This is a genomic window from Pseudoclavibacter sp. CFCC 14310, from assembly GCF_008831165.1.
Classification (GTDB): Bacteria; Actinomycetota; Actinomycetes; order Actinomycetales; family Microbacteriaceae; genus Pseudoclavibacter_A.
This window is the reverse complement of record NZ_WBKC01000003.1, coordinates 1-54233: the sequence shown is the minus strand read 5'-3', so window position 1 is coordinate 54233 and position 54233 is coordinate 1. Positions and strand designations below refer to the sequence as shown.

General features: G+C 63.9%; 66 protein-coding genes and 1 pseudogene. 36 read left to right on the top strand and 31 right to left on the bottom strand.

The window, feature by feature from the left end:
- Nucleotides 1–419 precede the first annotated feature (419 nt).
- A complete protein-coding gene (locus tag F8O06_RS07675) occupies nucleotides 420–995 on the bottom strand; it encodes a hypothetical protein (protein WP_158037769.1) in 576 nt (191 codons plus the stop codon).
- Between the two features lie 62 nt (nucleotides 996–1057).
- Nucleotides 1058–1483 carry a hypothetical protein gene (locus F8O06_RS07670; protein WP_158037770.1) on the bottom strand — a complete coding sequence of 142 codons (426 nt, stop codon included), beginning with the start codon at nucleotides 1481–1483 and terminating at the stop codon, nucleotides 1058–1060.
- 239 nt (nucleotides 1484–1722) lie between these two features.
- Here F8O06_RS07670 and F8O06_RS07665 point away from each other — a divergent pair, with 239 nt between their 5' ends.
- Genes F8O06_RS07665 through F8O06_RS07655 form a run of 3 tightly spaced genes read left to right on the top strand, consistent with a single transcriptional unit; the run spans nucleotide 1723 to nucleotide 3820 of the window.
- Nucleotides 1723–2559 carry a hypothetical protein gene (locus F8O06_RS07665; RefSeq protein ID WP_158037771.1) on the top strand — a complete coding sequence of 279 codons (837 nt, stop codon included), beginning with the start codon at nucleotides 1723–1725 and terminating at the stop codon, nucleotides 2557–2559.
- A gap of 40 nt (nucleotides 2560–2599) precedes the next feature.
- Nucleotides 2600–2968, top strand: coding sequence for a hypothetical protein (locus F8O06_RS07660; protein WP_158037772.1), 369 nt, complete (start codon nucleotides 2600–2602; stop codon nucleotides 2966–2968).
- A gap of 3 nt (nucleotides 2969–2971) precedes the next feature.
- The gene (locus tag F8O06_RS07655) at nucleotides 2972–3820 is read left to right on the top strand and encodes a hypothetical protein (RefSeq protein ID WP_158037773.1); all 849 of its coding nucleotides are present in this window, start codon (nucleotides 2972–2974) and stop codon (nucleotides 3818–3820) included.
- Nucleotides 3821–3829: 9 nt separating this feature from the next.
- On the opposite strand, the gene F8O06_RS12240 is transcribed toward F8O06_RS07655, so the two are convergent.
- Nucleotides 3830–4003 (bottom strand): hypothetical protein, encoded by a 174-nt coding sequence (locus F8O06_RS12240; RefSeq protein WP_192496863.1) that lies wholly within the window; start codon nucleotides 4001–4003, stop codon nucleotides 3830–3832.
- Nucleotides 4004–4112: 109 nt separating this feature from the next.
- Here F8O06_RS12240 and dut point away from each other — a divergent pair, with 109 nt between their 5' ends.
- The 7 genes from dut to F8O06_RS07620 are packed head-to-tail and all read left to right on the top strand — an operon-like array spanning nucleotide 4113 to nucleotide 10925.
- Entirely contained in the window at nucleotides 4113–4535 is a 423-nt protein-coding gene (gene dut, locus F8O06_RS07650; RefSeq protein WP_158037774.1) for a dUTP diphosphatase, read from the top strand.
- A gap of 51 nt (nucleotides 4536–4586) precedes the next feature.
- The gene (locus tag F8O06_RS07645) at nucleotides 4587–4964 is read left to right on the top strand and encodes a hypothetical protein (RefSeq protein ID WP_158037775.1); all 378 of its coding nucleotides are present in this window, start codon (nucleotides 4587–4589) and stop codon (nucleotides 4962–4964) included.
- A gap of 47 nt (nucleotides 4965–5011) precedes the next feature.
- A complete protein-coding gene (locus tag F8O06_RS07640; RefSeq protein WP_158037776.1) occupies nucleotides 5012–5635 on the top strand; it encodes a hypothetical protein in 624 nt (207 codons plus the stop codon).
- A 49-nt stretch (nucleotides 5636–5684) separates the two neighbouring features.
- The gene (locus F8O06_RS07635) at nucleotides 5685–6251 is read left to right on the top strand and encodes a hypothetical protein (protein WP_158037777.1); all 567 of its coding nucleotides are present in this window, start codon (nucleotides 5685–5687) and stop codon (nucleotides 6249–6251) included.
- Nucleotides 6252–6256: 5 nt separating this feature from the next.
- Nucleotides 6257–7408 (top strand): hypothetical protein, encoded by a 1152-nt coding sequence (locus tag F8O06_RS07630; RefSeq protein ID WP_158037778.1) that lies wholly within the window; start codon nucleotides 6257–6259, stop codon nucleotides 7406–7408.
- A gap of 11 nt (nucleotides 7409–7419) precedes the next feature.
- Entirely contained in the window at nucleotides 7420–9921 is a 2502-nt protein-coding gene (locus tag F8O06_RS07625) for an ATP-binding protein (protein WP_158037779.1), read from the top strand.
- 47 nt (nucleotides 9922–9968) lie between these two features.
- Complete coding sequence (locus F8O06_RS07620) at nucleotides 9969–10925, top strand: DNA-methyltransferase (RefSeq protein ID WP_192496841.1); 957 nt, start codon at nucleotides 9969–9971, stop codon at nucleotides 10923–10925.
- Here the strand turns inward: F8O06_RS07620 and F8O06_RS07615 are convergent.
- Both F8O06_RS07615 and F8O06_RS07610 read right to left on the bottom strand, forming a co-directional pair.
- The gene (locus F8O06_RS07615) at nucleotides 10902–12083 is read right to left on the bottom strand and encodes a hypothetical protein (RefSeq protein WP_158037781.1); all 1182 of its coding nucleotides are present in this window, start codon (nucleotides 12081–12083) and stop codon (nucleotides 10902–10904) included. The two genes, F8O06_RS07620 and F8O06_RS07615, sit on opposite strands and share 24 nt — an antisense overlap.
- A gap of 138 nt (nucleotides 12084–12221) precedes the next feature.
- Nucleotides 12222–13250 (bottom strand): KTSC domain-containing protein, encoded by a 1029-nt coding sequence (locus F8O06_RS07610; RefSeq protein WP_158037782.1) that lies wholly within the window; start codon nucleotides 13248–13250, stop codon nucleotides 12222–12224.
- A 37-nt stretch (nucleotides 13251–13287) separates the two neighbouring features.
- Between F8O06_RS07610 and F8O06_RS07605 the strand changes: the two genes are divergently transcribed.
- On the top strand, nucleotides 13288–14118 hold the full coding sequence (locus F8O06_RS07605) for an HNH endonuclease family protein (RefSeq protein ID WP_225733403.1): 831 nt from the start codon (nucleotides 13288–13290) through the stop codon (nucleotides 14116–14118).
- A 6-nt stretch (nucleotides 14119–14124) separates the two neighbouring features.
- On the opposite strand, the gene F8O06_RS07600 is transcribed toward F8O06_RS07605, so the two are convergent.
- From F8O06_RS07600 to F8O06_RS07585, 5 genes are all read right to left on the bottom strand, one after another.
- Entirely contained in the window at nucleotides 14125–19179 is a 5055-nt protein-coding gene (locus F8O06_RS07600) for an LAGLIDADG family homing endonuclease (protein ID WP_158037783.1), read from the bottom strand.
- 8 nt (nucleotides 19180–19187) lie between these two features.
- Nucleotides 19188–19763, bottom strand: a complete 576-nt coding sequence (locus F8O06_RS07595; protein ID WP_225733404.1) for a nuclease-related domain-containing protein — start codon at nucleotides 19761–19763, stop codon at nucleotides 19188–19190.
- Entirely contained in the window at nucleotides 19760–19900 is a 141-nt protein-coding gene (locus F8O06_RS12235) for a hypothetical protein (RefSeq protein ID WP_192496668.1), read from the bottom strand. Before F8O06_RS12235 ends, F8O06_RS07595 begins: the two co-directional genes overlap by 4 nt.
- Before the next feature lie 821 nt (nucleotides 19901–20721).
- Nucleotides 20722–21690, bottom strand: coding sequence for an ATP-grasp domain-containing protein (locus tag F8O06_RS07590; RefSeq protein WP_158037785.1), 969 nt, complete (start codon nucleotides 21688–21690; stop codon nucleotides 20722–20724).
- Nucleotides 21683–22021 carry a hypothetical protein gene (locus F8O06_RS07585; RefSeq protein WP_158037786.1) on the bottom strand — a complete coding sequence of 113 codons (339 nt, stop codon included), beginning with the start codon at nucleotides 22019–22021 and terminating at the stop codon, nucleotides 21683–21685. The genes F8O06_RS07590 and F8O06_RS07585 overlap by 8 nt, the downstream gene beginning before the upstream one ends.
- A 107-nt stretch (nucleotides 22022–22128) precedes the next feature.
- Here F8O06_RS07585 and F8O06_RS07580 point away from each other — a divergent pair, with 107 nt between their 5' ends.
- From F8O06_RS07580 to F8O06_RS07570, 3 genes are all read left to right on the top strand, one after another.
- Nucleotides 22129–23274, top strand: coding sequence for a hypothetical protein (locus F8O06_RS07580; RefSeq protein WP_158037787.1), 1146 nt, complete (start codon nucleotides 22129–22131; stop codon nucleotides 23272–23274).
- A 74-nt stretch (nucleotides 23275–23348) separates the two neighbouring features.
- Nucleotides 23349–23759 carry a LexA family protein gene (locus F8O06_RS07575; protein ID WP_225733438.1) on the top strand — a complete coding sequence of 137 codons (411 nt, stop codon included), beginning with the start codon at nucleotides 23349–23351 and terminating at the stop codon, nucleotides 23757–23759.
- Nucleotides 23741–25021, top strand: a complete 1281-nt coding sequence (locus F8O06_RS07570) for a Y-family DNA polymerase (RefSeq protein ID WP_158037788.1) — start codon at nucleotides 23741–23743, stop codon at nucleotides 25019–25021. Before F8O06_RS07575 ends, F8O06_RS07570 begins: the two co-directional genes overlap by 19 nt.
- A 4-nt stretch (nucleotides 25022–25025) precedes the next feature.
- On the opposite strand, the gene F8O06_RS07565 is transcribed toward F8O06_RS07570, so the two are convergent.
- The 19 genes from F8O06_RS07565 to F8O06_RS07475 form a co-directional block, all read right to left on the bottom strand.
- On the bottom strand, nucleotides 25026–25445 hold the full coding sequence (locus F8O06_RS07565) for a hypothetical protein (RefSeq protein ID WP_158037789.1): 420 nt from the start codon (nucleotides 25443–25445) through the stop codon (nucleotides 25026–25028).
- 2 nt (nucleotides 25446–25447) lie between these two features.
- Nucleotides 25448–25930 (bottom strand): hypothetical protein, encoded by a 483-nt coding sequence (locus F8O06_RS07560; protein WP_158037790.1) that lies wholly within the window; start codon nucleotides 25928–25930, stop codon nucleotides 25448–25450.
- Nucleotides 25931–26156: 226 nt separating this feature from the next.
- Complete coding sequence (locus F8O06_RS07555; RefSeq protein WP_158037791.1) at nucleotides 26157–26456, bottom strand: hypothetical protein; 300 nt, start codon at nucleotides 26454–26456, stop codon at nucleotides 26157–26159.
- A gap of 34 nt (nucleotides 26457–26490) precedes the next feature.
- Nucleotides 26491–27096, bottom strand: a complete 606-nt coding sequence (locus tag F8O06_RS07550; RefSeq protein WP_158037792.1) for a hypothetical protein — start codon at nucleotides 27094–27096, stop codon at nucleotides 26491–26493.
- Nucleotides 27093–27593: a hypothetical protein gene (locus tag F8O06_RS07545; protein WP_158037793.1), complete on the bottom strand. Its 501-nt coding sequence runs from the start codon at nucleotides 27591–27593 to the stop codon at nucleotides 27093–27095. The genes F8O06_RS07550 and F8O06_RS07545 overlap by 4 nt, the downstream gene beginning before the upstream one ends.
- Nucleotides 27590–27928, bottom strand: a complete 339-nt coding sequence (locus F8O06_RS07540; RefSeq protein WP_158037794.1) for a hypothetical protein — start codon at nucleotides 27926–27928, stop codon at nucleotides 27590–27592. Before F8O06_RS07540 ends, F8O06_RS07545 begins: the two co-directional genes overlap by 4 nt.
- A complete protein-coding gene (locus tag F8O06_RS07535; protein ID WP_158037795.1) occupies nucleotides 27925–28155 on the bottom strand; it encodes a hypothetical protein in 231 nt (76 codons plus the stop codon). The genes F8O06_RS07540 and F8O06_RS07535 overlap by 4 nt, the downstream gene beginning before the upstream one ends.
- The gene (locus tag F8O06_RS07530; protein ID WP_158037796.1) at nucleotides 28152–28889 is read right to left on the bottom strand and encodes a DUF2493 domain-containing protein; all 738 of its coding nucleotides are present in this window, start codon (nucleotides 28887–28889) and stop codon (nucleotides 28152–28154) included. The genes F8O06_RS07535 and F8O06_RS07530 overlap by 4 nt, the downstream gene beginning before the upstream one ends.
- Nucleotides 28876–29277, bottom strand: coding sequence for a hypothetical protein (locus F8O06_RS07525; RefSeq protein ID WP_158037797.1), 402 nt, complete (start codon nucleotides 29275–29277; stop codon nucleotides 28876–28878). Before F8O06_RS07525 ends, F8O06_RS07530 begins: the two co-directional genes overlap by 14 nt.
- A 100-nt stretch (nucleotides 29278–29377) precedes the next feature.
- Complete coding sequence (locus F8O06_RS07520) at nucleotides 29378–29692, bottom strand: hypothetical protein (RefSeq protein WP_158037798.1); 315 nt, start codon at nucleotides 29690–29692, stop codon at nucleotides 29378–29380.
- Nucleotides 29689–30072 (bottom strand): hypothetical protein, encoded by a 384-nt coding sequence (locus F8O06_RS07515; protein WP_158037799.1) that lies wholly within the window; start codon nucleotides 30070–30072, stop codon nucleotides 29689–29691. The genes F8O06_RS07520 and F8O06_RS07515 overlap by 4 nt, the downstream gene beginning before the upstream one ends.
- Nucleotides 30073–30115: 43 nt before the next feature.
- Nucleotides 30116–31450, bottom strand: a complete 1335-nt coding sequence (locus tag F8O06_RS07510; protein ID WP_158037800.1) for a hypothetical protein — start codon at nucleotides 31448–31450, stop codon at nucleotides 30116–30118.
- Nucleotides 31450–33831: a hypothetical protein gene (locus F8O06_RS07505; protein WP_158037801.1), complete on the bottom strand. Its 2382-nt coding sequence runs from the start codon at nucleotides 33829–33831 to the stop codon at nucleotides 31450–31452. Before F8O06_RS07505 ends, F8O06_RS07510 begins: the two co-directional genes overlap by 1 nt.
- A gap of 949 nt (nucleotides 33832–34780) precedes the next feature.
- Complete coding sequence (locus F8O06_RS07500) at nucleotides 34781–35482, bottom strand: hypothetical protein (RefSeq protein WP_158037802.1); 702 nt, start codon at nucleotides 35480–35482, stop codon at nucleotides 34781–34783.
- Between the two features lie 59 nt (nucleotides 35483–35541).
- Entirely contained in the window at nucleotides 35542–35889 is a 348-nt protein-coding gene (locus F8O06_RS07495; RefSeq protein ID WP_158037803.1) for a hypothetical protein, read from the bottom strand.
- On the bottom strand, nucleotides 35876–36118 hold the full coding sequence (locus F8O06_RS07490; RefSeq protein WP_158037804.1) for a hypothetical protein: 243 nt from the start codon (nucleotides 36116–36118) through the stop codon (nucleotides 35876–35878). The genes F8O06_RS07495 and F8O06_RS07490 overlap by 14 nt, the downstream gene beginning before the upstream one ends.
- Nucleotides 36119–36128: 10 nt before the next feature.
- Entirely contained in the window at nucleotides 36129–36977 is an 849-nt protein-coding gene (locus F8O06_RS07485; RefSeq protein ID WP_158037805.1) for a DNA adenine methylase, read from the bottom strand.
- 90 nt (nucleotides 36978–37067) lie between these two features.
- Nucleotides 37068–38726, bottom strand: coding sequence for a hypothetical protein (locus F8O06_RS12400; RefSeq protein ID WP_225733405.1), 1659 nt, complete (start codon nucleotides 38724–38726; stop codon nucleotides 37068–37070).
- Nucleotides 38727–38835: 109 nt separating this feature from the next.
- Nucleotides 38836–39363, bottom strand: a complete 528-nt coding sequence (locus F8O06_RS07475) for a hypothetical protein (RefSeq protein ID WP_192496892.1) — start codon at nucleotides 39361–39363, stop codon at nucleotides 38836–38838.
- Between the two features lie 292 nt (nucleotides 39364–39655).
- Here F8O06_RS07475 and F8O06_RS12395 point away from each other — a divergent pair, with 292 nt between their 5' ends.
- From F8O06_RS12395 to F8O06_RS07440, 7 genes are all read left to right on the top strand, one after another.
- Nucleotides 39656–39976, top strand: a complete 321-nt coding sequence (locus tag F8O06_RS12395) for a C40 family peptidase (protein WP_225733406.1) — start codon at nucleotides 39656–39658, stop codon at nucleotides 39974–39976.
- 211 nt (nucleotides 39977–40187) lie between these two features.
- Nucleotides 40188–40496: a hypothetical protein gene (locus F8O06_RS07465; RefSeq protein WP_158037808.1), complete on the top strand. Its 309-nt coding sequence runs from the start codon at nucleotides 40188–40190 to the stop codon at nucleotides 40494–40496.
- Nucleotides 40493–41278, top strand: coding sequence for a hypothetical protein (locus tag F8O06_RS07460; protein ID WP_158037809.1), 786 nt, complete (start codon nucleotides 40493–40495; stop codon nucleotides 41276–41278). The genes F8O06_RS07465 and F8O06_RS07460 overlap by 4 nt, the downstream gene beginning before the upstream one ends.
- A complete protein-coding gene (locus F8O06_RS07455) occupies nucleotides 41275–41655 on the top strand; it encodes a hypothetical protein (RefSeq protein WP_158037810.1) in 381 nt (126 codons plus the stop codon). Before F8O06_RS07460 ends, F8O06_RS07455 begins: the two co-directional genes overlap by 4 nt.
- Nucleotides 41652–42236 carry a TetR/AcrR family transcriptional regulator gene (locus tag F8O06_RS07450; RefSeq protein ID WP_192496842.1) on the top strand — a complete coding sequence of 195 codons (585 nt, stop codon included), beginning with the start codon at nucleotides 41652–41654 and terminating at the stop codon, nucleotides 42234–42236. The genes F8O06_RS07455 and F8O06_RS07450 overlap by 4 nt, the downstream gene beginning before the upstream one ends.
- Nucleotides 42237–42243: 7 nt before the next feature.
- A complete protein-coding gene (gene ligA, locus F8O06_RS07445) occupies nucleotides 42244–44247 on the top strand; it encodes an NAD-dependent DNA ligase LigA (RefSeq protein WP_192496843.1) in 2004 nt (667 codons plus the stop codon).
- 98 nt (nucleotides 44248–44345) lie between these two features.
- Nucleotides 44346–44657, top strand: a complete 312-nt coding sequence (locus tag F8O06_RS07440) for a hypothetical protein (RefSeq protein ID WP_158037813.1) — start codon at nucleotides 44346–44348, stop codon at nucleotides 44655–44657.
- Between the two features lie 5 nt (nucleotides 44658–44662).
- Here F8O06_RS07440 and F8O06_RS12230 read toward each other — a convergent pair whose 3' ends face one another.
- Nucleotides 44663–44839 (bottom strand): hypothetical protein, encoded by a 177-nt coding sequence (locus tag F8O06_RS12230; protein WP_192496844.1) that lies wholly within the window; start codon nucleotides 44837–44839, stop codon nucleotides 44663–44665.
- Nucleotides 44836–45018 (bottom strand): hypothetical protein, encoded by a 183-nt coding sequence (locus F8O06_RS07435; protein ID WP_158037814.1) that lies wholly within the window; start codon nucleotides 45016–45018, stop codon nucleotides 44836–44838. The genes F8O06_RS12230 and F8O06_RS07435 overlap by 4 nt, the downstream gene beginning before the upstream one ends.
- Before the next feature lie 88 nt (nucleotides 45019–45106).
- Between F8O06_RS07435 and orn the strand changes: the two genes are divergently transcribed.
- The 15 genes and pseudogenes from orn to F8O06_RS07365 all read left to right on the top strand — a co-directional run bounded on the left by orn (nucleotide 45107) and on the right by F8O06_RS07365 (nucleotide 53929).
- Nucleotides 45107–45697, top strand: coding sequence for an oligoribonuclease (gene orn, locus F8O06_RS07430; RefSeq protein WP_158037815.1), 591 nt, complete (start codon nucleotides 45107–45109; stop codon nucleotides 45695–45697).
- The gene (locus tag F8O06_RS07425) at nucleotides 45694–45915 is read left to right on the top strand and encodes a hypothetical protein (protein ID WP_158037816.1); all 222 of its coding nucleotides are present in this window, start codon (nucleotides 45694–45696) and stop codon (nucleotides 45913–45915) included. The genes orn and F8O06_RS07425 overlap by 4 nt, the downstream gene beginning before the upstream one ends.
- A complete protein-coding gene (locus F8O06_RS07420) occupies nucleotides 45912–46556 on the top strand; it encodes a hypothetical protein (RefSeq protein WP_158037817.1) in 645 nt (214 codons plus the stop codon). The genes F8O06_RS07425 and F8O06_RS07420 overlap by 4 nt, the downstream gene beginning before the upstream one ends.
- Nucleotides 46557–46600: 44 nt before the next feature.
- Nucleotides 46601–47107, top strand: coding sequence for a hypothetical protein (locus F8O06_RS07415; protein ID WP_158037818.1), 507 nt, complete (start codon nucleotides 46601–46603; stop codon nucleotides 47105–47107).
- Between the two features lie 27 nt (nucleotides 47108–47134).
- The gene (locus tag F8O06_RS07410) at nucleotides 47135–47887 is read left to right on the top strand and encodes a hypothetical protein (RefSeq protein WP_158037819.1); all 753 of its coding nucleotides are present in this window, start codon (nucleotides 47135–47137) and stop codon (nucleotides 47885–47887) included.
- The gene (locus tag F8O06_RS12225; RefSeq protein WP_192496845.1) at nucleotides 47884–48057 is read left to right on the top strand and encodes a hypothetical protein; all 174 of its coding nucleotides are present in this window, start codon (nucleotides 47884–47886) and stop codon (nucleotides 48055–48057) included. The genes F8O06_RS07410 and F8O06_RS12225 overlap by 4 nt, the downstream gene beginning before the upstream one ends.
- 8 nt (nucleotides 48058–48065) lie before the next feature.
- Nucleotides 48066–48611, top strand: coding sequence for a hypothetical protein (locus F8O06_RS07405; RefSeq protein WP_158037820.1), 546 nt, complete (start codon nucleotides 48066–48068; stop codon nucleotides 48609–48611).
- Nucleotides 48608–48892 carry a hypothetical protein gene (locus F8O06_RS07400; protein ID WP_158037821.1) on the top strand — a complete coding sequence of 95 codons (285 nt, stop codon included), beginning with the start codon at nucleotides 48608–48610 and terminating at the stop codon, nucleotides 48890–48892. Before F8O06_RS07405 ends, F8O06_RS07400 begins: the two co-directional genes overlap by 4 nt.
- Nucleotides 48893–48945: 53 nt before the next feature.
- On the top strand, nucleotides 48946–49368 hold the full coding sequence (locus F8O06_RS07395) for a hypothetical protein (protein ID WP_158037822.1): 423 nt from the start codon (nucleotides 48946–48948) through the stop codon (nucleotides 49366–49368).
- A 535-nt stretch (nucleotides 49369–49903) separates the two neighbouring features.
- Nucleotides 49904–50164 (top strand): hypothetical protein, encoded by a 261-nt coding sequence (locus F8O06_RS07390; RefSeq protein ID WP_158037823.1) that lies wholly within the window; start codon nucleotides 49904–49906, stop codon nucleotides 50162–50164.
- 67 nt (nucleotides 50165–50231) lie between these two features.
- A complete protein-coding gene (locus F8O06_RS07385; RefSeq protein ID WP_158037824.1) occupies nucleotides 50232–50597 on the top strand; it encodes a hypothetical protein in 366 nt (121 codons plus the stop codon).
- 771 nt (nucleotides 50598–51368) lie between these two features.
- A complete protein-coding gene (locus tag F8O06_RS07375; RefSeq protein WP_158037826.1) occupies nucleotides 51369–51659 on the top strand; it encodes a hypothetical protein in 291 nt (96 codons plus the stop codon).
- Nucleotides 51660–51714: 55 nt separating this feature from the next.
- A complete protein-coding gene (locus tag F8O06_RS07370) occupies nucleotides 51715–52323 on the top strand; it encodes a DNA-processing protein DprA (RefSeq protein ID WP_158037827.1) in 609 nt (202 codons plus the stop codon).
- 274 nt (nucleotides 52324–52597) lie between these two features.
- Nucleotides 52598–52870: pseudogene (locus F8O06_RS12550) on the top strand (WGR domain-containing protein); the annotation flags it as partial.
- 54 nt (nucleotides 52871–52924) lie between these two features.
- Nucleotides 52925–53929, top strand: coding sequence for a hypothetical protein (locus tag F8O06_RS07365; RefSeq protein WP_225733439.1), 1005 nt, complete (start codon nucleotides 52925–52927; stop codon nucleotides 53927–53929).
- The last annotated feature ends 304 nt before the right edge of the window (nucleotides 53930–54233 follow it).

Genomic DNA, 54233 nt, shown 5'->3' with positions numbered 1-54233 from the left:
CGTTCGATGCGGACGCCCTGGGGTGATCATGCACTCATCGTTGACACAGACAGCCTGGGATACGTCATCTGACATAGCCGGTCTGTGCGCGGTGGCAACTGGTGCCGCTCACATCCGTGGGTATGAGCGCATTCGATCCCAGCAAGCATCCTCGAGGTAACGCCGGCCATGCCGGTCGTTTCGCCACACGCAAGCTCACGATCAGTGAAGTCAGCCTTGATGACGGGCCACCACCGCCTCCTGCGTTCGGGCAGTCGTACCAGGGGCTGCAGGAGCACGGCTTCCCACCACCACGGCAGGCACTGCCGCTGCAAGTCGCCCCTGGCAGTGACCCCGATGACCCTGAGGCGGTCCGATACCGCGTTGAACGGAGGGATCGCGGGCCGATACCGCCGATGCCGCCGGCCCGCTGACCGCCGTCAGTACACGTGACCTCGGACGAAGTCGGACGCAGCCTGCGCGAGGTCCTCGAGTGTGCCGTCGTTGCCGATGACGACGTCGAATGCTCCGGAGGTGAGGGAACGTTCCGAGGCGTGACCTGACAGGTTCCGTTCGACCTTGCGCTCGATCCACACAGTCACCCCACCGAGGCGTTTGACCATGCCCAGCTCATTCGGGAAACGGACACCTGTGATCGCCACGTTCACCCCGGTCCCGCGCAACGCAGCAATTCGACTCTGCGCAATGTCGACCCAGCAGTCCTCGCCGATGATGTTGCGCCCAACATCGGTACCAAGCGCCTGATAGAGCCTACGGACCTCAGGATGGGCTTTCGCTCCGATGAACCCGCGCTCCGCTTCCAGATCGAGGTAACGGACACCCGGCTCGACATACGGATTGAGTCGGCTGACCGCCTCACGCAATGGTGCCGAGAACCCTGTGATGGTCAGCGGACGTAGATGTTCCTGCAGCAGTTCTGCGAACGTGTCTTTGCCGGAGCGGTAGTGGCCGCCAATGCCGATGAGTGCCGGGAAGGTTTGATGCGAACGTGTCATGACTACACCTGTGCGCGTGCTGCGGCCGTCAGGTCAACTCTGCTTCCAGCTGACCCACGCGCTCAGTGCCGCATCGCGTCGATCAGCTCTTCATCGAGTCGGTGCCAGCCGCCGTGCGCTGCGATCGCGACCGGCATCCACGGGTCCGGGATGCGGGCGGCGTGGAGAGTCAGCCAGACCTCATAGGCTCGCTCGCTGGTATCGGTGCGCCGCTCCTCGGTGCCCGCCCATGCGCGGGAGATGAGTGAGGTCGTCTGCTCCGGCTCGTCAAGGTCGAGTCCGTACACCCCGGCTGCCTCGAGAACGCGGGCCGTCTTCAGCAGGTCGCGGCGAGGCACAGCCGATTCGAGGATGATCCGCCAGTAGGGTGCGACCTCTCGGCCGTGCGGGTGCCGCGGGCCGGGGGCCTCGTAGGTAGGGAGAGCGTCGGTGCCGGTGGCGTAGGCGAGCAGGGCTCGCAGTGCGGCAGCCTTCGGTGAGAGCTTCATCGTCATCCTTGTCGTCCTGAGGCTGTAACCCCATGTGCTGATGTGACTTCAAGCGCACATATGCGCGGGACAGTCTCAAGCTGGGCACTCATCAGGCATGGATCGTTCCGTATTCCGCTCGGTGGACGCATTTGTCCCCAGCCAGGTGATGGTCGCGAATACCCGCAGCCCCCGGCTCAAACAGCGGAGGAAACACTGACCTCGTCACCACTGTGCCGCAGCAGTCCACAATCTGGCGCATGAGCACATTCGATCCCAGTCAGCACCCACGCGGTAACCAGGCCACCGGCCATGCCGGGCAGTTCGCGGCCAAGGCCCAGACCGACGCGGAGATCGGGCTCAGCCACGCCACGCCCACAGGCTCTGGGCTCTGGACCTCTGAGAGCATTGAACGGGCTGCGGGAACGATCTCGGCTTTCGACGGGGTCGACTCAGTGACCTTTGACTTAGAGCCGGAGACAGTGACCCTGCCCCCGAACGGGCGAGCGTACGAGCGCCTGCATGGCCGCCTACAGTACAAAGGCCACGAATTCGAGATCGAAGTCATTGAGAAGATGGGCACGGTGTCCGGGACCGGATACGTCACCGTCAACGGTCCCGGGAAACAGGGGATCGCACATTCGACCTATCATGTGCCGAAGATCTATCACTCGCCTGGCGTCGTCTTCCCGAGCCGTCCTGATGACCTCGGGAACAACATCGAGACGGCCCTGCTGGCCGACGACATCACCTCCAGACTGGCCCGCAGCCCGCACAACGCAGACGGATGGGCTCGGACACGGATGGACATCCACTCCAGCGGAGGGAAGGCCTGGGTGTCTCTGCCCGGCGAGACCTTCGGGAACACCAGCCTCTACTACCACGGAGGCCGGAAATGGCGTGGCTATGGTGGCATCGCCTTTGGGGACCAGGCTGCGCAGCGAGAGAGCGTCATCCGCGGGCTCGGGCAGGGACAAGCCACGCATGGCCGAAAGATGCTCCGTGAACTCGACCAGGTGATGACCGCCGTGCAGGCAGCTCATGACCGTGAGTACCCGCCCACTCCGGCCCAGCTGAAGCGGCGCCGAAAGATCTGACTGCGGTGCCCCTGTGCTGCTGCAGCCCACATGGTGAGGCATGAGCACATTCGATCCCAGCCAGCACCCACGCGGTAACCAGGCCACCGGCCACGCCGGGCAGTTCGCGGCCAAGGCCCAGAGTGGAGCCGAAGTGGGCCTTGAGCGGCAGGAACTGTCCCCAGTCGCCGCGGCTGAGACCCATCTCAACGAGACGATCATCGCGCCACTGCTCACCCAACTGGACATGCCGGCGGACGCCTGCCGGGCGAGACTCACCTCCACCAGAACGGAGACTGCCGCAGGCGCTCAGCAGCGGCTGAGTATTGCCCTCGACTGGAAGGAACCAGCAACGGACGCGGACACCATGGCTGAGCAGATGATCTTCACTGGAATGCTGAAACGACTGATCGAGCAGCCCACAACCTGACATATGAGCACATTCGATCCCAGTCAGCATCCACGCGGTAACCAGGCCACCGGCCACGCCGGCCAGTTCGCAGCCAAGACTCAGACCAGCTCAGAAGTGGGTATCGGACAGTCGGCGGTCCAGACGGCCCACGAGCGATTCGAGGAAGCTCGCGCAGCCCGTGGGCGCGCAGCGATCGAACAGGTCGGTGACGAGCTGTTCCGCGATATTGGCGATCACGTGCAGGGGATCATCTACCGGGACACCGAGGAAGGCGAGGCCGAAGCCGTAGCGTTCGTCTGGAAGTCGAGCGGCACACAGCAGGACATCTGGGAGTACGACCGTCCCAATGGGGTCCGCAACATCGTGAACGACCGGCTCGGCCACGATGAAGACTTCGACAACTTTGCCATCCACTCTGACGCCAGTGGGTACGCCCACGAGCACCTGGAGTCAGCGCCTCAGTGGGACACCGAGGATTACACAGCACATGTACTGCCCGTTCAAGCGAACCCGCAGGCAGCGCGAAACCTCATAGTGGCGGAACGAGATGTGGAGGCGAGTGCCCAGGTCTACGTCGACGCGCTCGCCGAGGAGGCGGCGGCCAAGATGCTTGACACCAACCCCGGCATTCGCAGCATCCAGGTCAAAACCGACGACGATGACGAGCTTCGAGTGTCGGGCTTCGAGACAGCTGTGGCCGAGCGTCGCTTCGATGACGATGATGCTGCTCAGCGGTTCCTGGATGAGCTCGGCTTCGACCCCACAGACGATCAGCAGGATCTGCGCTGGGCTGTGGACTCCAAGCTGAACCATGGAGGCTGGGAGATCAGCACCCCGAAAGGCTCGATCATTCTCGAGCAGTGGGGGTAACGGGAGTGCTCAGCCCTCGCAGACGCAGTAGTCGACCACGTCTACATCGTCCGGAAGCCTGGCCTCTGCACTGCTCTGCGCCGCGCTCACACTGGGGCCCTCGCCCGCGACCCGCTGCACTTGCTGCTCGTCGAACCCGCAGACATAGAGCGGAACAGTGAAGGCAATCTCGACCCGAGCCATGACCTGATTCTCCGACACGGCCAGGCCAGAGCGCGCAGACACTCCGAATCCAGCAGAAGAGCACCCCGACCAGATTCGCCCCGCGCGTCGACCCGCATAGGGGGCTGTCATGGACACACTCCGCTACACCGGCCCCCACCTGAGCCGAGGTCACTCGGCATCGGCAGGAATCGACCTGTACGCCGCACAACCTGCGATCGTCACGCCCGGGATGCGCCCGACAGTCGTCTCCACCGGTGTGCGTGTCGCTCTGCCTCTCGGCGTGATGGGGATGATCGCGATCAGGTCTGGGTGCGCTGCAGAAGGCCTCCAGCTGGCGAACGCACCGGGAATCATCGACCCGGGCTACCGCGGCGACATCCGTCTGTTGCTGATCGCGCAAGGCGATCACCCAATCTCTGTCACGGCCGGCCAGCGGGTCGCACAGCTCATTCCTCTCCGTTTCGAGGCCCTGCGTCTGGAACAGGTGGTCGAGCTGCCGGAAAGCGAAGACGGTCGCGGCAACGGCGGTTTCGGCTCAACAGGGAACTGACCTTCCGCGCACAGAGGCAGTGCCACACAGATTCGATGAAAGGCGAACGTCATGACCACGCAGAGAATCACCGCACGCATCCGCCAGGCCCTCGATCATGTCGAGCAGTTGCACGTCGTCGCCGTGGTGATCGGCGAGCGAGATGCAGACATCGACTACGACAGCCTCTACCGCTCAGAGACGGTCGGACTCGTGAAGATCACAGACGAAAGCCTCACCAGCGCAGACAACGACGGTGTGCTGCTCATCACGACGACCGACTTCGACGACCAGTACGACCGCATCCAGTACTTCCTGCGCGCAATGCTGCGAAACGCCGGCGTCCCCTTCGAGCACAACGGCGAGCACAGCCTCCTCATCCGCGGTCTGAGCCCGCTCGATGTGATGGTTCTGCGCAGTTTCGGCCAACGCCCGGCCCAAGCCGCCTGAGCGCAGCACACATGCATGCGTGAACACCGACGAAGGAGGGCAGGAATATGACAGCAGGAACGATACGTGGAGTAGACCTCGGGATCACGCCCGGCAACGGGACACCGGGCTCTTTCGCCTCACACACCCATAGCGGCTACGACGGGCCGCAGCTCACCGATGAGCCAAATGTGCCCGCAGCTGCGGTCACCGCGTACTTCGCCGCCCTGTCACGTGTGCCGAAAGACGATGACGCAGACCCCTACGAGGCGAACCAGGTGTTTTCAGAGCACCTGCTGCTGACCTCGGAAGCGACCGCACATCTGGACGACGACAGCCTCCACAGGCAGGCAGCTGTCCTCAATGAGTTGGCCTTCCAGTCAGGTCAGCCGATCGCGCAGACTGCGGTCGCAGAGCTCGACCTGCAACCGTCAGACATCAGTCTCAGCGACGCAGCCACGCTGTCCACCAGGCTCGCACACCTCAGCCAGCAAGCCGACCAGCGAGTCAAAGCCTCACGGGACGTCGTTGAAGCCGACGCATGGTCGAAACGTCGGCATGCATACGCGCTCGCGGCAGTGGACACCGCAGCTGGATTCACTCTCGTAGAGGGGCGCGTCCAGCAGGCAGCTCATCTGATCGGCCTGTTGGGCTCCGGTCGCACACCTGAAGAGGCGGTCACGGCACTCTGAGGTCGCTACGCATAGGTACCGCGTGTAGCACCACCCGATGGAGGAGAACATGAGCGACCAGCCCCAGAAGACACTGACCCGACGTTCGATCCGCACGATCGTTGACCTCACGAAAGCCCTCGACCGCGCTGTCGTTCCGCATGAGGTGGTCACTGTCGCAGCAGTCGCGCTCGGGGTCGCACGACCAGATGCCCCGGATGCGAGCGAGCTGATCTCGCGCATTCTCCTTTCCGACGAGAAAGTGACGCCGATCGCCGACGTCATTCGTCTGGCTGCGGTGGACCCGCTCGACCTTGCGCTGGAGGTGCTGTCGCTGGAGCGAGACGGGATCAAGGCTGTCTGGTCTGTGCTGGAGGCACTCGGCGCAACAGACGGTGGACGACTCCCGCAGGCCGACACCCAGGCTGCCCGACGTACGGCGCAGGTTCTCTCTCGTCTGTCACCGCAGGCGATCGCCACGGCGCAGGCGGCAGTCGAATTTGCTCGCGGTGTCGTGCCGACACCCCCGGAGAGCGATGCGAGCAGAGCACCAGAGCCGGTGGCCGCTCCCGCTGCGGTGGACCACGTTCCAGGTGACTACGAGGACAGCTTCGTGAGCGCCCTCGAGGAGGACTGAACCCCGTGGCCAGATCGAAGAAGCAGAAGAAGGCCACGGAGGCAAGCGCGAAGACACGGACTCGCGACGCAGCGGAAACACCCTGGCAGGGTGCAGGGCTTGTCGAGGTGCCGGATGAGCAGTCCCCGGTCAACGCGAAACAGCCGAAGTGGCGCAAGCGCTATCGGCTGCTGGCCTGGGCGTCCCTGATCGGTATGCCGATTGTGCTTGTCGTCGACCTGAGTCTCGCGACGAAGGTCATGGACCCGAATTTCGGCAGCGCCGCAGTGCAGGTGGCCGACCAGGTGGACTCTGTCGGGAAGGCCACGGCATGGCTGACAATGCAGAAATGGCTGTCCGGTGACCCTTCGCCGCTGCCGGGTGCGACGGTCGTCTCCTGGGACGGCTTCTCCACGAAGAGCCAGGACAAGAGTGTCTCGCAGCAGGTGCTGCAGGCCTGGGGTGAGAAGGACTACACGGTGGAGATGCACCGGTTCACCCTCGTCGACAAGGCCGGTCAGGTGTACGAGGCTGACGTGACCGTCGCGGTCGACGGCAATGGCCAGTCTGAAGCGGTCGGCACGCCGTCGGCATTCCCGGTCGCACCGTCGTCGAGCGGGTGGTCGACGAAAGGTCCGTGGATGGACACCGTCGAGACCACGAAGACCGATGCCATGAGCGAGGCCGTCAACAACTGGGCGAAGGCCTACACCTCAGGGGACTCGGCGACACTGCGTCTGGCGGTCGGGGATCAGGACGCCAGTCACACGTACATGACGCTCGCGAAGGTCGGCTCTGTCTCCACGATGATTCAGAAGGCGGCGTACAAGCCGACGCTCAAGGACAAGACCTACGAGTCACAGCAGAACCCGTCGACGGTGATCGCTCAGGTCGAGATGAAGGTCGCATGGGACGGTCAGGACCCGCGCGAAGTCGACTCGAAGGGGCAGAAGCAGACGCTCGACGTGCTCATTGAGAACGCGAACACCGCCAGCCCGAGAGTCGTGGCCTGGGGTGCCACCGGCACCGGGCCCGACCTTGAGCCCTACCAGAACGCTGTCACCGGCCGCCAGATCAAGAAGGACTCCGACCAGGCGAAGACCCAGCCGACACAGCCCGCCCAAGCACCCACCGATCAGCAGCAGCCTGATCCGTCGGTGCCGATGGATGCGCAGTAGAGGAGCAACCTTTGAGCAAACACTCAAACGCCGGCGGCATGCACCAGCCAGTCGTCCACCCATCATGGCCGACTACAGTCCGTTCCCGCCGAAAGAACGGCATCATCCAAGGCATCAGCAATGACGTCTGGCTGTACAAGCGCGTGCCGCTGGCGCCGATCCGTGACGCGAAGACCGTCGAGGACGCCCTCGCCGCGCAGCGTGTGCTCGACAACGCCTTCGAGGCCTGCGCATCACTCGCCAGCGTCAGCGGGTCAAAACGCGGCATGAACAAGGGCCGCTACCGGCAGTTTCATCTGATCAGTGTGGTCGTGCCCAGATTCTTCCAGCCGCCGATCGGCCATCCCATTCACGACTATCTCGTGGAATCTCACGGAGACGTCGTCACCCAGGAGAAGGTCGTGCTGTTCGGTGTCCGGCTGAACAATAAGTTCGCCAGCCGTGGTTTCAAAGAGGCGATCGAGTCTGTCGTCGACACCATGGTCTCCGGCGGAGTGCCGATCTCAGACTTTGAGGCCGACTATCAGAAGGTGAACGCCGCCCTCGAACGCGCCGGACTGCTCGACATGCGCGATCGTGACTTCAAACTCGCGAATGGGTGGTGGAACTTCGGACGGAACCCCGACATCCCCTTCGTGCCGTACCGCGACCACGTCAGATTCTTCACCGACAGTCGAGCGACCCGGGCTGCCGAGCTGATGGGGTTCGACAAGCCAGAGCTCTGGGACGACATCGAGGGGCAGCGACCTTTGACGTTCGCCGCCGTCGGAGACTTCGACCTGAAATACACCTCGGAGACCCAGTCATGGGTGCGCTGGGCGATGGCGCTGCAGGACGTCGGCGCTCCGATGATCTCCATCCGGGGGCTGGTGGAGCCGCCGAAGATCACCCGCTCGGAGGTGCGAGGGCAGATCGTCCAGTACCGTGGCGACATCCGTGACCGACAGTCAGCCGGCAAGCTCTCCAAAGACGAGCTGGAGCAGAAGCTCGCCGAGCTGGAGTCGATCGACCAGGCGTACTCCGCGGCAGGCTCCGCACCTCCGACTCTGGTGGACACGTCGATCGTCTGTGCCATCCCCGGGCAAGTCGCCGACCTCGAAGACATCAGCATGAACACAGTCTTCTCCATGAACGCCATGAGCGACCGTCAAGACGTCGCCTGGATGGAGTCGCAACTTGCCAGCCCGTGGCGATCCAACCCAAATCTGGAGGATCTGCCATCCACGACGGTCGCGTACTCCGGAGTGCTGTCACAGTCGGCGGTCGGCGACGAATCAGGCATCTGCATGGGGTTCACCCAGAACGACCGTCAGCCGGTCTGGCTGAGCCCCACCGCCGTGGCCGACGAAGACGTACCGCCGATCTTCCTCGTGGCAGCAGGCTCCGGGTCAGGCAAAACCATGATGCTGCTGAACATGGCCGACCAATTCAGCCGCATGTCGGTCCCGAACATCATCGTCGACCCCAAGTACGGGTCAGACCACACCGCTGCAGTCATCGCCTCAGGCGGCCAGGTCATCTCCATGGACGACCTTGCCTCATCGGACGGCGCCCTCGACCCGCTGCGCTTCTCCGTCGACAACCCGCAGGAACAGATCGACACCGCCGCCGCCACAATCCTGCAGATCCGCCCATGGGCTGAGGAGCCGGAACGCTACGAGCGGGAGCTCAACAGCGCCATCTCCTACGGCGTGCGTCAGCGCGGCGCGAAATGCACCGGAGAGGCGCTCGCATACGCCTACAAAGACGGCAAGGCGTCAAAAGAGATGGTGATGCCGATCTTCCAGCTGAAGCAGGACAGCTCGCTTTTCGGCTCATTCTTCGGCATTCACCCAGAGTCTGCGGCGCTCGGCTCCTACGACGGCACCACCCTCCTGAAGCTCGGGAAGACTCGACTGACCCTCCCCACGAACCCGAACGCCCACAGGAACCTGAACGAGCGCATCGGCGTTGCAGTGGTGAAGATGATGTTCGTCGGAGCGATGATGAGTCTGACAAACCGTGACGGCGTGATCCTGCAGGATGAGTCATGGCTGCTGACGAACACGAGCCCCGAAGCAGCCGAGGAGGCCGGTCGTCTCTGCCGTTCGATGCGAGTGCTGCCTGTCTTCTTCTCCCAAGACATCACCGGTGCCATCCGAGCTGGTCTCGGCCCCCATGTCTCGCGTGTCGCCATCGGTCACATCCGTGAGAGGAACGAGGCCATCGCCGCCCTGCAGGTCGCCAGAATCGAACCCACTCCTGACGTCGTCCAGCGGATCATGGAGAAACCGATGCGTGGCGGCTCGGATGGCAGCCAGGTCGTCAACTGGTCGTCCATGGCGTCGCTGCGCCGCCGGAATTCTGACGGTACCAGCGAGATCGTCCGGGGGTCCGTGTTCATCATCACCGACCTCGCAGGACGGTCCGCGCCGGTGGAGATCCGTCTGTCGAAAGAGTTCCTGGCCCGGGCCTCCACGAACCGTCAGGACATCATTGCGCGTGAACAGGCAGGTGCCACCTCACCCGCATAGGTGTCGGCATGGGATGGTGTGCGACACAAGGTGATTGCCGGCAGCTGATGCGGGAGCTCGACGACTCGAGCGTTGACGTGATCATCACCGACCCGCCCTACGAGATCGGGCAGACGCAGAAGCCCGGACTGCACTGGGATGACCACGGCATCGCGTTCGACCCAGACGTCTGGGAGCAGTGTGCCCGAGTGCTGAAGCCCGGCGGGCACCTCGCAGCATTCGGCGCCTCGAAAACATACCATCGGTTGGCCTGCGCGATCGAGGATGCCGGACTCGTCGTCCGAGATCAGCTGATGTGGCTGTACGCCTCCGGCATGACGAAAGGGCTTTCCTTCGACCGTGTGTTCGTGAAGACCGGCCGCCCAGACCTGGCACACGAGTACGCCGGCACGCACTCCAGGCTGAAACCGGCGCATGAGCCGATCTGCCTGGCAGGTAAACCGTTCGCCACGAACATGCCCGACGGTGTCGCCCAGTGGGGGACCGGTACCCTGCAGATCGACCAGTGCCGGGTGCCGACCGATGAGAAACTCGGACGTATGCCGGGTCAGTCGACTGATGTTCTGCCCCTCGGCACCAGAGAAACGGCGAGCTCTACGCACGCGCTCGGACGGTTCCCGACGAACGCAATCCTCGTCGACGACGGCGCAGGAACCACACGTGAGCTCATCGACGATCTGGTCATCACCGGGCGCCCCAGGCAGGTCGCCCACATGTTCCCGAGCGTGGTGGACCAGGTGTTCTACGCATCCAAGGCTGCCAAGAGCGAGCGACCCACCGTCGACGGGGCCGGGCATCTCACGGTGAAGCCCCGTGCTGTGATGCGCTGGCTGGTGAGCCTACTGGTGCGTCCTGGGCAAGTCGTCCTGGACCCATTCTGCGGGTCAGGTACGACTCTGCAGGCAGCTGACGAGCTGGGGGCCGAGGCCATCGGATTCGACCTTGACCCCCACTCGATACGTCTCGTTCAGGCACGTATGTCAGATTGCAAGGCCCGCGACTGACAAGGCGAGACGGACAACCATCTCCTCGATCCGCTCGATACGACCGCCGGCGCCCAGGCAGGTGGCCACCCTCTTCAGCGCAAGGTCTACTCGCAGGTCATCCCACTGCTGCGACTCCCGCAGCGGGCTGAGCGAACCGTCAGCGCGCACCCGCGAGCACCTCGTAGCGATTACCGCGGAAACTGCCTCCGGCACCGACTCCTCAGCCGACTCAGGCAGCAGCGCGCTCGCGGCGTCAGCGATCTGGGCGATCTGCTCATCGTTCGGTCGGATCGCACCGGCGATGAACCCCCGCATCACCAGAGCCGTCGTGCGAGGCCCTGATTCCAGGAGCGTGGAAGCCTCAGCGAGTGTCAGCCCGTCCCAGAACCGCAGGGCAAGGTCCGGGATACTGCTCTGCTGGCTGGCGGTCATGGTCCCTTCGACAAGGGCAACCCACGCGGCCAGTGACTCAAGCGGCAGCGACGGTGTCGTCTGCAGCAAACGCTCCAGCGCTCGTCGACCGTCTACGGTGGCGACAGGCCGGCCGGAGATCCCCAGGTAGGTGAGGACTCCGACAGCGGCGGGATGCATCAGCTCTCTCGGGCGCCGGTCCGTAGACGTGAGCATCCGATCGAAGGTGTCCAGTGCCTGGTCGAACCGCTGGTCATCTGAGGCGGTCTCGTCGTCGGTGGCCAGTGCCGACTCCAGTCGGATGCTTGCGGCGCCGGCACGCTGCGATTCCGACGGGTCCTCGCGGATGATGCCGGTGAAGGTCTCCGATTTTGCGGCGCGAGCTCGAATATCCCGATGCTTGGACAGGGCGGTCATCTTCATCATCTGCCGTGCCCACCCCAGCAGCGACCGCCCGGAGCGGATCATCTCCAGATCGAGTGTCGAATGAGACCGTGCTGTGTCACGGATAGCCGCGATCTTCTTCTCAATGTCGAAGACGATCTCATCCACCAGGTCATGGCCGACCTGGCCTGAGAACCGATAGCGTCCGAAGACGACCTGCTCTGCCACTCTCGCCTGGATGACGATTGCCGCGAGCTGGCCGCGCACATGTCGCTCCTGATCGGGTGTCTGGGAGCCTGTGTAGTAGGCGCAGACGAGGTCTTTGGCTTGCTGGTCGTATTGGTCGTTGATCGCACGGTACGGTGATGTTGTCTCGGCCATGGCGTCTGGGCACGGTCAGGCTCCGCGCACATACGCGGATTTGAAGCCGATGTGCCCCCTCCGCGCTGGCATGTGCGCGGCCCGATTGCACGGTGTTACGACGCATATAGTCCCGTAACACCCGCAACGGAATAGACGTCAGCTGATGGCAGCATCCCGGTCGAGGATGTTTACCGGTTTCACACCCGCGCGGTCCTGCTGTCTGACCCCAAAACGACGCTTCGTCTGATCGGGGTCGAAGACCCGACCGGTGACCGGGTCGAGTTCGACTTTCGCCCGGCGGGCGCGGCCTTTGATGATCGCGTTGTAGCGTTCACCGGGGGAGCGAGCGTTCAGGATCTGAGACGCCGTCTGCTCCGAAACCTTGTAGCCGTAGACTGACCCGCCCATCCGCATGGCGAGCACGCCTCGTGCCTTGTCGTAGCCGGCCTCGCTGATGAAGCTTCGACGCTGAGACAGCGGCTTGAGAGGCACGCCCATCTGCTTGGCACGCTGTCGCCGACGGTTCATCAGCGAGCGCACCGAGCTGAGCGCGGTTCGAGGGCGACGCGACTCGAGGACGGCGTTGGCAGCCTCCGCGAGCTTCAGCCCCACCTGGTCGTTCGGGGCGAAACCGAGAGCTTTCGTCGACCAGACTCGAGGCTCATGCTCGGTCACTCGCACCCATGAGCTCACCTGGCGGCCGTTGATGGTCGCCGAAACCGGCACGTCGAACGTGCGGTGCCCGTGCGTCGCCGAATAGCGGCGGATCGCAGTCGCGCTCGGCATCCGAAGAGTGACACCCGCGCCCTCGTATTTCATGCGGTGGGTGCGGCGGTTGCCGGACAGCGCCCGCCCAGAAGTCTGCCCGGGCGTGTAGTCGTCGGGCATCTTCTCGAAACCAGCGCCGGCGGCCTCGTGCTCTGCCGAGATGAACGACCCCGACCACCACCGCTTGATGCCACGGGTGTCCGACGGGTCAAGCGAAGTCGACGCTGCTGCTGCGCCGACGGAGCGGCTACTGTCAGCGAGTGCCTTCGCCCGCTGCTGCTGTGCGGTCTTGCTGACGTTCAGTGCGTGAGGCGCAAGCGACACCTCCGGCGTGCTCTGCAGCTTCTCCGCGAAACTGCCGGGGGTGCCTTTACCCGGGGTGATGCCGATGTCTTTGCCACGGATGTGCTCGCTCATGACCAGTGATGTGTGCTGCCCGCGCACATGACGGGACATGAAGCATCTGAGTGCAAAGTTCGTCGTCATCCTGGTGGCCGTCATCGTCGCGGCAGGCCTCGGCAGCATGAAGCTCGGCGCCCTTGACGCGCTGAAGCAGGCAGTCGGCACCACCTGGAGCGACCCGCAGACGCAGGGCACTCTCGGGGACCTGTTCGGCACGGGCCGCGACGTGCTCTCCAACGGCTCGAAGGTTGTCGCCGACGCCGCCACCACGATCGCTGGGCAAGGCGATCAGACCTCTCAGGTGCGGGGCTCAGAACTCGGCTTCGACGTCAGTCAGGTGAAAGACACGCTCGGTGGCCTGCCGGTTCGCGGTGATGACCGTGGTGACGACTACAACCGGGAGGGCCAGTTCGGCCCGGCCTGGCAGGACGTCGACGGCAACGGCTGCGACACCCGCAACGACATCCTCGCCCGAGACCTCACCGCCGTCAGCAAGGATGGCAAGTGCACCGTGGTCTCCGGGCACCTCGAAGACCCGTACACCGCCCGGGGGATCGACTACCAGCGCGGCCGGGCAACCTCATCTGCGGTGCAGATCGACCATCTCGTGCCGTTGAAGAACGCCTGGCAGTCCGGTGCCCGCAACCTCAGCCAGGAACGCCGGGTCCAGCTCGCCAACGACCCGCTGAACCTGCTCGCCGTCGACGGCCCGACCAACCAGGCGAAGAGCGACAAAGACGCCGGCGAATGGCTCCCGGCGAACACCGCCTTCCACTGCCAGTACGTCGAGCGCCAGGTCATGGTGAAAGCGAAGTACGGGCTCTGGGTCACCAATTCGGAGCGTGACGCTATGGCTGGTGTCCTGGACCGCTGCCAGCAGTGAGCGGGATCAGAAGTCGTCGTAGGTCTCTGGCGCCGCAGCTGGGTTCGCTGAAGACGATTCCGATGTGGGCTCAGGATCGGTCTCTGGTGACGCCACGTCATTGAAGAAGCTTGCGAGGTCGTCAGCGATGTCGACCTCCTCGACAATGCCGACATCCTCAATGACCGGTGTCTCGTTCACGACCTCAACGGGGGTCGTGCCGTCGTCTTCCTCCAGGACGCCGAGGCGGGGACCACTCTCCTTACGGATGAACGCTTCGAGATTCGAACGCTCATCGTCCGGAAGTGGGTCACGCCGAGCTGCGAGCTGACGTGCTAACTCTTCCTGAGGGGCGTACCAGACCTGGATCACCTGCGTCGGGCCGACAAGCGGCTCCCAGAGGCCACGCCCCTTCGGAATGAAGGCACCGAGCTCGGGGGCATCGTCGGGGTTGCGCAGGGCAGACATCTTGTCGCCGTAGGAGGCTTTGCCCAGCAGGCTTCTGGCGAGGTTCGTTTTCAGGTCCCCACCAGGTATCGCGTCAAGAGTCTTTGCCGAGAGCTTCTGCGTGCCAAGCAGCAGGGTCACACCCGCTGACCGTGCCTCCCGCGCGATCTTCCCGGTCAGGATGCCGATGCTGGCCTTGTCCTGGTTGAGATGCATCATGCGGTCCCGTTCAGCCATCTCCTCCGGGTCCGACGAAGCATCAGGCACGGGCTCCTTCCCAAGCAGGCTGGTGAACTCGTCGACCATCACCCATATCCGCTTGGGGCGCAAGGCCTCCGGCAGGTCACTGAACGACGGGGCACCGTGAGCGGCGTTCAGATTCTTACGCTCGACCACCTGGGCGTAGACACATTTGAGCGCGGCAGCGGCGGTCTCGATGGAGTCTGCGAATGCTGCAGCGTAGGGGCGCACGAAGTTGAAGTCAGCGCCACCTTTCATCGGGTCGATTACGTAGATGATCTCGCCGTGAGCAGCCGCAGAAGTCAGGAACGTCTGAGCGAGCACAGAGTTGTGGGTCGGTACCAGGTCCTCAGTGAGGTAGGTGTGATGCTCCCCGGTGACCATCAGGCAGCGCATGGGCACGACGTCACCTTCGATGATGTCAGTGACGAATACGAGGTCGTGCCCAGTGCGCTCGCTTACCCGAGTCTCCAGTCGTTCAAGCTTTCGAGTCAGCCGGAACACAGGCTCCAGCGTTGTAAACGCGATGCGGTACCGGTTGCCCGTCATCTTGCGGGTGCCGTCACTGCGGGTGTATCCGGCACTCGCTGTGGTGAGTGATGCGCGAATCCCGAGCCCTCGGATGAGCTCGAGGACATCCTGTATGAGGCGCTCGTCTGTCAGGCAGATCTCACACGCCCCGTTGACGTCCACTGTGCCATCTGTGTCCATGAGTCCTTGCAGCAGGGCCAGGCGCTGTGCTTTTGACGCGCGCTGGTAGACCCTTGGGATCCACTTCTGCTTTGCTGGGCTGTCAGGGTTCAAGGTGAAGCCTGCGCTCACCAGATCAGGACGGAGGCCATCGAAGTGCCAAGTTACCGCCCGACTATCGCCGGACTTTCCCTCCGTACGCCGCAGGACGTAGCCATCAGTGAGGACGTTGTGCAGAACACCTTCGTCCAGTCCAGTAATCGAGGGGCCGCGTTTGCTTCCGTCACCGAGCCACGCTCCGAGCGTGTACGGGGCAACGGGTAGATCCAAATCCTGCCCCTGTAGCGAGCTTGCAATCTGGATCGCCCAGTTGTGAGCTCCCCGCGAATCGAGCACTCCTGCTTCCACGATCTCCTGCATGCTGACGATCGAGTTCAGGGGCTGCAAGGTTCGTGTGCGGTGTTCGACCGAATCTGCGAGCAGGGTCAGGGCCTCATCGACTGGGTAGACGGAGACCCGCTGACGCTGGACCTCACTGACTCCGACAGGGTCGAGCCCTCTCAACCAACCTCTCACCGTTTTCCTGCGGTTGCGTGAATCGCTCTCACCGAACAACAGCTCGGACAGCTGCGAGACCGTCACAGATTCGGTCAGTGGGGGACAGAGCCGCCCGTGCTCGATAACGGCTTGTCGGGCGTCTCGCGCGTCATACAGGCTGGCGGGCCTCCTGGTCGTGACCGTCCCAGCGAGCGCGAGGCTTTCCGGGAGGATGCGGCAGACTGCACTCAACGAGACCCCAGAGATCTGCGCGATAGTCTGACGTGTTGCCACCTGTCCGGCTGGCGTCTGCTCAGCCATGCCTCGGAGCCGTTGGGCGAGTCTGGCGCGCTCGTCTGCCACGACGGAGTCTCTGCGGGCCGCACTGCCCGGTGTGCGAGCTCGTCTCGCTGAAGCGGTCTGCACCGTCCACAGATGGTTTCCCCCTGAGCGGGCCCGCCGACCATCGGAGAGCACGAGGGTGTACTCCGTGCATTCTCGGATCGGTGAAAGCGCCCGAACCGTCTGGACGGACCCATCTGGTGCGTACACATGATCCCCGGGCTGAATGGTTCCAATGGTCGCCCACCCGTCCGGGAATCGTTCGGAAATGGGGACCGGGAGTCGCGTGCTCAGACTCTGCGCCTTGCCCGCACCGCTGACTCCGGCCAGCATGGCATGACCGTCCTTTGGGTCGAAGATGACGGGCTCGCCTTCGACCCCCATGGCGAACGGCACGCATCCTTCGTCTGCGAGGCGATCGACGAGCTCGAAGTCGTACGGCACGCCTTTCGGCAGTGGGTTCTCTCGGCAGACGAGCATGCGGACATGGTCGGGGCCGGTTTCGCTGTCGCGAATGTCGATGAAGTCGTTGCTGGATGCTGCCCTGAGCTTGCCGACCTTCTCCCGGACGTCGGCGGGGGCGAGCCCCATCGGCAGCTTGAAGGTGAGGTCCTGTACACGATCGTTGTGGGGGAGGACACCCGCTGAGACGAGTGAGGGCACTGCGCCGTTCTCGCTGACGACTTTCGCGGCAATGAAGACCTGCTGCCAGTTGAGGCTGGTCACATACTCGCGGTTGCGGTCGGCCGGGGTCGCGTACTCGATGCCGTCAGCACCGGGGGCTGCGCCGACGACGATGGTGGCCCGGCCGGTTTCCGCGCGGTCGACGATCAGCCATTCGGCGCCGAGGGTCTGCCGGATCTTCTCCGACTGCTTCCGGAGCGCGTCGAGAGTCACTCCGGCGCCGAGGAAGATGTCCATTCGCCAGATGGTGCCGGACGACGTGGCGGTGGTCAGAGCGGTCAGCTTCGTCAGGTGCGGGCGAGCGAGACGGCAGGCGTCGAACGCGTGGGAGAGGAAGCCGGCAAGGATGAGCCGCTGCGGTTCGTTGCCTCGCCCCGCCGGGACATAGTCCTGGGGGAGGGTTGGCAGGTCTGTTCCCGCGGGCACGGACACCACCATGAACGCTTCGGAGTGGGCGCGACCATCTCGGCTTGCAGGGTCCTTCCACGGCTGCACGGAAGCGAACGGTGCTGCCTTCAGCGTGGTCTTCAGCTTGTGCTCAGTGTCCTGATTCGTGAACTCGGCGGGCGTGACCCCCTGAGGTGTCACGAAGCCCCAGGTACCGACCGTGATGCTGCGCGCGGCACCAGTTCTCCGGTCGATGTGGCGGTACTGGTACTCGCGCTCCGTCGACGGCTGCAGTACCGGTTTGCGGCCGCCCTGTTTGACGATGTCCGTCCAACGCTGATCCCAGCGGCGGATCTTCGCGAGTTCGTCGAACCGGTGCACCCAACGCGGTTGGATGCGAGCGATCGGTGGTTCGGTGAGAGCACCAAGGTATGCGCAGTCATTTTCCGGATCGGCAATGATCTCGCAGCCGAGCTCTGCCGCCACGCGATCGAGAATGCCGAGCTCCATGAGTACGCTGACGGTCACGTCGGGGTTGGCTGGGCTGCGCCACACTGTGCCGAACGCGGCTCTCGTATCGTCGAATCCGTCGTCGGTGTCTCGCTGAGAGGGAGGGTCCGTGATCGGGGCCAGCTGCTCGAGGACGAGCGGCGGGAGCTTCTGCACTGCGTAGGCGGCGCGGGAGGCGACTGTCTCGATGACCAGCTGGCGGATGTCGTCGTCAGTCTCGGCGGCAGAGACGGCTGGCCAGTCGTCCGTGAACCAGGTGATGACGCGAAACCGTGTCGGATGCGATGTCGACGGCACTGGCTGCCCCTGGCTGTCGAGGTTCGGCTCGATGAGCAGAGCGACGGTGGTTCCAGGGTCGACGAGGGTTTCGAAGTCCTGCAGGCGGGTGAACATGCCGCGCGATCCGACCTCTGGGGGAGCGTCGAACGTGTCAATGGTGGCCACGTCACCAGGTAACCGGGAACGGTCGACCAGACGCGGGGCCGGATCGAGCTTCAGCACCTCCCAGCGAGGAGCCCACTGTGCGCGCCCATCGACCATGTCCCGCCAGTGGGCGATGACCGGCCGGTGGAGTCCCACCTGCAGGGAGAGGGGGACGCAGGCAAGGCCGAGAAACAGCGAGCTGAGGAACGAGACCTTCGGCCCAAGTGCACAACCCGCGACGACCACGGATGCGGCTGCGAGGACTCCACAGCCGAGACTGATCGTGGTGCGCAGGTCGCCGGAAGTCAGTCGCTTCCAGACCGCGGGCAGATCGAGTCCGGGGCGTGGCTGGACATCATCGGCGAACTGCCGGGCGATGGCCGGCACTTGTAGGGCGAGCGCGAACGCACCCCACGCGTTCAGCGCCGGGAACAGCGGCCACACTACCTGGAATGGGGCGCTCACCGGGAGGAACCATGCTGCGACGCCTGTGAGGAGTGCGGTGATGGAGGCCATGAGCGGCGGCCAGCCGATCGAGCTGATCTGGGGAACGATGAGTGAGAACCGTCCGGCGCGGAACATTTCGTGGCGGGACATGGACTTCTGCTCCGCCGTAGATGCCGGCTGGACGCGGCCGGTCCGGTCTTTCTTGCCCGTGAGGATCGGAGGCTGTGAGAACCAGCATGCAGCGACCACGAGGATCCAGAGCAGTGCGACGGCAGGCACCTGCCACAGCCACCAGGCGAGCGCGGCGACCGGCACGGACCCTACGAGCACCCATGGTGCGATGTCGGTCTCATTCTGAGGTGGTCTGACAGCCATGAACCGACCTATGCGTGAATGACCAGCTCGGCGAGCCGGTCAGTGATCTGCTGTCGACCAGGCTTGGTGCGGATGGTTTGATGTCGAGCGAACCTCGGCCCGGCGACGGCACGAGCGCCCCGTGGACGGTAGAGCCCGAGACGAAGTACCGCATGATCGTTTGACGGCCACACGACCAGCAGACAGTGCACACGGGCACCGGTGCGCAGGAAGCCACGGACAGCCTGCTCCGCCATCGGCAGCGTCTTCTTGTCCGCGAATGGGAACCGTTCACCCCCACGTCGGGACACGCCCCGGAACGTCCAGTAGAAGCCTGGTTTCCAGACTTTGGAGTCGATCAGCCACACGTCGCTGCCGGAGACCACGATGTGGTCGATGTTCGCACTGATCCCTGGGATCGGTATGCGGCAGTCGTGGATCACGTCGGCCCCGCCGGGACGCATCGCCAGGCGATTCAGCACCTCGGCTGTGCGCAGCTCGCCTGTCCGTCCGATACGAGCGACATCCTCGTTCGCAGCCCACCCCTCGGAGTGCTGCAGCGAACCACCTGGCACGCCGATCACCCGACCGTACGAGCGCGTCACGCGAGCACGCTCTTCACCAGGATGACGATTACCCCGAGGGCGAGCACGCCGGTGAGCGCCCAAACGATCCCGCGGACCTTCGGCTGGTCAATGAGCTTGTTGTTGTCGTCTTCGTCTTCACGCAGCAGGAACTTCATACCGGGGATGTATGCGTGCGAGGGACTTCCGCGTTGGGGGGGTCGAGCGTCGCCGAGAGCATGTCCTGTGCGGGGCTGTGCGCGTCGCTGAGGCCCTGGGGGTAGTTCCGGTGTGACGGGTTCAGCTGTGGGCTGGTGAGGCTGCTGTGGCTGTTTCTGCGTTGTCGAGGGGGTGGTCCTCGGCGGTGAGGTGCTCTCGAGTGGGAAGCGCCGGGGCCGATCTCGGCTGTAACGACATCAGCTCCAGCCGTGGGCTGGAATGACAGTCGCTGTGCTCCTGTCACCGCTGTAAGGACACCACTTCCAGCCGTGGGCCGTCACCGCTGTCACCGCGGTGTCACCGGTGGTGTGGTGACAGCGAAGCCCTACTGCGGACTGGGCAGGAGGGGGTTGTCACCACTGTCACCACTTTTTGTAGACCTCATGTAAGAGAGAGATATATAGGGGGCTCTCCCTCCCTCTCTTCCTCTCATCTGGAGGGGGTGTCCCCCAAATGCGGTGACAGCGGTGACAGACCCCTACTGCCCTTATGTTTACTGGGATGTAGCGTCACCGGAGGGATGGTGACAGGGTGGTGACAGCGGTGACGGCGGAAATGTGTTAGGCTCTCCCCGTGCGAGCCGGGGGAGAGCCTAAAGGTTTTCGGTCCCGGTGTGCGGCTTCTGCGGTTCGGTCCGTTTCTGTGGCGCGGGTGGCCTTCGATCGCGTCCCACACATGGTTTTCACGGGTTTTGGGGGTTGTCTGGTGGTTTTCTGGAATGTTATGCTCTCGACCTAGCGAGAGAGAGCATACAAGTTCCCAACGGAGCCACTGGCAGCCCTTAACGGCACCATTCTTCGAACAGTGCACGCACATCAGATGCGTACAGCCCAGAGTTGTGCAGTCCGTTCATCTCGATGGCAACGACTTCATCGGTGTCTGTTTTCAGTGCGACATCCACGACGTAGTCGCCACAGGTGGAATGTGCTTCCCGCCAAGCAGTCGTGTAGCTCTCCGCCCATTGCAGATACCGTGCCACCAGCTCCGGTGCCTCGAAGACGGGAGACACACCCCGAGTGCGCTCAACCCTCGGATCGAACGGACGTGCGATCGCATCGAGCGGGGTGAGGTGCTCGATGCAGCCCGCGCCGGTCACGACCTCGTGCCCCACAACGAAGATCCTGTACTCGGCGCTCAACGGCACCCACGGCTGCACTAGGAGTGCACCAGGGCGGTCGAGCGACCACATGCTGATCTTGCTGAAGAAGTCATGGCTGTCGAACGGCGACGTGGTGGTGAAGAAACTCATCTTCGGGTCGATGTCTTTGACGCAGACTCGGCCAGGAGCCAGTGCGTTGATGGTGTCCTTCGTCGCAGGGAACCCCTGACCTTCCCCACACGTGGTGCGGATGACCGGGCGCCCGGCATGAGCGAGAAACACCGGCTCTGCCCAGTAGCTGTCCACGACTCTCTCACCTGCCAGACGGGGATCGCTGAGATACGACTGCGAGAGGTGTCCGACATTGGCGACCGGACCGACGAGCTTCATGCGAGCGAGACGACCGGCATCCGTGCAGACCTCGCCCGTTGCCGCGTTCACGGCCTGGCGCTCAGTGGTCGTGCGGACCCAAACATGCTCCCTGGGATGCACGTTCAGGAGGGTGTCCAGCCGCAGGACGGCTTCCAGCCAGTCTTCCCGATCGCCGGTCGGCTGAGAGCTCGGGTGCCAATGCTGCCAGAGCGCCTGGAGCTCTGGAAAGCCACTGACGTAGCCCATCGGGGTCGACCAGAAGAGGATGTCTTCAGTCATGCTGAGACCTCCGAAGCGTCAGACGCGCGAAGAGGTCGCGGTTCGCTCCCTGTGCCCGCTGTTGTGCTTCGGCTTCGGTATCAAAGAGCGCCCAGAAGCCCATTTCGTCGTCTCCGATGGCGTGGACGGCCCAGACTGTTCGTCCGCCCTCGGGGGATACCTGCTGCAGAGGGTCAGTGACGGAGACGTCCTCGATGAGGCGATGCCCACCGCCGTGGACGATCACTGCGGGCACAGTGACCGAGGCGGGTGTCCTGGACGTGTCAGGGAAGCCAGCGAAAGCCTCGCCGGTCCACCCCCAGAGGAGACCTTCCTCGTCGAGCAGGATCACTCCTCTGCGTCGCTGTCTCCGCAGGGGCTGTGGACGCTGCCGGTGTCTTCTCATGCCACTCGTGTGCGCGGTTGGCTAGGATTACCGCGAGCTGATCGGGGGAGCGGATGATGTCGGATGACGAGCTGGCGCAGGCTGCCGCACAGGTGAGGCGACGGATGCGCGGCACTGCAGTTGACGTTTCGGTGAACATCGCCGAAGCGATGAGCGTGTTCGCACCACTCGGGTGGGCGATGTCTGCGGTGTGGCCATACGAAGGCACCGTCCGTGCCCTGAAAGCTGCGGAAGACGGCGCCATGACCGACCAGCTCGACCAGATACTCACCGACATCTGGAACGGGGAGCACGCACGCTGGATGGAGATCGGGGTCGAGCGCCTGCGGCGAGGAGGCAACGCTCACTGGCCGTTCAAGGCCGACCTCTGGCGTCGCGTTGATCTGGTCCAGAAGGCGATCGCACACCATCAGGCAGGTGCCTATGAGGCAAGCATTCCGATCCTGTTCGCGCAGATCGAAGGCCTTTCGTTCGACGTCACTGAAAAGGCCTTCTTCACGAAGTGGCAGCCGATTCCAGCGGTCGACGACAAGACCCTGGCTGGCCTGGGCGGCAACATCGAGGTCGTCCGCAGGGTCTGCAACGCAGACGTCAAACAGCGGCAGTCCTTGGGACAGTTCTCCAGGCACGGCGTGATGCACGGGCGAGAGCTCACCTACGACACGAAGGTCAACTCGACGAAGGCGATCGTGCTGACCATCAGCGCCTTCGAGCACTGGCTGCCACAGGCGGACAAAGTCGCAGCAACACTTCGGGCCGAGCATGGGCGAGAGGTCGCCGGTCATCCGGGTGTCGACGAGACAGGCCGGTTGCTTGACGATCGCGGTGTGCCCGAGCTTCGCAACGTCAGGTACGACCTCGAAGGCCGGTACATGCTGTGGATCAACACTGGTGGGATTGAGCCGTTCGATCTGCGCCGAGATCTTGGCGAACTTGCAACGACACACGGTGCGGCACGGGGCAGATTCACAATCCATGGTGACAACGTCGCTTTCTGGTGGAGCTATCGACTGCCGAGCGGGCACATCCTCGGCTGGGCGGCCCGCAAGATCCGTCCAGGAGCGCATCCGCCGCACGAGTCCTGGTGGTGGGATGCCGCGGCGGCCCCGGAGAACGCACCCTGGGAGGACCCGACCGGTTGGGCCCAGTACCCCGGGGACGCCGAGGGCGCTTGGCGTCCGGACGACCCACTCTTCTAGGCGTGTCGGCACAGACACCTATACTCTGAATCGAACATGTGTTCGAATACTTGGAGGTGGTTGCCGTGGCACAGATTGCGAAGATCGAACCGCACGGTCATGTGACAGTGCTCGCCGCGCTGAGCCCGGTGCACGCGGGCTTCCCCTCCCCGGCGCAGGACTACTTCGACGGTTCCATCGACCTCAACGAGCATCTGATCGCAGACCCCGTAGCGACCTTCATCATTCGTGTCGCCGGCGACTCCATGATCGGAGCCGGCATCTCCGACGGCGATGAAGTGATCGTCGACCGGTCCTTGAGACCCGCGGAGGGCAATGTGGTCATCGCCGTGGTCGAAGGGGAGCTGACCATCAAACGTCTCCGTCTCGGCGCGGCAGGTCCAGAGCTGCATCCGGAGAACCCGGACTACCCGGTGATCCGGGTGAGCCCGGGGCAGGAGCTGTCCATCTGGGGAGTGGTGACCCGATGCCTGCACCGAGTCTGAGCAGGTTCGCTCTCGTCGATGTGAACTCATGCTTCGCCGCCTGTGAGCGCATCTTCGATCCCTCGCTGGAGGGACGCCCGGTCGTCGTCCTGTCCAACAACGACGGATGCGTCGTCGCCCGGAGCGCGGAGGCGAAAGCCCTCGGCATCCCTATGGGCGAACCCTGGTTTCGGCTGCAGGCTTGGGCTGACAAACATGGGGTCGCAGCCCGATCATCGAACTACGAGCTCTACGGCGACATCTCCGGACGCATCATGGCGATGCTGCGACGATTCAGCGACCAAGTCGAGGTCTACTCGATAGACGAGGCCTTCATTCGCCTGAGCGGCACCGTCGAAGAGTTGGCCACGACGTCCAGAGAGATCCGACGGCGCATCCTTCACGACATCGGGGTGCCAGTGTCGGTCGGTATTGCGCCCACCCGAACGCTCGCGAAGCTCGCGAGTCACGGTGCGAAGAAGTCCCCCGCGCTCCACGGTGTCGCCTGCACCGACTGGTACACCGACGAGCAGATGGGCCGGATACTCACGAGCACACCAGTCGGTGACCTCTGGGGTGTCGGCCGACGCGGCGCGAAACGGCTCGCAGGTCTCGGCATCGACAACGCCTGCCAGCTTCGCGATAGCGACACGAAGACGATGCGCCGCCGGTTCAGCGTGAACATGGCCCACACGATCCTCGAACTGCGAGGGCACGCCTGCATCGACATCGGGGACCATGACGCCGTCCGGCAGCAGGTGATGTTCTCCCGATCGTTCTCGACACCGGTGACGTCGCCGTCAGAGATGCAGCAGGTGCTCTCCATCTACGCGCAGAATGCCAGCCGCCGCCTACGCGGCCAGGGGTCCGTGGCTGGTGCAGTCTACGCGTGGGCTCAGACGGCCTGGGCGACGCCTCCCATGCACACAGCGGCCGCAGCATGCGAGATCACACCTCGGACGGCCGACCCTGCGCTGCTGACGAAGGCCGCATGTCAGCTGGTGCTCCCGAGAATGCTCGAAGGCAGACGCTACGTGCGCGCCGGCGTATCACTGACCGACATCGCACAGACCAGGGATCAGGTGGTGCTGGACCTGTTCGACACGGACACCCCAGCAGCGCAGGTCGGCAGCCTCCTGGACCAGGTGAACGACCGGCTCGGACGCGGCGCGATCGGACTCGGCATGGCCGGGCTGCAGGCACCGCCCGACTGGCAGATGAAACGGGAGATGCTCTCACCGCGGGCGACCACCCACTGGGAAGAGCTCGCCGTCGCCCGATGAATGCTCAGGTCAAGGTCCGGCGGATCAGGCGGCTCGCTGACGCGACGTCGGTGGAGAGATCGGTTCCCAGGAATGCGTGACGCAGCCGCATTGGTCGGCACGCAGCGCGTTCGATGATCAGGACACCCGCAGGCATCGTCCACAGCCAGTCCTTCTCGAACAGATACTCGCTGCCGCCAGGGAGACGTTCGGCGACGGCCAGACGGATCGTGCCTGAACGGTCACCGCAGAAGGCTGGAGCGGCCGCCGCCGAGTCGCCCATATCCCCGTGGTAGGCGTCGAGCGCGTACAGCAGCAGGAGTCCGGAGAGCGAAGTTGGCTCCCAGGGATCCTCTGACACGCAAGAGCCGAACAGTGCCTGAGCCGACGCAGTGAGTACCACGTGGGCCTCTGCGGGCTCAGACGGCCACGCCGGAGTCGCCACGGTCAATGTCCTTCCACGTGGGCAGCGTGGGCCATGTCCTCGTCAGTCTGGTGTGTGCCGGCGGAGTTCAGCAACCGGAACACCTCGGCCTCGGCGGCGAGGGTACGCACCGAGGTCTGCACGGCCGGCATCGGCCACCCTGTGGACCTTCGGCGCCCGCGGGCGCTGAGCCCCGACATGGTGACCATGCCGTCGGAGTCGACTGCCTCTGGGGTGATGTCTTTGTCGTCGAACCAGTCTGCCGGTACGGAGAACTCGTCACTGGCCCATGCTCGCATGGTTTCGATGCGTTGTTTGCCGTCGATGACTCCGCACATGGCGTCGCTCCCGAACACTCGGGTGCTCTCGCCGGCGTCTCCCAGTGCCGTGAAGTACGACCTCTGGAACCTCTCTGCAGCGTCCGGGGATGTTCGTATCAGGGCGGCGATCGCTTTGGGGTCGATGGTTCCCGTGAAGCTGATGAGAGTGGTGGGGTGCATGTCCATTGGTGTGTCCTTGGCGTTCAGTAGCGTCATTCAGCGTGATGAGTTGGTGACTCATCGGTTTCTGCCGTTGTCGAGGTGAGTGGGATTGCCTCCAGCCAAGGACATTTCCCGATGGGTTTCTGCTCTTCCCCTGTTTTGGTGAAGGCTTCGCTGACGGTTCGTTGGGTGCTGTCAGCTGGGAGTCTGTTGAACGCGCTGTCGCCGACAGCGAGTTCTGTGAGTTGGGTCATGCTGCCGCTTCGCCGCCGTGAGAGATCACCAGTGCGCGTATGGTGTCGGCTTCGACGTAGCCGCGCCAGCGGTCGTCACGGTTGATGATCCAACCGGCCTCCGGAGGTTCGATACCCTCTGGGACCACGACCTCGAGATGCGAGTACGGGCCTTGAGAGTCAGCCATCGGCAGGCTGTGCACGAGGCTGTTCGCGTAGACGCCCAGGATGGCTCCGTCGACGCAGGCGATGGTTCCTGATGCCTGGTCGGTTGTTCCGAAGTCGATGATGCGGTCGAGTGTTGGTGTTCTCGTCATGCGCTCCATGTGCGCGGGAGCCGCCCACTGCGTCTCAGCGCCTACCCGGCTGCTCACGCGGCATCGGCGGGGATCGCACTATAAGGGTGAACCCGCTTCCGTAATAGCCGTTGCCGCGGGTACCGACAGCGGTGAGGATCGTCCGGTCGGGCACAGTACCGCCCTCCGCGTACACGGTGATCTGCAGACGTTCGAGTCCGTCGCCTTTCGGGTCATCACGCAGCTGGTAGGGGAACTCCGCGCGGGTGATGACGTTGTCGAATGCTTCCAGACGTGTGATCGCGTAGTTCCCTGACTCACATCCGGAGCATCCGTGGTTCCCCTCGACGTCGAGGCGAACACCGGTCTCCAGCACCAGTGTGCGCCCGTCCTCGACGCCCACAATGCGCCGACCCATGAGGAGTGCGCGGATGCGGTCTTCTTCTGCGCTACTGACCTTCCCCTGACCTCGGACTATGGGGGTGAACTTCTTCCCCCATGCGGTCAGTGACGTACGGTTCAGTCGCCCCTTGGTCAGGGCACGCCATGCCACAGCTGGGGTCTCCCCAATACGGGCGCCAGCCGGGTCGGCGACCACGATGACCTGAGCGTTGTCCCGCCGGCGCAGCCACACCTCGCCGGGTGTCGGTGTTCTCGTCATGCGGTCCATGTGCGCGGGAGCCGCCCACTGGTCTGTGCCGTGGAGACACGCGTCCAACCGTTCTCCGTCATCCATTCGAGCGTCCAACGTGTCTGGCCGACGTCGACGAAGCGCCAAGTGTGAGCCCCGAGCTCGAAACTCCAGCTCTCGTTGAACACGCCACTGACCGCCCGAGCCAGTTGTGAGCGTTGAACGGCTTTGACCACATCCGAACGCGGCGAGTCAGTCGCCCAGATCAGAAACCGTGCTGCCGAGCCGATCGTCCGGTCATGGAGCTCAGCGCGGGTTCGACGGATGATCTCCAGCTTTGAAGGTCGGAGTCGGGTGACCGCCCCGAAGTGCAAGACCAGTGCGACCGCGGTCATCCCGGCGGCAACGGACCAGACCTCTGCTGTGAGCAGGCCTGCGATCAGTACCAGCTCCGGTGCGAGCACGATTGCAAGACGCTCCATGCTCGTCGTTGGGTACGGAGGCCAGACGAAACGCTTTCTGCTCATGCGCTCTCACTATGCGTGCCGCCCAAGCTCCGGTACTCCACCGGGCGTCCGTGCTTCATGGCGTCTGCGATGCCGGCCCGCATGCCTGGGCTCAGACCATGGTCGGTGTAGACAACGGTGGCGTCCGCCCTCTCAGCGATCGCAAGACCAGCGGCGATGCCCGCTTGGCGCTCCTCGGGCTGCTGATCGTCGAGGACACCAGGTTGCGTGTACAGGAGATGGCTGGCGAACGGTGCATCGCCCCGGCTCAGACTGTCGGCCATGCAGGAGCGAGCGTATTCGACATTCGCGTCCACGTCACCGGCGTACGGCGACTCCAGGATCACGAACCTCACTTGTCTCCGTCAGCCGGAATGTACTCGACGATCTTTCGTCTGCCGCCGACCTGGCTGCCATCGCTGCGGCGGAACCGGTGGACGAGACCTGCATGGTGAACGATTGCCTGCGTGGGTGTGAGCCGCTGCACCAACACACGGGAGCGCGTCCGAAGCTGAGGATTCTCCAGCCAGAGGGTGGTGCCAATGTCCAGCTTGGTGAAATCGGTGGACTTCTTCTTCGTCATGCCATTCGTGTGCGCGGTGCATCGTCATCCTCGAACACGTAGGTCGGGACACTGGCCTTTCGTGCGGCGGAGATGCAGTGGGCGGTGCCTCTGGAGGCGTTACGGCTGAACGCCAGGCAGAGGTCCGGTCGTGCGTCGACCATCTGCTGATTCCTGATGAAGCCGGCGCTGCGCCCGAGACGATCCCAGTCCGCTGGGTGGGGTTCGAGCCTCCATCCCAGCGCCCGGGCGATGTCTGCGGTCTGCTGGTCTGCACCCCGTGCGGCGCCGTGGACGAGGGTCATGTGTTGGGCCGGCATGCAGCAGGAGACCTCGGCGAGGACTCGTTCGATCAGTCGCACGTCAGCCCAGTCGCGTGAGCCGGTGACCAGGACACGGAGCTTGCGTGCGCGGTATTCGTTCCAGGTGAGTCCTCCGCCGCCGAAAGGCAGCAGCGGTGTGACCAGGGAGGTGATCGCGATCCGTGCGGCTTCGACCGCTGAGGTCGCGTCCGGCCAGCGGGTGAGCGCGATGCTCTCTACGGGTGGTGTGACCCATTGCCGCTCGTGCGTCCAGCATCTGGTGCCGTCGGCGGCGGCGATGCGGTACCCGCCCCGGTGTGTCGATGGTTCCCACGGCCCGCGCCACTGAACGAGCGCCGACATGGCTGTGATCAGTCGCTCGGTCCCGCGGTCCATGGTGGAGTCTTCCGGCATCACCATGGTCTCGCGTGTGAGCAGGTCAGCCGATCGCATCAAGGCTCTCCGCTACGCGTGAGATCTTGTCCGCGTATTCGGGTGCGACTGCGATGACGTCATGATCCGGGGTGAGCGCCGCCATCTGGTCGGTGAGGGTGACGAGTCTGCGGCGAGCACGGTCGAACCTGCACCAGGCGAGGAACCGCTTGGATTGGGCGTCGGTCAGTGCTCGGGTGGTGCGTGCACCGCCGACTTCCCGCCCGTTGCTGATGCGCCACCGGCCGCCGTCGTCTGTGGAGAACAGGCGTGGTGAACGTTCGGTCACCCGGACGATGACCCGACTGTCTTCGATGATGACGAGGTCACCGGGCGCCAGGTCTTCGAGCGGTCTGGCTGCCCGGAGCGCAGGTGCGCCGGACTGTTCGGTGTCGTCTGCGGTGATCACTGTCCGCCTCGACCTTCGCTGATTCGGACTTCCGCGAGATCCTGGCGCCGTGGGTCTGCGACGGTGGATGGGCGGACGAGATGCGCGATGCTGTTGTTCTTCATGAGTAGATGTCTCCTTCAAGGATTCGGTTGATGGTCTGGGCCTCACGGGTTGCGAGGCCCAGATGTGGGTCGTCGAGTGCGATTCGCAGCAGTCGTGCCCACTGTTCGGCGTCCTGGGGCATGCCAGTCGAGCCCCCTTTGAAGGCCCGGACGACGTCAGTCACGATGACGGTCTTGTCTGCCCGGTTGAGCTTCGACCACTGGCCTGACACTGCCTGCACCGTGTCAGACACGATGTAGGTTCTGCGGCCCAGCGCGTAGCGAACGGCCGACACGAGCACGTGGGAGGGAACGTTGTGCAGAAGGGTCATGAACGCTCCTGATCCAGCTGGTTTTTCAGCAGGTGGTACTGTCGCCAGCTACGGATGAGTTGCGCTGCCCAGGAGCGAATGCGGGGGACCGGAAAATTGCTCGGGCGTGAGTCTGTGAACACCTCGCCGAGCGTCAGCGCCGTTTCGCCGAGCAGCGCCCCGGCATCCGACCTCAGTGTCAACCGCAGCAGGGGCTTCGGCATTCCCGTGATCTTCGCATCGAGGTCGAACCCGTCGCGTTCAAGCTCGCCCTGCAGGTCGCGCAGCGCGGTGCCGAACCTTTCGCTGGATGCCCCGTCGTCTGCCTCTTCAGTCAGGCCGGCCCGGTCCAACATCTGATGCAGCTGTTCCGCGAAGCCCGACGGATTGTCAGTGGTCATAGGTGGTCCTTCCCCGTGTGTCAGAACACCTATGCGCGTGGACTCACCAGCGCTGCCTGGGCGGGATGACACCAGCCGGTATGCCGTTGTTCGATACTCGCGGGGCAAGGTCCGTCGGGGCGTATCCGTAGAGGCCAGCCAGGTGGGCGGCGACAGGGTCGACCGTCCGATGACCGCTTCGCAGCCACTGCGGGTTTCCGAAGCATCTGCCGAGGTTGTCGATGGCGGCGGTCGCGTCGAAACGAGGGGAGAATTCAACGTCGAACGGGTCCGCGAGGCTCCTCATCTCCCAAGGGACGTCCGGCGGACCGCTCGGAAACCAGACGTTCAGCGCCGCAGCCCACGGTGAGACCCTGCCCGGTGACGGGTACCAGTCACGCCAGTCGATGACGCCGATCCGTTCAGCCGTTCGATTCCCAGGAAAACCCGGGGTGTTCCGCACCGCGAGGCGCACAGCGTCGAACGTGCGTTTGCGGACATTGCGGCTGACGGAAGAGTCAATGTTCGGGTTCTCAGCGGTGACGAACAGCACGATCAGGCCACTGTCACGCAGGGGTTTCGACGCGAGCAACCTGGCCCACCGTGCGAGTTTCGCTGGGACGTTCGACGTCGACGCTGTCAACTCGATCGCAACGCGCAGCCCGTCACCTCGAAGGGCGACCGCGTCCGCATCGAACGACGGATGCCACCCTCCGCTGATCAGGTCCTGCACCCGTCCGAGATGCTCGCCGAGCATGACCGCCACACTGCCGGTCTCCGCGATGCGCAGACCCAGCTCTGTGGCCACCACACCATGCCGGTCGTGCATGCCGGCACCGATCGCACCCTCTTCGACACCGGCGGTCACCTTCAGCCGTTCCGCGTACGAGGTCAGCGGGTACAGTGTCCGTTCGATCGCGCCAGTGCGGGTCAGCCGGTAGAGGTTCGATCTGGCTGACCGGTCTGTGCGTCGGAGGGCATCCGCGTGCACACCGACTTCGACGAAACCGAGGTGGAAGAGATCCGTCATCAGCGCCGAACGCCCAGTGGCGACCCGGGCCACGCCAGTGACTGCGGCGAGCTGCTCCGCCGACATGTTCTGCCACACGGTGAGCGCACCGACGATGGCCAACGTCTCCTGCAGACGATGCCCATGCAACCGCTGCAGTGCCGCAGTCCCATTACCGTTCAGCCAGTAGGGGACGCGAGCGAAACCGGAGGCAACCTGGCGCCGCATCTGGTGGACGTTCACCCAGGAGGCTTTCGAGCCGACCGGCCAGAAATCAGACCAGAACGGGTCGATGCGCTCACCTGCGGCAAGTCCGGCAGTCGCGCTCGAACGTGCATCGGCGAGCAGACCAGTGGCACCTTCGTAGAGTGCCGGGGGAGCACCGGCCATCAGTACCCCTGCGCGGCCCGGTAGTCTTCGACGACGGTGCCGTCAGCGGCCTCGAAGTTCGTGAGCGCGCAGGTGAACGCCGGCTGCCTGGTCTTCGCCACTTTCGTGCGCACAATCGCCACATACGGTGGAAGGTTCACGATGTCGGCCGGCAGCCAAGGAGATCCGTCCGCGGCGAAATCGTCAGCGAGCTGCTTCGCCACCTGCGGGTTGTCCTGGGCGAAAGCGAGCACCGTACCGAACCCGGTGACGGCCTCCTTCACCCGTTTGTCCAGCTGCTCGGTCCGCTGTGTCGCGAACACGGGCTGCACACCGTACGAGCGACCCTGGTCTCGCAGCCATGTGATGATCTCCGGGTTCTTTCCGGCCAGGAGTTTGAGCTCGTCGGCGAACAGCGTGCAGTGGCGGTCGACTTCCTGCCAGCCGGAGCACCGACGTTTGATCGCATCATAGAGCGTGTACATCAGCAGCCCCGACATCTCCTCCGTGAGCTTGTCGTCGATCGGGCGGCCGCCATGCGACTGGCCGGTGTTCACCACGACGGTGAGATGCTCGTCCAGCACCTGATCCCAGGTGAGTCGCGCCGGGCGCGCCCACCACTGCTCCGCCGCCAGGAGGTTCGTGATCTTGTTCCGTGGAGCTTGGAAGAGGTCGCCGCGCTTCGACGGTGTCAGCCCGGAGAACAGGGGCGTGATCTGTGTCGACGCGAACCCCAGATCGGTGCCCTCACCGGCATCCAGACGCATCGCCTCACCCTGCAGCTGACCGGCGAGAGCGACCGCCACATCATCGCCGCGCTCACCCATCAGGGCAGCCGCATACAGGAACGGCGAACCAGCGTCCGGGACACCGTCGACCACGGTGGCGATGCCCTCCGGATGCTCAGAGATCACGAATGCGGCAGCGAAAACGCGACGCAGAGTGTCGAACGAACGCTCCTGAATGGAGTCCTCGCCGAACGTGTACTTCAACGCACCAGCCGCCAGCCGGGCACGGAACTCGACAGACCCGATCTGAGGCGGGAACAGGTCGATCCCAGCTCGTGCCGGATCCCCGAGCTCGACACGGTAGACCGGGTCCCCGGCGTACTGTGCGAAACGCACATAGTGGTCTGCGCCGTCGCCTTTGTTCTCGAACGCGATCACCGCATTCCGGGCTCCTGGGAACCCCGGTCGTCCACTCGGATTCGCTTTCTCCAACGTCGTCCAGCCGAACACATTGTGCACGAACACGGACTTGCCGGTGCCGGCCGAGCCGAGGGCGATGATGCCAGAGAACATGTCCGCTGCAGACAGGTGCACACCGATGTCACCGGCGACGCCGATGAGCGGCCCGACGTTGTCCTGAACAGCCGCGGGAGCCTCGCGCCCGGCGGTGCTGTTCTCACCGGATGCGGCACCAGCCTGGGGTGCGGCGAACGCGGCGATCAGGTCAGCGCCGACCATGAACGATGTACGCGGCAGCGGATAGTCGCCAGGCTCTGAGTCATGGGTGACGCCATCCTTGTCGACGAAGGATCGTTTCGGGGGCCGCGGTCGACGCAGCATCGCACGGCGGACGGGGAACAGCCCGGTGAACCGGCCCACCCGGACCTTCGACGGCAGTGAGGGGATGCGCCCGGCACCGACCAGCAGCGTGACGAGCACCCCGACGGCGGCGAACACCCAGAACAGCGTCGTCACCAGCTGCAGCCGACCGGTCGCTCCGGTGACCAGCGCCGCGACAGCCGCGGCCAACGAGAGCCCGAACACCGGTGATGAGGCACTCCACGTCGACGGAGCGTACGTCTCGATCGGCAGGTCGAAGCCTGGCAGCGCCGCGAACACAGCATGCAGCAGGTTGTCCGCCGACACACGATCCACCGACCCCGCGTAGACGGCGACGACCGACGCCCCCTCACGTGTCGAATGATGCTGGCTGCGTTCGTTGCCGAACTGTGCGGACAGCCAGCGCCGCCACCACTTCTTCTCCCGACGGGCGGGCTGACGGGAAGAGATCGCCACCCAGTCGCCGACCGCGAGGCTCAAGGCCAGCGCCCGAGCAGTCTCCGCAGGGTCTGCTCCTGCGACCGTCTCACGTGTCTCAATGGACACCCGCCGGGGAATGCGAGCACCACGCACCACTGGGGTCAGCGGCAGCTCGATGTCCGACTCATCTGAGTGGGCGGCGACAGACACGGCGAGCTTCACCGCAGAGTCACGAGCGGACGCATCCTCTGGGGTGACGACGGCGTTGTGGATGCCGGCCTCATCACGCCAGACGACGATGGTCGAACCGTCCGGCCGCGCGTTCGCCCACGCTTTCGAGCGCATGATGAACGTCGTCGGATTCGCCTCGATGGTCCCAGCCCGGGTGAGGAGGAACGAACGGAAATCAGTCATGCAGATCACATATGCGTATCTTCCGCACGAACCCTCCGAGAAAGCCCAGTCCAATCCGCCGACCGCGCCCCCTCCGGCACCCCTCCCACTCGGGGCTGTTCTCGACCGCCGCGCTGCGCCGCCCTGTTCCGTCCTCCTCGTGCGCTCCTGTGGGTGCTGGGCTCGTCGTCCGTCTCTGGGGTCGCGTCGGTCTTCCCCTTGGGGTGGTCGGGGCTGCGCGATGCTCCCTCGGTCCGGTGCTTCGTCCCGTGGGCGCATCGCTTGCCGTCACCCGTCTGCCCGGGTGCCGGTGGAGTCGAACCGTGGGTTCGCCTCGGCGACTTCGTCGCGGGAACGCGGTGCGTTCCGGTGAGCACTGGTCGTGCCCACGCACCGGTGACGTGGGCCTCCGGTGCACCCTGTGGTGACGTTCCGAGAGGGTGCATGCGGGCTGCGCGGGCGACGCAGTCGCCTTGGTCGAAGGTGAGCATGCAGGGCACCATGCTGAGGTCCCACCGGGAAGGTGAACGAACGGAGTCAGGGGGACCGTGGTGCGGGATGCCGAGACGAGGCGGCGCGCAGCGAACACGGTCGGAGCGCACGTGGCCGGAACCAGCCAGGCGTGGGAGGGCTGGGCGGGGCGAAGCCCCAAGGTGCACCCGGTGAGGGTGGACCTCAGACCGGAAAGTCGGACGGGTGACGGGGTGAGGCCATGCCGGCACGAACGGTCAGGAAGGCCGACGTCCAGTCGGCGTTTCGGGGAGACGTGAAGGTCAGGCGAGCCGAACGAACGGGGAAGACGGGAAGGGTGCCGCTGCGCGCGAGCCCCGGGACGAAGCCGGCCCTCCGGGCCGGCGGAGTGGGAGGGGCGAGCACTTAACTATGGGTGGCTTCGGCTGTCGCCGGGTTTGCTCTGAACCGTCAGTGCACCACGGGCCTGCCGGCTGTTGCAAGGGTATGGATGAGCCGACTACTGCGCCATCATATCTGGTGTCACATCTCTAGCAGTTGGTGTTCTTTTCGATTTGCCTCCACGGTAGAGACGCCAGACACGCTGATCACCATTAGTTGACTCGAACGTGACGTACCACGGATTGTTTCCTTGGCCATCAGCACGCCAAGCATCAACAAGGTTGGAGACGGTCCAACGGCCGCTCTGGTCTGGCATGTCGCGCCAAGCGGTGGCTAAATCTCCAATTACGTAGAGGGGGACATCCTCTTGTTGCAGAACGGTCCCCTTCTTTCCATCGACTACTCGAGTACTTCCTTTAGCAGATTCGATGACGTGTTCGTCATCTTCTTCACCGTGGCTCTCTTCGTCTTCTTGGTACCGTTCCTCTATGGAGGATAGAGGGGTTTGAGCGGCACGATCAGTGAACTTTCTCATCTGGTCGCTGATCTTGTCCAACTTGCCGTTTGTCTGCGTTTGAGCTTGCGCGGAGTCTCGGTCCTGCTTACGAAAGATGAGGAAGGCGATGCCGATAGCAACAATGGTGAGGGCCACGCCAATAAGACTGATTGAATTCCAGACGAAGGTGTCGAGGTCCGGAAGGAGCAGTGGAACGAGAGACCATATAACAAGAAGCACCAGAGATAGTGATGCAGAGATCCAGACTTTTCTGGGGACCTCACTTCCATCGGTCTGATTGTCGTGTTCTTGTTTCGCGCTCATTGTGCCCCCTAGTACCAACCGGTGAATCGGATTGGTCTACATCATTTTTGTTGTCTAACTCACCATAGTGCAGGCGGCAGCGCCACCTGATAGAGCGCGCCACTCGGAAGTCTGAGGTTCGGGCTGTGTTCGGCGTCCGGGTGCTGTTCGCGCAGTGCGTCTTCGAGTCCGCTGATGATCACGTCGCGGAGCGTGTCGGCTTCGGGGAGGCCGTCTGCGATCGCTGCGGTGAGCGCGAGGGTGAGTCTGGTGAGCTGCCCGGTGGTGAGGGTGAGGTCACGGTAGCGTCTGCCGAATGCGGTCATCCGGTGTGCTCGGGTGTTCGCTTGTGTGCAGGCTTCGCAGCGGCAGCCGTGGTAGCTGTAGCCGACTTTGGTGCCGTGGGGGATCGCGTCAGTCGTCGGCATTGACGAGGTCGAGCACCCGCTGCAGTTCTGCTTTGGCTTCGGCGACTTTCCGCTCGGATCGGGTGATTGCGCTCTTCTTCAGTCGGTTGGCTTCCGCTTTGAGTTTCGCGGCTTTCGCGTTGGCCTGTTTGCTGGCTTCTTTGAGCTGGTCGGCTTCGAGACGGGCGGTCTTGTACTCGTCGATGACAACGGCGTAAGTGCGTTCAGGGTCACGTGGTTTGCGGGGCATGTGGCGTCTTTCATTCGTGGTGTGTGCTCGACTGATTGTAGCGACTACTTTGCTGACGGTTCCCGCCGGGGCGTGTGTCGATGAGGATCTCTGTTCGATCCTCTGAAGAGGTGAGAGATGAGTACCGTCGATCGACAGGGATGACTGTGGCCGTGCGGTAGAGCGATCGAATGAATGCGTCGTCACCGTAGGTGATGAGGGAACGTCCGGGGCGGTCGTGCAGCGTCTGAGCGAGTTGCTGATGGGCGGTGAACCGGTGCCGATAGAGTCTGTCGCCGTCGCGGCGGTATGGCGGGTCGATGAATGCGAGTTCGTTCGGGTGTGCGGCGAGTGTCTCACGCCAGTCTGCGGAGTGCTCTGCTGCGGTGAGTCTTCCTGCTGCTGCGAGCTCTGCGACGTTCGCGAGCCTGACGAGCGTCTCCGTTCGGTTCCACCGGTCTGTGATGCGCCGACCGTCGGACTGCGTCCAGCCGCCGATAGGTCCTGCGGTCGGAATGCCTCCCCAGGCCGTGCGTGAGAGGAAGAGGGTCCGTCGAGCGAGTGTTCGTGAGTCGTTGGTGTCGACGGACTGCCAGTGTTGGAACGCCTCCAGGGTCGGGGTGACTGACGCGAACCAGACGATCAGCGACTGGCAGTCCGTGGTGAGGACGTTCCAGAATGCGGCGATACCGGGGTCTGCGTCAGCAATGTGTGCGTGGTCGACCAGCCCTGCGGTGAGCAGCGCGATGCTCAGTGACGCCGAGCCGGCGAACGGTTCGACGAGCTCCACCTCGGATGGATCGAGCAGACGACTGATCAGCGGGGTGATGGTGGCCTTCCCGCCTGGGTAGCGGAGAGGCGAACGGGGGAGTGCGGGCACGTGGGGTCCTCTGTGGGTGGAGAACGAACGAACTCACCCCACGTGTCCATGGAGAAACACGTGGGGCGAGTTCGCGGGAGCGGAGCTGGGTCAGCAGCGACGACGACGTGAGGCTGCGGTCACTGCGGCGCCGACGAGCAGCAGCGCGAGTCCGCCTCCGAGGACGAGGGCATCGTCAGATCCCGTGCGTGCCAGACGGCTCTCATCGCCGGAGGCACCCTGCTCGGCGAGCTGTACTGTGCCGTCGCCGTGCATGGTGTAGCGCTGCGGCACCGGCGTAGTGAACGACTCCACCGTGTACTTGGCCGGAACAGCTGCGGCCGCTGCGGCCCCATCACTCGCGGGGGTGTCCACGTCGGTCTGCTGTGCAGGATCAGTGGGCTCCGCGGGGTCCTTCGGATCAGTCGGGTCTGCCGGCTGGACCGGATCAGTGGGGTCGACGGGGTCAACCGGATCAACCGGGTCAGTGGGATCAGTCGGGTCCACCGGATCGACCGGGTCGACAGGATCGACGGGGTCCACCGGATCGACGGGGTCCACCGGATCAGTGGGATCAGTCGGGTCCACCGGATCGACGGGATCAACTGGGTCAACCGGGTCCACGGGGTCAACGGGGTCCACCGGATCAGTGGGATCAGTCGGGTCCACCGGATCGACTGGGTCAACAGGGTCCACCGGGTCCACGGGATCGACAGGGTCCACCGGGTCCACGGGATCGACAGGGTCCACCGGATCGACCGGGTCGACGGGATCAACCGGGTCAGGGGTCGGCGTGCTCGCTTTGATTCCGTAGATGAACAGCGACTTCGTGTCACCGTCGAGCGTGACGGTGAGTGTGCTGTCGCCGTCGGGTACGGCAGCGAGCAGCTCATCGAGCGTCAGGCCGAACACCTTCGCAAACCACGTCGGTGTGCCGACCGGCTTGTCGCCGTCGTAAGTGACGTCAGAGAACGCTTCGAGGCTGCCGGTTCGGCCGGTGAACGCGGTCTTCCCATTCACGCTGATCGTGTAGCGGTTCTGCTGCGTTCCCAGGTCGGTGGCAAGGCTGGTCACGAAGCCGTTGTCTTTCGCTGAGGTGTTCTCGGCGACGCGCTTCGGGGCGGCCGGGGTGTCGGCAGCGGCCTCTGAAGCAGGAGCGATGGCGTCGGCGGGTGCGAGTGCGGTGCTCTGCTCGTCTGCAGGTGCGGCATCCTTTTTAGCGACCGGCTGGGCTTCCGTCTGCTGGGCCGTGGACGCATTGTCTTTCGACTGGTCCTGCTCAGGAGCAGCGGGCTCCGGCGTGGTCTTGCTGTCAGCCTCTGGTGCGGGGGTGGGTGTGGTGTGCTCCGTGCCCCCTGAGGCTGCCGGCGTGCTGTGGGTGTCGTCGGCCGCAGTCTTTGGGGCCACGGCAGGTTTCGGCGCTGGGGCGGGTGCTGCCTTCGGCTGCTCCGCGGGCTTCGGGGCTGCGTGCTCGGTGGAGGCAGGTTTGGGGGTCGGCTTCGCAGCGGGCGCTGCGGGCTTCGGTGCGCTCTCAGCCGGTTTCGCCGCGGTCGAGTTGGTCGTGCTGGTCGAGCCGTTTGGGCCGACCTCTACGGTCTTGGTCGATGACGTCGCGGGGGTCTGTTCCGCGGGTGCCACAGTGCTTGCAACGGGCGCTGCGGGTTCGGTGTCTTCGGCTGCGTTGGCGGCGGCCGGGGCGACTGTCAACGCCAGGGCGGCGGACGCGATTCCGATGCCTCCGTAGAGGGTCTTGCGGGTGTTGGTCTCCATGATTGTGTGGCTCGACCCACCCCGGCCACTGTGACCGGGTCTCGTTTCAACGGGGGTCGAAACTCCTTCCTGCTGCACTTGTGCGCGGAAGAAGAATACACCCGTAACGCTACGGTCGTAACCTAACGATCGTGAATGACGTGATCATGTGGTCGAAGAGCTCCAGTGCATCGAAGTCATCGTCGGTCTTCGACGCACAGATGATCAGGAACTGACCTGCGCCTTCGACCGTGACTGCCCCTGTGACACCGAAGGGGCTGACCGTGTCGATGCGTAGCATTTCGCCAAGCGGATGAAGCCGAACTTCGGGGAGCAGGCCCGCCTCGATACCGCCGAGTTTCGCGACCTGGTTCAGGAGCGAGTCCAAGGTGAGGGGATCTTCTATCGGCCCGGCGTCCACATGTCGAAGACGGTCTGGACTGTCGAAGGAAAGCACCGGATGAGGAAGAAGGGAACGCAGCGGATGAGGCCAAGGCGGAGCAGCAATCCAGCTGGTCGGGACGTCGATTTCGATTTGCAACAGCGTGCTCCTATCTGCTCTTCCGGTCGGCTCCGCATAGGTGTCGACTGGCGAACTGGAGGAGGCGCGCGTGACGAGTGTTTCGAAAGGCACTGCAGGTCTGACTGCAGTGTTCATCGCGGGTCTGTTCTGTGTAGCTGGTGCCCCGGCTGCCCATGCTCAGACAATCGAAACGACTGCGCTGCGGACGAGCCCTCCCCAGACCGGTGCACTGCACCAGACACTACACGTCAACGCCGCCGCGAGCACAAACGACGAGCTCGATTCCACACCTCCGCTGGCAGCGTCAACGCCGGAACCGCCGGCCAGTATCCCGGCCACCTCAGACGATGAACCGTCCTCCTCCGCTGTATCAGCTGCTGCCTCGCCGGACAGTCAAGACAGCCCAGCAGAGGCCGACAGCGATGCGGTGACCATCGCCTACAGATACCTCGGCACGCCATACGTCTGGGGCGGCACCACGCCCGACGGCTTCGACTGCTCAGGGCTCGTCCAGTACGTCTACGCACAGCTCGGCATCCGGCTGCCGCGGGTGGACACAGCCCAGCGAGCCGCAGGCACACAGGTGAACCGCGATGAAGCCCGCCCCGGCGACCTGGTCTGGAAACCGGGCCACATCGGCATCTACATCGGAGGAGGCCGGATGATCCATGCTCCCAAACCCGGAGACGTCGTCAAAGTCTCATCCGTTGACGCCGTCGGCATGACGACCTTCGTACGGATCAGCTGATGCTCAGAGCAACCCTCGGAAAGACGCCGCGTGGAATCGGACGTCCGCAGTCCTGGCTGCTCATCGGGGACCTGCTGATCCCCGTGTGGGATGCCGAGAACTTCATCGGACCCGCTGACGCACCGAGCGGCGAAACCATCGACGATCTCGCCGCAGCCATGGAAGCCCGACAAGTCAGCAGTGACCACCACACAGAAACGGACACCACATCATGCCCATGACATCCGCGAACACCGCGCCCAGCCGGCTGCGCCTGATCCTCCACGTCCCGGACGGACTGCCCGAAGCAGCGGAAGTCCAGCGCCTGCGCTCAGCCGTCGACTCGCTACCCGGAGTCTCAGCGGCACAGGTTCGAACCGGCCACATGCAGCTCGACGGGACACCCGTCGTGACCGTGGACTACAGCTCGGTCGGACCAGCCACGCCGGTCGACTCACTGACCGGTATCCTCGCTGCCATCCGTTCCATCCTCGATGACCGCGTGGAGTCCATCTCCGTTGACCAAGACCCAGCCAAATGAGCACGAGGATTGAGTCCGTGCTCGGGCCGTCTGACAAGCGGTACCTCGGCGCAGGCTGGCGACGAACGTCTTGCTCGGTCGACGTCACCGAGCAAGACGACACACACATCGGTGGGATTGCAGTCGTCTCCGTAGGAGAGGGACCAGGTCGCGACGTGCACCACCTGTCGTCGATTGACGTCGTAGCGATCGTCGACCTCCTGCTCCGCAGTCTCCGCCCGAAAGCACCTTGGGCAGTCACACACCTGGACGTGCGCACACCTGCTCACCCAGAGTCGACGGACGGACGTATCCCGGTGAACCTGCAGCTGGACGGTGAGGACCATGGTGTGACGACCTACACCGGAACGATCGGAGGGTTCCCGGTAGCCGTCGGAGGTACCTATGTCGGAGGGCTGGACAGCGGGCTGTCCGACCCGAGACTTCCGCACCCGGTCACCGACGTCGGAGACTGGGACTCGAGCAGTTCCACACTCATCGCCGAGCACGAGCCAGAGGTCGCTCTGCCGCTGTGCAACGTGATCGCCATTGTCGGCGAACTCATCGAAACCACGATCGTCGCAGAGACCGGCCGATCCCGAGACGAGCTCGGGGACATCTGGATGCGACGCATACAAGTGAGTCGAGCACCGACCGTCAGACAGATCATGCGAGAGACAACCGTCACTCTCGACCGTCTGCGCGACCTGTCACACAGAGGGAGAGAACTGATGGACATACGCGCGAGAGTGCAGCTCAGCGACTCAGCCACAGTCCGAGTCAAGCTGGGGGTGACCAGATGAGCGAGGTCGCCGACCCGATGAAAGACGAGCGGGAGCGCGTCTGGGCTGCAGTGCATGAGCACGTAGACTCAGAGCTCGGACCGAGGCAGCTGCTGGACCGTTTCGCTGACCTCTACGAGCACGATGACAAGGTGTACGCCGGCATGCGACTCGCGATCGCGCAGCCCGGCAGTGGTGCACAACGGATCGACGCGATGAAGCCCTGGATGCATGCGCTTCCTGACGTTCCGCGCGATCAGGTTGAGCTGATGGTCTGCGCCATCATGGGCGCCAGGTGCATCGGCGAGGTGCAGTGCATGGGCCGGCATGAGACCGCACTGCTGATCAGAAAGGTCGGCGAAGATATGATCGGTATCCTGAGATGGGAGCAGTCATGAGAAAGAAACGAACAGGTGGGCGTCCGCGTGACGCAAGCCTTGATGCTGCCATTGACGAGGCTCTCGTCACGCTGGTTCTCGAGCAAGGTGTCGAGGAGACCACGATCGCTGAGATCGCGGACCAAGCCGGAACCAGCCGTCAGGCCTTCTACCGCCGTTACCCAGACATGGAGCACGCCCTTCTCGCGACCCTGGCTCGGCGGTTCCCTCCCGCTGCGGCGCCAGACACCGGCGAACTCTTCGACGACCTCGTGGCGTTGCAGGAAGAGGAGGTCGCGATGCTCAACGACCCGTTCTTTCACGCTGCATTCCCGACGCTCATGATGCTGGCGGTCCGTCAGCCCGCACCGGGGGAGGGGCTCGGCGACCATGTCGTCGCTCCGCGCAGGGCCCGGGTGCAGGCGATCATCGACCGGGCCAGTGCCCGCGGTGAGGTGACCGGAGACATCGACGTGTCAGTGATCTGTGACATTCTGCTCGGATCACTGCTGCCCACGGCGTTCATGGGCGGCGGACGGGCACTCACCAGCGATGACGCCAGACGCTCGGCGATCGCTGCCCTCGCTGCAGCCCGCGCATAAGTGCCGCATGACCACTGAGCATTCCAGCTACCTCGAAGACATCCGCCTCGCAGAACAGGCAAACGCCGCCTACTACCAGAGCAGTGAGCCGATCATGTCGGACGCCGCGTTCGACGCGCTGCTCGAAAGGATCGCCGCATTCGAGGAAGCTCACCCTGACCAGGTGGTGTTCCACCGTCTGTTCAGCGCTCCAGGTGGAGGGCTCAGTACTGAAGGCACGGACGTCTCACACGAGGTTCCGATGCTGTCGCTCGACAAGGTCAGAAGCCTTGACGAGATCGAGTCTTTCACCACATCCATGGTCGCTCTCGGCAGCCCGGTCACTGTGGAACCGAAACTCGACGGCCTCGCCATTTCGATCGAGTACCGGGGCGGGCGGCTGGTGCGTGTGTCCACCCGCGGGGATGGCCGCACCGGTGAGGACATCACCGAGCGAGTGCGTTCCATCAGCAATCTCCACGGTGTGCCGTACGTCGTCCACCCTTCCGTGGAGCTTGAGGTCCGGGGTGAGCTGCTCATGTCGAAATCGGACTTCGCTACTTCGAACGCGAACCGTGTCGCTGCCGGGAAGACCGCGTTCGCAAACCCCCGGAATGCGATCGCAGGCACCGTCAGAGCGGACAGCATCGACTATGAGACGCATGCCACGTTCATCGCCTACGACGTTCCCGGATCGTCCGAGGATGTGAACGCCGCAGCAGCACACCTCCATGCTCTCGGTTTCTTGCCGTCGAGCGACCTCCTGGGCGACGTCCCACACACCGCCGAGCGCTCAGTGCTCGAAGCGGTCGAGAAGTTCGGTGTCGCCCGTGAGCACGATGACTATCCGTATCCGACTGACGGCATCGTGATCAAAGCGGTCCGTGCCGACATTCGTCCGAAGCTTGGCTCGACCTCCCGGGCCCCACGCTGGGCGATGGCGTACAAGTATGAGGCGAAGAAAGCGACGACCGTGCTGCGCGACATCGTCATGGATGTCGGCCGCACCGGGAACATCTCGTTCACCGGAGTGTTCGATCCCGTCCACGTCGACGGCTCCACGATCGCACGTGCAACCTTGCACAACTTCGCGTTCATCCATGACCGCGACATCCGTATCGGGGACACCGTCGAGGTCTACAAAGCCAACGACGTGATCCCACGGATCAGCCGAAGCTTCCCCGAACTGCGTGAGGGCAGCGAGCAGCCATACGACCCGGAGCGGGTGTCGCCGAAGTCCGGCAGCCCGCTCGACACCAGCGAGGTGATCTGGCGCTCAACCGACCCAGCGGATTCGCTCGGCTCCTGGGTCTCCTACGCAGTCAGCCGCGACTGCCTCGACATCGAAGGCATCGGCGGGGAGATCGCTGCCGCACTGGTGGAGTCCGAGCTGATCGGCGACATCGCTGACCTGTTCGGTCTCACTGTCGACGAGCTCACCGCCCTGCAGCTCAGCGAGGGACGCACCCTCGGGGCACGGAACGCCGCAAAGATCCACGCCCAGATTGAGACGGCGAAGACACGGCCACTGGCCCGTGTGATCACTGCGCTGGGCATCCGTCGTTCAGGCCGCACCTTCGGGCGCCGTCTGGCCGCACACTTCCACACGATGGCCGCACTGCGAGCCGCCGGCGTCGACGACCTTCAGCAGGTCGAAGGTGTCGGCCCGGAACGTGCTCGACTGTTCCGCGAGGGACTCGACCGTCTGGCGCCCGTCCTCGACAAGCTCGCCGCCGCCGGGGTCAACATGGGCGCAGAGCCCGACGCCGACGATCGAGGTGCCCGACCTCTCAACGGGATGACGGTCGTGGTCACCGGCGCAATGACCGGGGCACTGTCGAACCTGTCTCGCAATGAGATGAACGAGCTGATCGAACGTGCGGGTGGGAAAGCTTCCGGGTCAGTGTCGAAGAAGACCTCACTTCTGGTCTGTGGGGAGGAAGGGTCCTCGAAGTGGAAGAAAGCCACTGACCTCGGTGTCCGGATCGTCACACCGGAAGAGTTCGCGATCATGGTCGGCGATCTCGTGTGAGACAGCGGCGCACTGCGGCTGAAGACCTGCATCAGATCATGTGGGCACAACGAAAACCGGTCGGACGGATCGGATGTGCCGTAGGTCTACTGCTCGCGGTGCTGCTGTTCCTGCTCATCCTGAGCGGAGTGATCTTCGTCGTCGGCAACGCACTGTCCACGACCACGGTGACGTGCACTCTAACGTCGGTGGACTCGGTGCACGCGCGTCGGACGGCGTACGTGGAGATTGTGAGTTCAGACTGCCCCATCCTCCATGCCGGTCATCTCGGGGAACGTCAGGACCGGATCGCCGAGAAGATCCAGGTCGGGGAGCCGCACACGTTCACCGTGGCGAGCTTCGACCTGTGGCTGGGGAGGAATGGCCTGTCGTTCCCGTCGATCCGCGGTGGGCTTCCGGACGTCGACTGACGCCTTCAGTCCTCGACGTAGTAGCTCAGCAGGAGCTGACCTTCAGGGATCTGCGCCAGCGCAGCAGCCTTCGCGGTCTCGTAATCGGGTCCCGACCCGGATGCCTTCAGGACTGGCACCTCGACGGTGTCGTCATGCCCTGGATTCTCGCGTGGCGTCCGGTAGGTGATGAACACGTTCATGCCCGTGATTCTACCGCCGGCAGACCGTCGACCTTCTCCTGCCAGTCAGCGACGGTGAAGACCCGCCCTCGACTGGCGCGACACAGATTGCGGTATTGGATCGCCCATCCGAGCTGGCAGATCAGCTCGTCGATCTGATCCTCGACGTGTGCGAGCTCGGTTCCCGGTTCGATCATCATCCTCTCAGTCTGGCCCGATCACGGACCGAACGCCCCTCGCAGACAAGGGAATCTGTCCACGCGCATAGTCTCCGGCGAGGAGGCCACCATGGCACATCAGAATGAATTCCCGGTCGGCGAGCGACGCCTTGCCTGGATCGACACGGAGACGAACGGACTCTGCCCGTTCACGCAAGGCAGCCGACTGCTGGAGATCGCATGCCGGATCACGGACGCCCGAGGCACCATCGTCGACGACGGCGGATACCATGCGGTGATCCGCTACACACCGAGTGAGGCATTGGAGCTGCGCGGCGCAGCCGATGACTTCGTGAAAGCCATGCACTCACGAACAGGTCTCTGGGGGCGGCTGGCCTCCGGCACGCCACGTGCTCAGGTGGAGACCGAACTGCTCGACTACATCAAACGGTTCGCCCCCGAACAGCGTCAGGCACGCCTGGCCGGCAACTCGGTCGCACTGGATCGAAAGTTCCTGGAAGCGGAACTTCCCGCTGTCGAGAAGTGGCTGCACTACCGTGTGGTGGACTGCTCGTCGACACGGTTCGTGCTCGAGGCACTCGGGCATCACGGGAGCCCGCTGGAGGACGTTGAGCCCGAACACACCGCTTGGGACGACATCATGGGCTCAATCGCTGAATACCGCTGGCAGCTGGCTGAACTGGGCGGCGGGCACGCATGATGCCGAAACCGAGGCCTCGTCGAACGCTGGTCGCACATGACACCGTCACCAGCAGCGCACACTCGGGTGTCTGGGTGGTGGAGGCCATCTTCCGGGCCCGGGATGAACCCTGGCGTGACACGGCCATGCTGCGACCCGTGGACGAGCACGACCGACGTCGGCCCGTTGTGCGGCTGGAACGACTGATGCTCGCTCCTGACGCGAAGCAGGTGGCATGAGAACCGGCAACAGACCATGGGCACAGCCCGCCCGCGAAGGGGGTGGTGCGGGCGGCCTGTCTGCTACAGCGTACGAACTCAGAGCCGAGGCAGCAGCATCCAAGCGTGTCGGTCGGCGCCTCTCAGCGATCGTTGAAGAGTTTCGAGGCCGTCACGGTGACCTGTCGCCACAGGCGCTCCAGCTCATCCGGGGAGGCGCGGCCCTCTTCGGCATCAGCGAGAGCATGGTCGCCGATCACTACCGGCGGCCGCTGCTGGAGCAGATCGCAGCTGTCGCCCGAGACTTGGAGCGCGCCCCTCTGCGCAGTCTGGAGGCGCAGCTCGATGAGCGCATCACCTCACTCATCCATGGCGCCGACACCCGCCTCGACCGTGTGCAGGAGACGGTGGAGGACTCGGCGGACATGATCGGCTTCGGACTCATGCACGGATACGGGAACGCCTACACCCTGAGCTGCAGAGCTGGGCGAACCCTGCTCGGCTTACCTGACACCGGCGACGTCTCGGCTCCCGACACAGACGATGATGACATGCCAGGCGTCAACGACCGATTCTTCAGCCGGTCGACGAGAGCAAGTCGACGAAGCGCCCGCTGGTACAACAGGTGGGCCCGCCGTTGGACAGCCCTGCTCACACCGTAGACTTGGGAGGTCGAGAACGATCACCGCTGAGCGCAAGGGGAGCCATGTCAAGCGAAGAGATGGATGAAGAGAGCCTGAAGCGTCGGCTCGGGCTCGACTCCTGGCGGAACCTGTCGAAGGACAAGCTGATCGCTTTCGTCTCCGACCTGCCGAACATGAGCAAGGAAGTCGCTCTGGGCGTGGTCGCCCAGTTCCCGAATTTCAAGGAGCTCGCACTCAACGCCTTCGACAAAGCCACGAGCAACACCGCCAGAGTCGCGGATGCGAATTGGATCAGTCAGGAGAAGGTTCACACAGCACACACCGAGTATCGAGCGATGCTTGAACGTGAGCTCGAACGCGACGACCTGACGGCTGAGGATCGGCTGCGCATCCTGGCACTCGTGCACCAAACGGTTCAAGAAGAATCGGCGAAGGACTCCGAGCACAAACAGTTCATGGAGAAGATCCAGAAGATTGGGATGTCGGCGGCTGGTCTCGCCGTGCTCGCAGGGCTGACCGCCTTGGGCGGCAAGTTCGGTCTTGGGGAGCAGCTCAAACCAAAACGCTGACCGGCATCCACGCGCATAGTGCTCTGCATGAGCACACACAGCGAAGCACGGCACCGTCACGGCGTGAAGAACGCCCGCCTCGCGTTGACCAGGTCAGCGTACGCAGGGCAGGCGACCGCCAAAGTGGACACCGCCGACCTCCGTGAGACGTTCCTCGAACTGGACGCCAGCCACCGCATCATCCGAGACATCTCTCTGCGGTTGCAGGCACTCGAGCGCGACATGCTTGCCAACATCCCTCTGTCGGCCGCCGACCAGGACTGGGACCCGAACGACCAGTTCGGGGCATGCGCCAGGGACCGCGCACGCCGTGTGCAGGAAGCCCGCTCCGACGTGAACGCCATCATCGCCGGTATCGAGGTCCCACTGGTCGCTCATCTGCGACGACGTTCACAGGGGGGACGCCCAATGAGCGATGCACGCAAGACTGCACTCAAAGACTGCCTCGCGGAGTTCGCCGACATCGAAGAGGACACTCGATCACAGCTGCAGGAAGCGATCACCGGCCAGGTGCTCGACATGCCGGGCTGCATCGGCACCGGACATGTCTGGCGGATCACCGACCAGAGGCCAGATGAGAGCATCGACGAGTATGTGAAGGCCAACCGAGACGGTGGTTCCGTTTGGTCCGGCGCCAACCCCGCCGACGTCGCATCCGGGATCGCCTGGCTGCTGAGCTTCTCAGGCGAGGTGCACATCTACGGGCGCGACGGCAAGGAAGTCCCGGTCACGACCGCGCTGGGCCTCACCGGCAATCAGACCTCGGAAGGTGCAGCATGAACCCGCTTCGCGAAGACATGTGGCTCACCGCCGTCGACAAAGACACCGGTGAAGTCCTGGAACGGGCGGACATTGCTCACCTGAACGACGCCGGCATCGAGGCGGAAGCCCAACGTCTCACTGACCTGCACCCCGGATGTCAGATCGTCGAGGATGCCGCCCGCGCATAGTGCTCCCCATGAGCGCAACGGTATTCCCACAGTATGCAAAGACCACGAGCCCCGAAGTCGCAAAGACCCATAGCCTGAATCAGGATGCTCTGGACGCATTCCGCAAGAAGGCAAAGGAGTTGACCGACAAGTACGGTGGCACCGGGTATCTGAGCGGGTGCACGTTCGATGCGACACAGTACTTGAGCGGCATCATCAGTGAAACAGAGCCGGCCTCCGGCCGCTGGAAACGGTTTGGCTCGCGTGAGAACTACTGGCGCCCATGGCGGAATAATCCAGCCGCAATGGTGATGCGCTGTGTGCGGTACGAGCCAGAGCGTCTCCCCGGGGCAATCAGCTCAGCTTGGCAGTTCGACCGTGCAACAGGGGGCAGCCATGTCTTCAACTACATCTCGTTCGCCCTCGACGGTGTGATCTACACAGGTTGCTCAGCTGCCGGCGACGAGCACGATGAGAACAACCTCTGTGACTGGGAATCGACCTGGACTGAGATCACCGCTGGCGAGTTCAAGCGAGCGTTGGCCACCTACAACGAGCGACAGCAGGAATCATGACGCGCAACATGGGCGCACGCGCTGCCACACCTGAGTTGCGCCAGCTCCGTCAGGAAATCGCCGCACGCGACGCCGAACGAAGCATGATCCTGGCGGAATCCGACCGGCGTGCCCAGGCCCTCTCAGAGGCCATCGCCGTGGGGGCAGAGGCACAGTCAAGACTGCAGCGAATACAGGAGTGGGTCGATGCGAACCGCCAATTCCTTCCGCGCCCAATGGCCTGGGAGATCGAACGCCTCTTGCAGACAGCACAGGCACCCCAGAGTGGCGAGCACCGGTGAGGTCCGCGCACAGTAACGCAGTAGCCGATCGAACCACGAAAGGGGCTCCGCTGATGTGCGAACCGACTGAGGCTGATGCGCTGGCTGACGAGCAGTCATGGCGCACCGAGATGCTCGACGTCCTCGGGGTCGAAGACTCAGATGACGTGAGCGATCACGAGCTGATCTTGCAACAGGCCAGGAAACTGGTGAGCGAGCATGACCGCTTGACCACGGTGGTCGAGAGCGTGCGGGCGACACTCACTCAAGACGAGCCGGGCAACCCATATATGTACAACCCGTGGGAAGACGAATCTGTAGATCCGACGAACCTTGATGACGTGGTGCAGGCTGCTGTGTCTCGTGGCATCGACTTCGGCGCGTGGAACCAGGCTGAGCGGGTCAGGGGACTGTTCAGCGAAGCCCGCGTCGACACCGCCAACGGGTTCGACATCGCGACTACCTCAAAGGTGGCACCAAGTGACCCAGCCAAGTAAGCACGTCGAACCTTGGGGCGGCCGGTTCAACCTAATCTGCCTCCTCGCCGGCCCGATCGGGTTCCTGCCTCTCGCCATAGCCGTCTACGACGAGCTCATGCCCGCATGGGTGCTGCTGCTCCCCATCTGGCTCTTCGCTTGGGCCCTGTGGGAAGCGCACAAGGCGATTCGGGCGACACAAGCGCAACAGCGGAAAGAAGCGTCAGTGCCCGATCAGGAGGAAGCAATGTCGTCAGGTTCAGCTGGTCACTGTGAACCGAGTCGCAATGAGAGCGAGGGCTCAAGTTCTACGAGTGACGTGATCTCGTCGACCGATCAGATTCGGTTCCGCGCTAATCAGACCGAGAGCAGCAAGCCATGAGCGAATTGGTCATCTGCGATGCCACGGGCACAGAGATTGGCTGGTATGACCCCGTTGAGACAGTCACCCGAGACGGTCAGATACTGCGATTCACGAACGGGTTCCACGACTACGAAGTTGAAGTGCCAGTCGGCGGATCTTACGCCATTCGACCCATTGAGAGCGGAGCAAGCAATGAGTGAGAAGACACCGACAACTGACGAGATTCGGTTCCGCATCGAGCATGACTGGGAGCCGTACGGAGCCGGGGCGTTCGACCGGTGGCTCGCGAAGCATGACGCTGAGGTACTGCGCGCCAAACCAACCAAGAATGAGGTTATCGCTGCCGCCAAGGTGCTCTACAACACGCTGCTGCCAACGCCTCATCAGCTGCGTAAAGCCCGTCTGGGTCTGATCGCGGCGAGGAAGACCAGGAGCGAGGCGTTCGATGACTGATGAGCATCTTGCCAAGGTCGGTGTTCACCCTCCGACCGGGCACGTGTGGGTGGAGCGAGAAGGAAGTGTGATCGCGCAGGTCTATGACCGCGCGGACGCTGAAGAGATCGTCGCTGCGCTCAATGCGAAGACTGCGCTGGAGCAGACCGACGCGGCGAACGCGCGCGCTGACGGTCTGACGGCAGTGATCGAGCAGGTGCGGGCGGAGGTGGAGGAGCTGCGTCGGCAGGGGTATCCCGTAGGCGCCCTTGTACGTATTCTCGCCACGGCCCCGTCTGCGGCGCTCGCTCACCTGAAAGCCGAGGTGCTCCGGTGGTACGCCGAAAAGCTGATGGCACAAAAGGGGATCACGTTGGCCGATGCGTTGATTCTCAGGCACATGAACGAGGCCGCTGATCAGTTCGAGAGGGAGGCAGGCTGTGAAGCTTCGTGATCGGCTCATCCTTGGTCTGGCAGAACGCATCCTCAAACTTGCCTCGGATGGAACGCGGGAAGACCTGCGCGCGATACTCGCTCAAGGGTCACAGATGGTACGGCAGCAGAGAAGAGACGCGAACACGATCACTGCTGACGAGATCTACGGTAAGCGTGCGTCCGGCCCCCAGGACTAACCGCGCACAGGTATCACCATGAGTGGAATCTCTGGACCTGTACAGATCACCTGCGAGCAGCGGAACGCACTCTTGGGATCACCGATCACACCCGACTGGCATGTGGAGTCCGGGCTCAGCGACCCGAATGGTCAGTTCGGTGAGCCGCGTATCGAGACAACGTGGGGGCGAGGTGATGAGCGCGTCCGCGACGTACGCCACCCTGCGCTGGGTCACTACTCGCCGACCCCGGAGCATCCGGATGTGCGCCCGTGCGAGCACTGGCATTGGGTCGAGAGGGAGGCACCTGATGGTGGCACTGGCGAGCACTGAGCGCCTTGGATCGTCGTTCGGGGCGAGTTCATGGACGACTGGGAGGTAGACCGCAGTGACAGCAATACAGCGAAGCACCATCCAGATACCAGCGGACCTTCGCCGTCGAATCAAGCAGCGCGCGGAAAGGTCTGGCGTCTCCGTCACCCAATGGGTGGAGGTCGCTCTGGAACGACAGCTCGAGTACCGGACCAGGCGCGAAGGAAGCCTCATGAGAGCGGCCGCGCATATCCTGCGCTACCGAGACAGACCCGAATGAGCCCGACGGCAGGGGAGAGACAATGACCACACACGACGACCAGCGTTCAACGTCCGATCGCGCCCGACGACACTTTCGCACCACAACGGCTCTCGCTGTGGCAGCAGCAGCAGCAGCAGCAGCAGCACTGTGCCTGACCGGATGCAGTCCCACGGGCGGCAGCAAGACCGAGGTCACCGACGGCAACAGCAGTGCGAACCTCGTGGTCCAGCATGTGAATGTCGACGGCCGGGATGTGACCTGCGTGGCGATGCTCGGAGCGAAGCGAGGTGGGCTCTCCTGCGACTGGGAGCACGCCGAGCACCGTCGATAGTGGCGAGCACCGTCTGGCGCTGGATCTGCAGGATGTCCCCGCGCACATCTGGTGCATGACTGAGACACAGAGCCTCCCGACGAATCTGATGAACACGCTGCATGTGAGCGCTGGTGCAGCGAAGCTGCTCCGCCACACCGGACCGCGTGTGGTGATCACTGGTTCCCGTTCCGCGAGTGGCTACGGCGTCGAAGTCGCAAGACTCATGGTGGAACAACTCGCCGGGACGAACGCCGTCGTCCTGACCGGCGGCGCCTATGGCATCGACGCAGCCGTCATGGATGCCTGCTTCAGCCTCGACCTGCCACACGTTGCCGTCCTCGCTCACGGCCTGGACAGGTTCTACCCGGCCGGGAACGCCGAGCGTCTTAGTCGGACACCCCGCGTGAGCCAGTACGGGGAGGGCACTGCGCCGACACGTGCTCGGTTCCTGGAACGTCTGCAGCTGCTCGCGCAGCTCGCTACGCACATCGTGGTCATCGAGAGCGGTGTACGTGGTGGAAGCATCGGGCTGGCGCACGCCGCATCAGGGACGCTCACACGTGTCGGCGCAGTGCCTGGCCCGGTGACTTCAGCGCAATCCGCTGGCTCGAATGCCCTGCTCGCGGCCGGTGCCGACCTGGTCACCCCTGCAACCTTCCGCGGCTGGGTTGAGGCTTGTTGAGTTCCGCGCATACCCCAGAGGACACCACCAGAGGGGGAGACTATGGGAACACATGCATTGCCTGAGCCGGACGTGACGACCGCGATCACAAGTGAGAGTGTTCTGTCGAGGTACGTTGCAGGCGCCCAAGCTGTCGACGGAATCGAGCCGGAGCAGGCTCAGGAGAACTTCGAGGCCTGGAGAGCCAGCATCAGGGATCGCGCTCTCAGAGACGCCGGTGACGCACTCCTGGAGCTGTCCCGGCAACGCATGTCAGACACGGTCGCCGGCGACCATGATGCCTTTCGGGAGTGCCAGACACTGCACCGTGCGTACATGGTCATCCGCAAGCTCTGACGCGCAGTCCGCGCACATATGGTCCATGAGTGTTCAGCGGACCATGATGATCAAAGTCTCGGCTCAAGCCAACAACAACAAGTTCTACGAAGTCATTTGTGACGGGGATACGGTCACAAAACGGTGGGGGAGAGTCGGTTCATCTGGCCAGTGTCAGTCGCTCAATGGCGGCATCAGTCTCTATCGAAAGACGATCAGATCGAAGGGTTCGCGAGGGTATGTGATCGTAGAGGATGGTGCTACGAATGCGGTCGCTGAAACCGCAGTGAGCGCCGCTGCACATGAGCAGCTTTCTGCCGTCAATGACGACGAACTCTCGCGACTGATCGACTATCTGGTCAGCTCGAACAAGCATCAGATCGCGGACTTCTCTGGCGGTCGAATCACCGTGAACGGGGCCGGCAAGGTTGAGAGTGCGCTCGGGCCGGTTATGCCTTCCAGCGTCGCCCGGGCGCGGGCTCTGATCGCCCGGATGGCGGTGGAGCCGAGCAGGCGTCTGCCGTTGGTCGAGGAGTATCTGACGCTCATCCCGCAGCGCGTGCCGCGTGGGTGGCAGGAGAGTTTCGGCGCGTCAGCTGAGCATCGCAGAAAGCAGCTGGACTTTCTCGACCAGCTGGACGCAGCAGTCCATCAGCAGAGCATCCCGGACAGTGGGCAGGCCGGCCAGCTGTTCAACATGCGTCTGCGGCCGTTGGCCGACGCTCACGAGGAGCAGCGTGTGCTGCGGCTCTTCGAGGCCGGGCGGCACAGCAGTCATCGGTCCTCGTCGCTTCGGGTTAGACGCATCTGGAAGATCGAGCATGATGAGGCTCGAACGGCTGAATGGGAGAGCTTGGCTTCCACGGCCGGCAACGTCCGTGAGCTGTGGCACGGAACACGTGTGCACAACGTGCTCTCCATCCTGCACCAGGGGCTCGTGGTTCCGGCATCAGACGGCAGCGACAGCATCCAGATCACCGGGCGAATGTTCGGTGACGGTGTGTACCTCTCGGACCAGTCGACGAAGAGCCTGAACTACTCCGCCGGGCTGTGGGCGGGTGCACATCAGCCGCACTGCTGCATGTTCCTGACGAGGACGGTGCTCGGTCACGAATACCGCCCGTATCAGAATGGCGGGTGGCGGGGTTCGGCCAGTGTCCGAGAAGCACATGCCGGTGGGTTTGACTCGATCACAGTCAAAGGCGGTACTTGCGGGGTGAGGAACAACGAGATGGTGGTCTGGCGTCCAGAGCAGGTTCTGCTGTCTCATCTGGTCGAATTTGACCGTTGAACGTGCCGCCAGCGGCTCCCTTGGGAACCTGTATGCTCTCTCTCGCTAGGTCGAGAGCATAACATTCCGGAAAACCGCCACACAACCCCCGGAACCCGTGAAAACCATGTGTGGGACGCGATCGAAGGCCACCCGCGCTACAGAAACGGGCCGAACCGCAGAAGAAGCGCACCGGGGCCGAAAAACTTTTAGGCTCTCCCCGGCTCGCACGGGGAGAGCCTAACACATTTCCGCCGTCACCGCTGTCACCACCCTGTCACCACCCCTCGGGTGACGCTACATCCCAGTAATCATATGGGAAGCA

Bases quoted from the DNA above. Each gene is read 5' to 3' on its own strand.
- F8O06_RS07455 (WP_158037810.1), top strand. From the start codon at position 41,275: ATGAGCGAGGTCGCCGACCCGATGAAAGACGAGCGGGAGCGCGTCTGG.
- F8O06_RS12225 (WP_192496845.1), top strand. From the start codon at position 47,884: ATGAACCCGCTTCGCGAAGACATGTGGCTCACCGCCGTCGACAAAGAC.
- F8O06_RS12400 (WP_225733405.1), bottom strand. From the start codon at position 38,726: ATGGAGACCAACACCCGCAAGACCCTCTACGGAGGCATCGGAATCGCG.
- F8O06_RS07635 (WP_158037777.1), top strand. From the start codon at position 5,685: ATGAGCGACCAGCCCCAGAAGACACTGACCCGACGTTCGATCCGCACG.
- F8O06_RS07400 (WP_158037821.1), top strand. From the start codon at position 48,608: ATGACGCGCAACATGGGCGCACGCGCTGCCACACCTGAGTTGCGCCAG.
- F8O06_RS07495 (WP_158037803.1), bottom strand. From the start codon at position 35,889: ATGCCGACGACTGACGCGATCCCCCACGGCACCAAAGTCGGCTACAGC.
- F8O06_RS07665 (WP_158037771.1), top strand. From the start codon at position 1,723: ATGAGCACATTCGATCCCAGTCAGCACCCACGCGGTAACCAGGCCACC.
- F8O06_RS07675 (WP_158037769.1), bottom strand. From the start codon at position 995: ATGACACGTTCGCATCAAACCTTCCCGGCACTCATCGGCATTGGCGGC.
- F8O06_RS07640 (WP_158037776.1), top strand. From the start codon at position 5,012: ATGACAGCAGGAACGATACGTGGAGTAGACCTCGGGATCACGCCCGGC.
- F8O06_RS07415 (WP_158037818.1), top strand. From the start codon at position 46,601: ATGTCAAGCGAAGAGATGGATGAAGAGAGCCTGAAGCGTCGGCTCGGG.
- F8O06_RS07425 (WP_158037816.1), top strand. From the start codon at position 45,694: ATGATGCCGAAACCGAGGCCTCGTCGAACGCTGGTCGCACATGACACC.
- F8O06_RS12230 (WP_192496844.1), bottom strand. From the start codon at position 44,839: ATGAACGTGTTCATCACCTACCGGACGCCACGCGAGAATCCAGGGCAT.
- F8O06_RS07545 (WP_158037793.1), bottom strand. From the start codon at position 27,593: ATGAGCAGAAAGCGTTTCGTCTGGCCTCCGTACCCAACGACGAGCATG.
- F8O06_RS07515 (WP_158037799.1), bottom strand. From the start codon at position 30,072: ATGACCACTGACAATCCGTCGGGCTTCGCGGAACAGCTGCATCAGATG.
- F8O06_RS07600 (WP_158037783.1), bottom strand. From the start codon at position 19,179: ATGGCTGTCAGACCACCTCAGAATGAGACCGACATCGCACCATGGGTG.
- F8O06_RS07535 (WP_158037795.1), bottom strand. From the start codon at position 28,155: ATGACGAAGAAGAAGTCCACCGATTTCACCAAGCTGGACATTGGCACC.
- F8O06_RS07395 (WP_158037822.1), top strand. From the start codon at position 48,946: ATGTGCGAACCGACTGAGGCTGATGCGCTGGCTGACGAGCAGTCATGG.
- F8O06_RS07460 (WP_158037809.1), top strand. From the start codon at position 40,493: ATGAGCACGAGGATTGAGTCCGTGCTCGGGCCGTCTGACAAGCGGTAC.
- F8O06_RS07610 (WP_158037782.1), bottom strand. From the start codon at position 13,250: ATGAGCGAGCACATCCGTGGCAAAGACATCGGCATCACCCCGGGTAAA.
- F8O06_RS07605 (WP_225733403.1), top strand. From the start codon at position 13,288: ATGAAGCATCTGAGTGCAAAGTTCGTCGTCATCCTGGTGGCCGTCATC.
- orn (WP_158037815.1), top strand. From the start codon at position 45,107: ATGGCACATCAGAATGAATTCCCGGTCGGCGAGCGACGCCTTGCCTGG.
- F8O06_RS07420 (WP_158037817.1), top strand. From the start codon at position 45,912: ATGAGAACCGGCAACAGACCATGGGCACAGCCCGCCCGCGAAGGGGGT.
- dut (WP_158037774.1), top strand. From the start codon at position 4,113: ATGGACACACTCCGCTACACCGGCCCCCACCTGAGCCGAGGTCACTCG.
- F8O06_RS07500 (WP_158037802.1), bottom strand. From the start codon at position 35,482: ATGAGCGCGAAACAAGAACACGACAATCAGACCGATGGAAGTGAGGTC.
- F8O06_RS07375 (WP_158037826.1), top strand. From the start codon at position 51,369: ATGACCACACACGACGACCAGCGTTCAACGTCCGATCGCGCCCGACGA.
- F8O06_RS07390 (WP_158037823.1), top strand. From the start codon at position 49,904: ATGAGTGAGAAGACACCGACAACTGACGAGATTCGGTTCCGCATCGAG.
- F8O06_RS07660 (WP_158037772.1), top strand. From the start codon at position 2,600: ATGAGCACATTCGATCCCAGCCAGCACCCACGCGGTAACCAGGCCACC.
- F8O06_RS07450 (WP_192496842.1), top strand. From the start codon at position 41,652: ATGAGAAAGAAACGAACAGGTGGGCGTCCGCGTGACGCAAGCCTTGAT.
- F8O06_RS07550 (WP_158037792.1), bottom strand. From the start codon at position 27,096: ATGACGAGAACACCGACACCCGGCGAGGTGTGGCTGCGCCGGCGGGAC.
- F8O06_RS07465 (WP_158037808.1), top strand. From the start codon at position 40,188: ATGCCCATGACATCCGCGAACACCGCGCCCAGCCGGCTGCGCCTGATC.
- F8O06_RS07560 (WP_158037790.1), bottom strand. From the start codon at position 25,930: ATGGACATGCACCCCACCACTCTCATCAGCTTCACGGGAACCATCGAC.
- F8O06_RS07580 (WP_158037787.1), top strand. From the start codon at position 22,129: ATGATGTCGGATGACGAGCTGGCGCAGGCTGCCGCACAGGTGAGGCGA.
- F8O06_RS12240 (WP_192496863.1), bottom strand. From the start codon at position 4,003: ATGGCTCGGGTCGAGATTGCCTTCACTGTTCCGCTCTATGTCTGCGGG.
- F8O06_RS07620 (WP_192496841.1), top strand. From the start codon at position 9,969: ATGCGGGAGCTCGACGACTCGAGCGTTGACGTGATCATCACCGACCCG.
- F8O06_RS07410 (WP_158037819.1), top strand. From the start codon at position 47,135: ATGAGCACACACAGCGAAGCACGGCACCGTCACGGCGTGAAGAACGCC.
- ligA (WP_192496843.1), top strand. From the start codon at position 42,244: ATGACCACTGAGCATTCCAGCTACCTCGAAGACATCCGCCTCGCAGAA.
- F8O06_RS07655 (WP_158037773.1), top strand. From the start codon at position 2,972: ATGAGCACATTCGATCCCAGTCAGCATCCACGCGGTAACCAGGCCACC.
- F8O06_RS07530 (WP_158037796.1), bottom strand. From the start codon at position 28,889: ATGCGATCGGCTGACCTGCTCACACGCGAGACCATGGTGATGCCGGAA.
- F8O06_RS07405 (WP_158037820.1), top strand. From the start codon at position 48,066: ATGAGCGCAACGGTATTCCCACAGTATGCAAAGACCACGAGCCCCGAA.
- F8O06_RS07520 (WP_158037798.1), bottom strand. From the start codon at position 29,692: ATGACCCTTCTGCACAACGTTCCCTCCCACGTGCTCGTGTCGGCCGTT.
- F8O06_RS07505 (WP_158037801.1), bottom strand. From the start codon at position 33,831: ATGACTGATTTCCGTTCGTTCCTCCTCACCCGGGCTGGGACCATCGAG.
- F8O06_RS07435 (WP_158037814.1), bottom strand. From the start codon at position 45,018: ATGATGATCGAACCGGGAACCGAGCTCGCACACGTCGAGGATCAGATC.
- F8O06_RS07475 (WP_192496892.1), bottom strand. From the start codon at position 39,363: ATGAACACTGCAGTCAGACCTGCAGTGCCTTTCGAAACACTCGTCACG.
- F8O06_RS07615 (WP_158037781.1), bottom strand. From the start codon at position 12,083: ATGGCCGAGACAACATCACCGTACCGTGCGATCAACGACCAATACGAC.
- F8O06_RS07510 (WP_158037800.1), bottom strand. From the start codon at position 31,450: ATGGCCGGTGCTCCCCCGGCACTCTACGAAGGTGCCACTGGTCTGCTC.
- F8O06_RS07645 (WP_158037775.1), top strand. From the start codon at position 4,587: ATGACCACGCAGAGAATCACCGCACGCATCCGCCAGGCCCTCGATCAT.
- F8O06_RS12235 (WP_192496668.1), bottom strand. From the start codon at position 19,900: ATGAAGTTCCTGCTGCGTGAAGACGAAGACGACAACAACAAGCTCATT.
- F8O06_RS07670 (WP_158037770.1), bottom strand. From the start codon at position 1,483: ATGAAGCTCTCACCGAAGGCTGCCGCACTGCGAGCCCTGCTCGCCTAC.
- F8O06_RS07370 (WP_158037827.1), top strand. From the start codon at position 51,715: ATGACTGAGACACAGAGCCTCCCGACGAATCTGATGAACACGCTGCAT.
- F8O06_RS07570 (WP_158037788.1), top strand. From the start codon at position 23,741: ATGCCTGCACCGAGTCTGAGCAGGTTCGCTCTCGTCGATGTGAACTCA.
- F8O06_RS07555 (WP_158037791.1), bottom strand. From the start codon at position 26,456: ATGACGAGAACACCAACACTCGACCGCATCATCGACTTCGGAACAACC.
- F8O06_RS07490 (WP_158037804.1), bottom strand. From the start codon at position 36,118: ATGCCCCGCAAACCACGTGACCCTGAACGCACTTACGCCGTTGTCATC.
- F8O06_RS07590 (WP_158037785.1), bottom strand. From the start codon at position 21,690: ATGACTGAAGACATCCTCTTCTGGTCGACCCCGATGGGCTACGTCAGT.